Genomic DNA, 56,998 nt, shown 5'->3' with positions numbered 1-56,998 from the left:
CCACCAGCCAGCGCCTATTGATGTGCCGGCCGACGTACTTCGCCGTCGACTACGCGATCAACCCCTGGATGGACCCGACCGCGCCGGTGGACCCCGCGCTGGCCGTCCGGCAGTGGGAGCAGCTGCGCCAGACGTACCGCGACCTGGGCCACACCGTCGAGGAAATCACTCCGGTGCCCGGTCTGCCCGACATGGTCTTCGCCGCCAACGGCGGCACGGTGATCGACGGCAAGGCGATGGCCGTACAGTTCCGCGACCCGCAGCGCGCCGACGAGGCACCCGCCTACCGGGCCTGGTTCGAGGACGCCGGCTTCGAGATGTACGACCCCAAGCACGTCAACGAGGGCGAAGGCGACGTCCTGCTGGCCGGCGACCACCTGCTGGCCGGCACCGGCTTCCGCACGGCGCACGCCTCGCACGCCCAGTTGCAGGAGGTCTTCGGCTACCCGGTGATCACCATGCAGCTCGTCGACCCGCGCTTCTACCACCTGGACACCGCGCTGACAGTGCTCGACGAGCAGACCGTGGCGTACCTGCCGGAGGCGTTCTCCCCCGGCAGCCAGGCGGTGCTGCGCCGGCTCTTCCCCGACGCCGTGCACGCCACCATGGCCGACGCCGAGGTGCTGGGTCTGAACGCGGTGAGCGACGGCCGGCACGTGGTGCTGCCGGCCCAGGCCACCGACCTGGCCGCCAAGCTGCGCGACCGGGGCTACGAGACCATCGGTGTCGACCTGTCCGAACTCCGTAAGGCCGGCGGCGGACCGAAGTGCTGCACGCTGCGACTCCGTCAGGGAAAGGCAAGCAAGTGATCGATGACATGCTGCGTACGCCGGGAGCGGTCCGGGACGCCGAGCGCTGGACGGCGCACAACTACCACCCGCTGCCGGTGGTGATCTCGTCCGCCGAGGGCGCCTGGCTCACCGATGTGGACGGCAAGCGCTACCTGGACTGCCTGGCCGGCTACTCCGCGCTGAACTTCGGCCACCGCCACCCGCAACTGATCGCCGCCGCGCACGCGCAACTGGACCGGCTCACGCTGACCAGCCGCGCGTTCATCCACGACCAGTTCGCCGACTTCTGCCGGGAGCTGGCCGAGCTTTGCGGCAAGGACCTGGTGCTGCCGATGAACACCGGCGCCGAGGCCGTCGAGACCGGGATCAAGGTGGCCCGCAAGTGGGGCTACCAGGTCAAGGGCGTGCCCGCCGGTCAGGCCACCATCGTGGTCGCCGACGGCAACTTCCACGGCCGTACCACCACCATCGTGAGCTTCTCCACCGACGAGGACGCCCGCGCCGACTTCGGGCCGTACACCCCGGGCTTCAAGATCGTGCCGTACGGCGACCTGGACGCGCTGGCCGCCGCAATCGACGAGAACACCGTCGCGGTCCTGCTGGAGCCGATCCAGGGCGAGCAGGGCGTGGTGGTGCCGCCGGAGGGCTACCTGCCCGGCGTGCGACAGGTCTGCACCGAGCGCGACGTGCTCTTCATCGCCGACGAGATCCAGTCGGGTCTGGGGCGTACCGGCGCGACCTTCGCCTGTGACCACGAGGGCGTCGTGCCGGACATGTACCTGCTCGGCAAGGCCCTCGGCGGCGGCATCGTGCCGGTGTCCGCGGTGGCCGCGAACGCCGACGTGCTCGGCGTGCTCAAGCCTGGCCAGCACGGCTCGACCTTCGGCGGCAACCCGCTCGCCTGCGCGGTCGCCGTCGAGGTGGTGCGGCTGCTGGCGACCGGCGAGTTCCAGCGCCGCTCGGCGGAGCTGGGTGAGCGGCTGCGGGCCGGCCTGGAAGGGCTGGTCGGCAAGGGGTTGGTCGGGGTGCGCGTACGCGGTCTGTGGGCCGGCGTGGACATCGACCCGGCGCTGATGAGCGGTCGGGAGGCGTGCGAGCGCCTGATGGAGCGCGGCGTGCTGGCCAAGGACACCCACGGCTCCACCATCCGGCTCGCCCCGCCGCTGGTGATCACCGAGAAGGAGATCGACCTGGCGGTGGCCGCGCTCGCCGAGGTGCTCGCCGCCTGACGGACCGCACCGGCCACGATCTGCGCAACTACAGGGAAAGTGCTGCCTCGACGCCAACTGAGGCAGCACTTTCCCTGTTTTGCGCGGATCTCGCGGCGCCGCGCCGGCGCCGCGCCGGGGCGGGGCGGGGCGGCGTCAGGGGCGGGGTAGGCGCATCGCCATCGTCGGAGCCTCGGCCATGACCGAGGTGGGGGTGAACGGGGCACCGGTCGGCAACTCCTCGGCGCGGCCGATCTGCACGCCCGGGTACAGCTCGATCATGTCGTTCTCGCCCAGCACCCGGGACTGCTGCGGGGCCAGGGGGATCCGGTCCGCCTCGTTCATCGACCCGGCCGGGCGGATGCCGGAGCCGTTGGTGCTGACGTCGGTCACGATGACCTCGCCGACCCGCAGCTCGAAGCGGACGTGACCACGGCTGATCCACCGCCGGGCCTCGTCGTTGAGCCACTGCCCGAGCATGATCCCGCCGTCCTGCTCGGGGGCCCGACCAGCCACCAACGGCTGCTCCTCACTCAGCACGAACCGCCGCCGCACCAGGCCGCCGACGCGCACCGCGAGCACCTCAGTACGCGGACGCGGGCCGGCGTCACCGAGCCGGGCACCGTGCCGGGGGCAGGTCGGTACGCCGTTGCGCAGCGCGGACGGCGGCTGCGCGGCCGGGCTGCGGTCGGCACCCCCGGCCAGGTCGGCGAACGCGCCACCCCCACCACCGCCGCCGAACAACGCGCAACCCGACTCCGGGCAGCGCCACTGGCGGGCCAGCAGCTTCACACCGGTCGGCGAGCGCTTGCCGGCCACGGGCGAGTGGCCGCCGCCGACGTGCGCGATGAACACCGGCCCGCCGGCGCCCGGCACCGGTGCGACCACTCGACCGGGCTGCTCGACCAGCCACGGGAACCGACCGCGCAACCCGTCGAAGCGGACCCGGCTGAGCACCGGCAACCCGAGCAGGTCGGCGACCTCCAACATCCGGTCGCCCGGGTTGTCGAGCACCTCGACGAGGCCGTCGTCGGCCCAGCGGCGGACAACCATCCGCTCGTTCGAGGTGAGGTCGGCGTCGGAGAGCAACGCCCGGTGCACCACCGCGTAGACCTGGACGCTGTCCTCCTCCAGCTCGCGGGAGAGCGCGTCGATGACCATGCCGAGGCGGAGCAGGCTGGCCGGCCGGCCGCCATCGATGTCCTGGTAGCGGATGATCTCGGCCAGGTCGACCACGGCCCGAGCCAGTGACGGGTCCGTGCAGACCCGACCCTCGATGGCATCCAGAACCTTGCTGATCTCGAATCTCATGCCGCACTCCGGACGATGTCGTCAATGCGCCGGGCCAGCTCGACGTCCCGGTGGGTGACCCCACCGGCCGAGTGCGTGACACAGCGGAAGGTCAGGGTCCGCCACCGGATGTCGATGTCGGGATGGTGGTCAAGCTCCTCGGCCACCGTCGCCACCCGGTCCACCACCGCGATGGCGGCCGGGAAACTGCCGAGCTGAACCGTACGACCGATGCCCGTCGGGTCACCCGACCAGTCGGTCAACCCGCTCAGCTCTTCTCGCACCGCGTCAGCGGTGAGCAGGTCTGCCATGAGCAGACCCTACCGGTGGCGCGTCCAGCGAGGCGGACGCGCCACCGGTCGTGCCGCTCAACCACGCAGCGGCCGGCCCACCTCGTGCAGGTGACCGAGCGCCTGCCGGTACGACTCGACCAGCCCGGTCTCCGCGTACGGGATGCCCTGCTCCACGCAGTAGGCGCGGACGATCGGCTGGGCCCGGCGCAGGTTGGCGCGCGGCATGTTCGGGAAGAGGTGGTGCTCGATCTGGTAGTTGAGCCCACCCAGCGCGGTGTCCACGAACCGGCCGCCCCGCACGTTGCGGGAGGTCAGCACCTGCTTCCGCAGGAAGTCCAGCTCGTCCTCCGCGGTCGGCATGGGCATGCCCTTGTGGTTCGGCGCGAACGAGCAACCCATGTACAGGCCCCACAGCGCCTGGTGCACGACGGCGAACAGCAGCGCCTTGACCGGCGACATGACCGCCAACAGCAGCGCCACGTAGCCGACGGTGTGCACGACGAGCAGCAGCCCCTCCACCGCCCGGCGCCGCATCGGGGTGCTGTACCGACCGTCCGACTCCCGCCCGACGATCGCCCGGATGCTCGCCACGTGCAGGTTCAGACCCTCCAGCAGCAGCATCGGGAAGAAGAGGAACGCCTGACGCTGCGCCAGCCACCGGCCGAACCCACGGGTCTCCAACGCCTGCTCGGGAGTCCACACCAGGGCGCCCGCGCCGACGTCCGGATCCTCGTCCTCGTGGTTCGGGTTGGCGTGGTGACGGTTGTGCTTGTCGACCCACCAGCCGTAGCTGAGCCCCACCGCCAGGTTGCCCGCGAACAGCCCGACCATCTCGCTGGGCCCGCGCCGCCGGAACATCTGCCGGTGCCCGGCGTCGTGACCGAGGAACGCGACCTGGGTGGTGGCCACCGCCATCACGGCCGCGAGCGGCAACTGCCACCAGGAGTCGCCGAGCAGGAACACGGCCACCCAGCCGGCCACGAACGCGCCGAGGGTGAGCACGATGCGGGCGACGTACCAGCCCGGGCGGCGCTCCAGCAGCCCAGCCTGACTGATCCGTCGCGACAACTGTGCGTAGTCACTGCCTCGCCGCCGCACCGGCGGTTCCGCCACCGCTCCGAGCGCCATCCCTGCCCCCGATCAGCCAGCACCCGCTCCACGGTGGTTCGGGCTTGTGGTCAAGTCTCCCGATCGCGGTAGCGCTGAGTAACCCCGACAGCCCCCGAATGGGGGGTAGGGCAGGCCCTACCCCTACTGGTTCGGCTCAGGTCAGTCGGCCCACCGCAGAGCGCAGTCTCGCCAGTTCACGTCGCCGCCGCTCGTAGGTGGCGGCCAACGCGACCAGGGCGAGCCCACCGACACCCAGGTAGATCCACCGGGGCAGCAGATCCCAGCCTCGGGCCACCTCGTGCAGCGCCAACAGCGCCAGCACCCCACCACCGAGCAGCACCGGCGCCTGCCAGCGGCGGGTCGCGCCGGCCAGCACCGCGCCGAGCGCCGCCGCGCCGAGGAGCAGTCGCCGCCACGGCTGCGGATCCGGCCCGATCAACACCGACACGAGGCTCGGCGCGAGCGCCGCGACCAGCCCCGGGCCGAGGGCCGGCCAGCTGGTCAGCCCGGGTCGGGTCCGCAGCGCCAGCAGGCCCGCGCCGATGGCGAGCCCCGCCGCCGGCACCGTGTAAGCCTCCAGCACTGTCACCCCGCCGGCGGCCAACAGCACCCACGCTGCCAGCAACTCGCTGCCGGCGGCGACCGTGGCGAACGCCCATCGCCGGGCGGTCGACTCGCCCCGGCGCAGCAGCCGCACCGCGACGGCGACCCCCCAGAGCACGCAGATCGTGGCGAGGTGTTGCGCCACCTCGACGGCGAGGACCGCCGCCACCAGCGCCACCGCCTGCGCGGCAGCGTCCAGCACCCGACCGACCAGCGCCCGCGCCGGCGTCGCCGCGGCGACGGCCAGCACCAGGGCGGCCACCGCCAACAGTGGGTACGCGGCCTCCCGCAACGGCAGCCCGGCGGCCAGCGAGGCGGTCACCGCCAGCGCGGACGCCGCACCCACCGCCGCGAGGCAACCGGTGACACGCACCCCGACAGTGCGTCCCCCGGCGGCGACGACCACCGCCGCGACCAGCAGCGCGCCCTCGGCGGCGAGCGACCCGGCCCGGGTGGCCAGCAGCCCCGCCACCCCGGAGGCGGCCAGCACCACACCCAGGGGTACGACGACCGGTGCGAGCGTCGGGCGAGGCCCGGCCAGAGCGGCGAGGAGCAACGCGGCCAACCCGGCGAGCAGGACCGCGGCCGGTAGCACCGGCCACGGCGTGCCGACCGCGACGAGCAGCACCGGCAGCGCCGCAGCGGCGAAGGGCAGTGCGGGCAGCACCGCCGGGCGGACCGCCCGACCACTGGTGAGCACCGCGGCCACCGCCAGCACCACCAACGCCAGCCCGACGGGCAACGACGCCGGATCGGCGACGACGGTGGGAACCCCCGACCAGACCCGTGCCGGACCGTCGTACGGCAGCACGAGCGCGGTCAACACCCTCGGCAGGGCCGCCAGGACAGCGACCAGCCCGAGCGCGCCACCCACCACCAGCACCGGGCCCGACCGGGTGATCGCCGGCGGCCCCCCGACCGCCGACGACCCCCCGACCGCCGGCCCCCCGACCGGCAGCCCCACAACCGCCGGCCCCCCGACCGGCAGCTCCCCGACCGCCGGCTCGTCCGCCCGCGCCGGCTGGTCGGCGACCGGCACCGGCACCGGCACCGGCCGATCCCAACGGGCGACGAACGCCACGCCCAACGCCGCCAGGGCCGCGTACAGCGCGATCGGCTCGTCGCCCGCCACGAACAGCGGTGCCAGCCCGGGCACGATGACGGCGACCACGGCACCGGTCACCGCGTACCCCGTCAGCTCCACCCGGTGGCGACGCGCCGCGAGCACCGCGACCAGCGCGAGCCCGGCGGCCACCAGCGCGAGCCGCGCCTGCCACCACGTCGGCGCGCCCCCGGCGAACAGCGCCACCACTGCGACGCCGGGCAGCGCGAGCTGCGCGACCAGCAGACCCACCCCGGCCACCCGCCGGTACGCCCCGGTGCCCCGCCGGACGACGAGCGCCAGCCCGACCGCGACGATCACGCCGAGTGCCACCAGGACACCGACCGGGGCGGCCAGAGCGACCAGCAGCCCGTGCCCGAGCAGGACGGCACCACCCAGCGCGCAGGTGAGCAGGACGGCCGGACGGGTCGCCGGACGGGCCAGTACGGCGATCAGCAGCGCAACCCCTCCGACCAGGCCGACGGCCACCACCGCCGGCCAGGAGGCCGCCCAGCCGGCGGGCAGGGCGAGCAGCACCGCCACCGCGCCGGCCGTGGCGAGCACCGTCTGCGCCTTCCGGGGCAGCAGCAGCGCCGTAGCGGCGACCGCCAACGCCACGGCCGGCGCCAACTGCCAGCCCCAGTCCAGGTCCGGTCCCAGCCCTGCCCCGCCCCACGGTGGCAGCGAGCGGCCCACGGCGGCGACCGCCAACACGGCGGTGGCCAGTACTACCACCTGCGCCGTGCCGCCCGCGACCAGCAACGCCCCCGCACGCGGGCCGGTCCGCCAACCGCCGACACCGGCCGCGTCCCCGCCGGTCGCGACCGGGAGCCTCCACACCGCGACCGCCAGCCCGAGCGCCACCGTCGCCGCCGCGATCAGCAGCATCGACGGCCGCAGCTCGGCCACCGGGCGCAGCACGGCGAGGGCGAGCACCGGCACCAGCAGCCCGCCGGCCACCCCCCGCAGCGCCCGTCCGCCGACCAGCCAGGCCGCGCCGAGACCCGTCACCGCGACCAGCAGCAGCGGCACCCCGGCCAGCAGTGGCGAACCGCCCGCCCGCCCGACAGCCAGCGGCACCAGCGCGGATGCGGCGGCGGCGACGAGCGCGCCGACGTGTCCGATCCCCGCCAGCACCCGGCCGACGACAGGCGCCGCCCCGTCCCGGCCGCGCAGCCCGACCAGCACCACCAGATTCCCCAGCGCCACCCCGAGCAGGACCAGCGTCCAACCGGCCGGACCCGGTTCGACAGCGACGGCGAGCAGCGGCAACACCGGCTGCGCGGCCACCAGCCCGGCGAACCACGGCCCGGTCAACCCGCTCCACCGGCCGTACGCCACGGCGACCGCCGCGCTGACCCCCCCGACCAGCGCGGCGTACCGGCTGCCCGGCCAGCCGGCCACCCCGGCCAGGTCAACCGACCAGGCCGCGTAACCGTCCAGCACCACCAGCAGCAACCCCACTGCGGCGAAGGTCTCCGCCGTGCCCCGCAACCCCCGGCGCACCGCCAGCAGCGGAACGGCCAGCGCGAGCGCGGTGAACGCCGCCAGGATCAACGCTCGCCCGGCGACCCCCACCGCCGCCCAGGCCACCGCCGTGAACACGACCGCCGCGGTGCCGAGCAGAAGTCCACCGAGGACGAAGAGCACGCCCTGGACCGTCCGGGTCGACGTCTCGGCCACACCCGGCGCCGCACTCACCGTGGCGACCGGGGCCGGGCCACGAGCAGGGGCCGACGGCAACACGGCCGGCACCGCCAACCCCGCCCGGACGACCGCCGCCAACTCGGCCCGCCGCCGCGACAGGGCCGACAGGCGCCCGGCCAGCTCGGTGTACGTGTGGCGGGCCCGCTCCACCTCCGGCTCCAACTGGGCGATCTGTCGACCCAGACCGACCACCTCGGCGGCGACGGGATCGGGCGCACGCCGACAGCCGGGGCAGCCGGCGCTCAGATCGGCAGGTGCGCCGCACGCGGGGCAGGGATAGCGGGTGTCGTCCACCCGGCCATCATTCAAAAGCGACAGGGGCGCGGCCCAGAGTGCGCGTACTCAGGGCCGGGTGTGCTCGTGCACCCAGGTGGCGTACGCCGGGTCGCCACTCTCCACCGTGGACACCAGGATCTCCGGCACCTCGTATGGGTGGCTGACCCGGATCTGGTCCACCAACGCGGTCAGCCGGTCCGGTGCGGTCTTGAACTGCACCGACCACTCGGTGCTGGTCTCCACTCCGGACCTCCACCAGTAGGTGCTGTCCACCTGACCACCCACCTGGGCGCAGGCGGCGAGCCTGCCGGCGACGGCCGCGGCCGCCAGCACGTCCGCGACCGAACGCGCATCCACCACCGTCGTCACGACGCAGATCTGCTCCACGACCGCACCCTACGCGGCACGACGCCGCCGAGCCCGCCTTTCGTCCGCGACCACTACGCTCCGCGTCACCACGCTCACCGAAAGCGTCTCTCGCTCGCGACTGCGGAGCTAACGATTGGCGGCGATCCAGGTGTCGATCTGCGCCCACCAGTCGAAGAGCCAGTCGATGCGTTGCTGCCGCCCGACCGGGATGTCCTCCGGCGGCACGGACCAGAACCGCATCACGATCCGCTTGTCCATCGGGAGTTCCCGCCAGACGTCCGCCACCGTGAGCATCCGGTCCAACCCGGTGTGGGCGACGAAGATGACCCCGGCGTCGGGGGCGGCGTCCAGCGCGGCCAGCATTCCGCCGGGCTGCGGGGCGAGTACGTGACGCATCCGCTCGGCGCGCAGTGCCATCCGTTCCAGCCCGAGCGAGCGCAGCCGGGCGATGGCACGCAGCCGTCGCTTGGGGGTGAAGTTGCCGCCCTCCGGGAAGATCACGAACGCGTCGTTGTCGTCCAGGCCCGCGGCCAGGTGTCCGACCTGGCGTACCGTCTCCTCGCCGCGCTCCGGCGTCGGCGCGATGAACCGGTTGGGCAGCCTGTTGAGCAACACGTCGATCGCCGGGTCCCACTGGAGGCTGTCCTTGAGGACGATGCGTGGCTCCCGTTTGAACCAGTTGACCAGCCCGTGGATCAGGATGAACGAGTCGCCCGGCCCGGCGTGCCGGCACAGCACCAACTCGGGCCGGCCGGGCAGCGCGGTGTCCGGATCGGTGCCCACCACGTCGATGCTCAGCCGCAGTGTCCACCGTGCCTGCCAGAACAGCACCCGCAGGAACCAGCCGGCCAGCACGTAGTGCGCGCGTTGGAAGGTCGGGGACCGGGTCCGCCAGCCGAAGCCGGAGGCGACCCAGAGCAGGAACAGCGCGACCAGCGCGGCGGCGTCCCAGACCAGGTAGACGCACCCGATCCAGAGCAGCCGCAGCGGCCGCAACCGACCCGGGACCAGCGGAGACGCGGCGGCGGCGAGCAGCGCCCAGACCGGCAGGGTGGTGACCACCACGAACGCCAGCCCGACCACGGCGGGGGCGAACAGCAACCGACGCAGCCACCTGGGGGGCAGCGGCATCATCGCTCCTGGTGGGTGGCGAGGTAGCGGCGGGAGGCGGTGTAGGCCCGGCTGATCCGCCGCCCCACGGCCGCCATGTCCCGGTACGCCCACGGCGTGTCGTCGCGGGGGTTGAGCCCACCGGTCGGCAGGACGTGCACCTCCACCCCCTCGGGTAGCGCCGCCAGCTCGCGGAAGAACCGGTGTCGGCGGGAGATCTCGAACGCGACCTGGGCGATCTCCCACGGCCGTCGGGGCGGCGTCAACTCCCGTTCGATGCGGCCCACCTGGAGGACGTAGATCCGACGTGCGCCGACGGCCACGGCCTCGCCGATCGGGATGGAGTTGACGATGCCCCCGTCCACGTAGTGCGCGCCGTCGATCTCCATGGGCGGGAGCAGACCGGGCACCGAGGCCGACGCCAGCACCGCCGGCACCACCGGACCGCTGTCGAACCAGTGCTCGGCCGCCCGCTCGATGTGCGCGGCGCAGCAGCGGAAGGGCACCCGCAGGTCGGCGAAGGTGGTGTCCACCCCCAGTTCGGTCTCCAGCAACCGGCGCAGTGGGCGAGGTGAGTGCAGATGGGTACGGGCGGCGAAGCGGCGCAACTGCCGGGCGACGGAGTCCCCGTACACCTCACTCGCCTCCGGCGAGGCCCAGAGCCGGACCAGCCGGTCGGTCACCGCCTCCGACGGGTCGGCGGCGACCAGCGCGCCGTTCACCGCGCCGATCGAGGTGCCGAGCACCATGTCGGGTTTGATGCCGGCGCGGAACAACGCGCGCAACATGCCCACCTCGACCGCGCCGAGCACGCCCCCGCCGCCGAGAACGAATGCCACAGGTCCCCCCGCCATGCCCCTCATCCTGGCACGGGCGCGCAGCCGGCCGGCCGGCCACCGTCGCCGGGCGGTCGGCGCACACCAGGCACCGCCCGCCGAGCGGGGCGGCGACGGCGTTGACAGGCAGGACACATTCGCGCAACCTGATACCGCTCCCACCCCTGAGGCAGGTGCGATCTGTGAAGGCAGCACTGCATCCGGGCCGGTTGCTGGCCCGCAGATATCGACTTCTCGACCAGATCGGCGCCGGCGGCATGTCGGTCATCTGGCGTGCCCGGGACGAGGTGCTGGACCGGCTGGTCGCCCTCAAGGTCCTCGCTCCTTCGCTGGCCGCCGACGCGCGTTTCCGGGGCATGGTGCGCGAGGAGGCCCGGGCCGCCGCCCAGTTGGTGCACCCACACCTGACCTCGGTGCACGACTACGGCGAGACTGTCGATCCGGACGGTTCGATCACCTCGTTCGTGGTGATGGAACTGCTCGACGGCGAGGAGTTGGAGCTGCGCCTCACCGAGGGGCCGTTGCCGTGGGCCGAGGCGGTCCAGGTGGGCGCGCAGGTCGCGGAGGCACTGGCCGCGGCGCACCGGCTCGGCATCGTGCACCGGGACATCACCCCGGCCAACGTGATGATGACCGGGACGGGCGTCAAGGTGCTCGACTTCGGCATCGCCACCCGGATCGGCGCACCGGACGAGGACGAGGACGGCGAGACCTTCGGCACGCCCGCGTACGTCGCACCGGAACGCCTGGACGGCGCGCCGGCCCAGCCGTCCACCGACGTGTACTCACTCGGCGTGCTGCTGTACGAGGCGCTCACCGGTCGGGTCCCGTACCCGGCCGACACCTGGGAGCAGCTCAGCGCCGCACTGGCCGACGGCCCGCCACCGACGCTCGCCGAGCTGCCGGAGCTGCCCCCGCCGGTGGCCCGGATCTGCCTGCGCAGTCTCGCCCGGGATCCGGCCGACCGGCCGACCGCCCGGCAAATCGCCACCGTGTTGCGCGGCCATCTGCTGCCGCCCGACCCCCCGGCCGCGACCATCCGGGTGCCCACCCGGCCTCTGCCGCCACAGCCGGTCGACCTGCCGCCGGTCGACCTCCCGCCGGCGGCCGAAGGGGCGGCGGCCGACTCGGGTTGGTCCCGACGCCGGCTGGCGCTGCTGCTCGTCCTGGCCGTCGGTGTGGCACTGGCCGGCGTGGCCCTGCTGCCCGAGCAGCGGCCGACGCCCCGCACGCAGCCCTCGGTGGGCCCGACGACGACCTCACCGAGCGATCCGCCAGTCCCGCCGTCGTCCGAGCCGACCACGCCCTCGCCGACGACGCCGAGCACCGGCAGCACGCCCACGTCACGTCCGGGGAGCCTGGTCGAGGCCGCCAGCCGGGTCGACGGGCTGATCACCGCGGGCCTGAACGCCGGGGAGATCCGTGACGACGTGGGTCTCGACCTGCGCAACGAGCTGCGCAACCTGACCGCCGCGGTCAGTTCCGGCCGCGACGAGCTGGCGCCGCCGGTGGCCCGGCTGCGGGAAAAGGTCGCGGTGCGCCTCGGCGAGGGTGGCATCAGTCCGGGGTACGCGTCCCAGCTCGACGCCGCCATCGCCGACCTGGGGGCAGCCCGGGTCTAGACGAGTGGGTCCGAAGTCTGGTCGGTGGTCGCCATCCGCTTCGGCTGGCCCACCGTGCCGATGTGCTGTTGAGCGATATACCTCAGAGTCATAAATATGACCCTGAGGTATATCGCGCACCGTCGCATCCGCCCTGACGGAGGTTACCGACGGTCACCGCCGGCCGCGCCCACAGACCGGGGCAGGTCAGCGGACCGGCACCCGGGCCGATTCGCGGAGGTCGTACCCCCTGGCGGCGAAACCTCGGTAGACGTCGACGTAGTCGTTCGCCATCCGCTCGACCGAGAAGTTCTCCGCGACGTGCGCCACGCAGTCCTCCGGGTCGAGCTGCTCGACGGCGAGCACCGCGGCGGGCAGCTCCTCCGGCCGTTCGCACACCAGCCCGGTCAGCCCGGGACGCACCAGCTCCGGCACCGCGCCCCGGTTGAGCGCCACCACAGGCGTGCCGGTCGCCATCGCCTCCAGCATCACCATGCCGAACGGCTCGTCCCACTGGATCGGCATGATCAGACAGCGGGCGTCGACGAGCATCCGCAGCGTCTCCGCGCGGTCGGCGTTGAGCACGACAGTCACGTCCTCGTCGACCAGCGGCGCGACGACCTGCTCGTAGTAGCGACGCTCGGCCGGCTCGTTGCACTTGCCGGCCAGCAGCAGGGGCAACCCGGCCTCCCGGCAGGCCCGGATGGCGACCTCCGGGCCCTTGTCCGGGCTGAACCGGGCCAGCCACAGCACCGGCCCCCGGCCGGGCGCGTTCTTCCGCGGGAAACCACGGATGTCCAGTGCGTTGTGCACGGTGCCGGCCCAGGGCAGGTCGGTGTTCAACCGACGTTGGGCGTGCGAGATGGCCACCAGGGCGACGCCCTGGTCGACGTCGCTCAGCACGTCGCCGTACTCCCCCACGGGGTTGCCGTGCACGGTCGCGACCGTCGGCACCGCCCGGCGGCCGGCGACCAGCGGGCCGATCGTGGTGTGGTCGTGGATCACGTCGAAGTCGGCGGCCGTGATCAGCCGGTTCACCCGGGCCAGGTGGGCCAGTTCCGGCAGTGACTCGCCGAGCCGCTCGTACTGGACCTCGGGAACTGTGGAGACGAAGCCGTCGGCCGCCGTGCCGTGGTCGCTGCCCGCGCCGAACAGCGTGACCGCGTGGCCCTGGACGCTGAGGGCGTCCACCAGTGCGGCGACGACCTGTTCGAGGCCGCCGTAGCCGGGAGGCGGCACTGACAACCATGGCGGGACCACCATCGCGATACGCAACGACCGCCCTGTCGGCCGGTCCGCGGGCGGGTGGATCAGGGCCACGAGTCCTCCCCGTTGGTCCCCGGTGCGGCGCCACCGGCGGTCGGAACGGTCGGCGGCGAGTTCCCAGGGATCCCCCGGGTAAACCGGACAAGTCGGATGCTCACCCGCCGACCAGGAGTTGGTCGTGCACCACCCGTACGCCCGGCGCGGACCAGGCCACCCGCTCGACCTGGTCGCGTTCCCACCAGGACCGGACCACCCCGGCCAAGACGAGCGTGTCGCCGTCCACCTCGACGGTCACCCGCTCGGCCCCGATGGTGCGCGCCAGCGCCCGCTGCACGTCCCGACGCAGCAGCTCGGCCGGTGGCGTCGGCGGTCGCACCTCGATCAGGTTGGTGATCCCCCGTACGCCGTCGAGCCGGCGCACCGCCCCCTCGGCGGCACGCCGCTGCCACCCGAACTCGACCTCACCGCGGAGCATCAGCCACCCGTTGGCCACCGTCACGTCCAGCCGCTCGGCGGGCACGAAACTGTCCCACTCCAGCGCGCGGGCGGCGGCGATGGCGACCTCGCCGTCGGTACGCCCCGGTGTGCCCGGCAGCCGCACCTCGATCTCGTCGGCCACCGCCCGGACGCCGCGAACCCGCTGCGCGCAGCGGATCGCCGCCCAACCGCGGGCGGCACCGTCCACGAAGCCGGTCAGCGTGACCACACCCTCGTCGACGCTCACACCGATCTCGTTCGGTTGCAACTGGGCGTCCCAGGCGAGCTGCGCCAGGACGTCGCGTTGGATCCGCTGGTCGTCGCGGACATCCACCACGTCGGTCACGACACCCACCCCCGGTTCCGGTCGCCGAGACTCGTCGGCCCCGAACGTGCCGGAGAACCGGGTGACGGCGGTTCACCCGGATCGGGTGAACCGCCGTCACGGGCGGAAAAGAGCGGCGGGTGACGGAGCCGACCCCCTCGGCTCCGCCACCCGCCGCCGGAGGGAGGCAGGTTCAGATGTGTGTCACTGCGTCTCGGCGAGCGTCACGGTCACCGTCTTCTCGTCGCCGTTGCGCTTGAACTGCACCTCGACCCGGTCGCCGACCTTGCCGGCCTGCACAGCGCCGACCAGGTCGTCGGAGTCGTTGACCGGCTTGTCGCCGAACCGCGTGACGACGTCGCCGCGCTGCAGGCCGGCCTTCTCGGCCGGGCTGCCCGGGGTGACCGACGCGACGAGCGCGCCGCCGCCCTCGGCCTGGTTGACGCCGACCCCGAGCGACGGGTGACTGACCTTCTCGCCGCGCTGGAGCTTGCCCGCGACGTCCTTGGCCTTGTTGCTGGGGATGGCGAAGCCGACGCCGATGTTGCCGGTGCTCTGGCCGGAGGTCGCGATGGCGGTGTTCACGCCGATCACCTCGCCCCGGGTGTTGACCAGCGCGCCGCCGGAGTTGCCGGGGTTGATCGGGGCGTCGGTCTGGAGCAGGCCGGAGATCGAGCTGACGGTCTGGCTCTGCTGCTGGGTCGGGTCCTGCGGCTGACCCTCGCCGGCCCGGATGGTGCGGTCACGGGCGCTGAGGATGCCCGACGTCACCGAACCTTGCAGGCCGAGCGGGCTGCCCAACGCCAGCACCTGGTCACCGACCTGCATGGCGTCGCTGTCACCGAACTTGGCCGCCTTGAGGTCGCTCACGCCGTTGGCCTTGACCACGGCGAGGTCGGTCTTCGGGTCGGTGCCGATGACCTTCGCCTCGGCCTTCTTGCCGTCGGCGAAGATCACCAGCACGTTGCCACCGGCGGCGGAGGCGACCACGTGGTTGTTGGTCAGCACGTACCCGTCGGCGCTGAGCACCACCCCGGAGCCCTCACCGCTGTCGGTGGTGATCGAGACGACGCTGTCCTGCACGGACGCGGCGATCTTCGGCAGGTCCGCGCCGTTGATCACCGGTGCTGCCGAGTAGGTGCGGGTGACACCGCCGCCGTCACCGTCGAGGGCCAGGGCGAGCGCGCCACCGGCGACGCCCGACCCGAGCATCAGGGCGAACACCGCGACGCCGGCCCCGGCGAACTTGGCGATCCGACCCGGCCGAGGGCCGCTGCCGGGCGGTGCGACCTGCGGACCCCACGGCGGGACCGGCTGGCCCGGGTGCTGGGGGTGCTGCCCGGGGTGCTGCGCGTGCTGCTGGTGCTGACCCGGGTACGCCATGCCCGGCTGGCCCCCGCCGGCCCAGCCGGACTGCTGGCCCGGGTACCAGGGAGCACCGGGGTACTGACCGGCGTTCTGCTGCGGGTAGCCGGACTGGCCGTGCGGCGGGTAGCCGGAGACCGGGTACGGCGGCGCGGACGGGGTGGCAGCCGAGGGCTGGTAGGCGGTCGGCGGCTCGTACCCGGTCGGCTGGTGGGCGGGCGCGGACGGGCCGGCCGGCGCGGGCGGCGCGGACGGGGGCACGGCGCTCGTCGGCGTGTCGTCGCCGCTGGTGGAGACGACCTCGATGGGAGTGGTCGGGGAGTCGGACTGCGCGCGCTCGTCGCGCGGCAGCTCGGCGGTGGGGTGCGACGGCTCGGCGTCGGTGGGGGCCGGCCGGCGCTGCGGGTCGGACTCGAACTCGGTCATGGCACTACCTTCCCCCCCAGCTCTGCGATCAAGCTGGAACCGTCCTGGAAGTTGGCTGAAAGTCACTCGCCGGCGTCGTCGACCTGTGGCAGCAGCGGAAGCCGGACCCGGAAGGTCGCCCCGCCACCGGGCGTCTCGGCCACCTCGACCGAACCGTGGTGAGCAGCGACCAACGCCGCCACGATGGCCAGGCCGAGGCCGGTGCCGGTGTTGCCGTCAGCCCGCCGGGTCCGTGCCGCGTCCGCCCGGTAGAACCGCTCGAAGACCCGTTCGGCCTGCTCCGGGGAGAGGCCCGGGCCGGTGTCGGCCACCTCCACCACGGCGAAGCCGCCCGGTTCGCTGTGCAACAGCACACGGATCTCGGCGTCGGTCGGAGTGTGGGTCAACGCGTTGGTGACCAGGTTGCCGATCACCTGGCGCAGCCGCGCGTCGTCGGCGGAGACCACGAGCGGGCCCGCATCGGGCGCGATCTCCAACTCGATGCGCCGATCCGGGGCGATCGCCCGGGCCGCGTGCACCGCGTCGGAGGCGAGCACCGGCAGCTCCACCGGAGTCAGCGAGAGCGGCCGTTCCCGGTCCAGGCGGGCGAGCAGCAGCAGGTCCTCCACCAGCAGTCCCATCCGCGCCGCCTCGTCCTCGATGCGGCGCAGCAGGCCGGCGGTCTGCTCGGGCGCGCGGGAGGCGCCCTGCCGGTACAGCTCGGCGAAACCACGGATGGTGGTCAGCGGGGTCCGTAGCTCGTGCGAGGCGTCCGCGACGAACTGCCGCATCCGTTCCTCCGAGCGCCGGGCCCGCGCCTCGGACGCCTGGGCGGAGGCCGCCGCGTCCCGGGCGGCATTCTCCGCCCACCGCGCCGCGGACTCCGAGGCGGCTCGGGCGGTGAACGCCACCTCGATCTGGGTGAGCATCGCGTTCAGCGCGCGGGAGAGCCGCCCCAGCTCGGAGGTGGGATGCTCCTGCCCCTGCTCCGGATCGGGCACCCGGCGGGTCAGGTCACCCCCGGCGATGGCGGCGGCCGTGCGTTCGATCTCCACCAGCGGTTTGAGGCTGGTACGGACGATCGCCGCGCCGACCGAGGCCAGCATGATCAGCACTGCTCCGCCGACCAGCAGGTCGATCCAGGCCAGTCGTTTGACGGCAAGGTCGACATCCGTCAGGTGCTGGCCGATCACGGCCATCTGGCCGTTGGGCAGCTCGGTGTAGAGCATCCGCCAGCGCACCGAGCTGTCCCGGGCCCGAACGGTGAACGGGTTTCCGTCGCGGGCCTCGTCCTGCGCCTGGAAACCGCTCGCGTCGCTCGGCCACGGCGGCAGATCGTCCACGCCGAAGCGGGACGAGTCGTACGAGGGCACCTGCACCTTGCCGGTCCGCACGTCGGTCAGCACGACCACGTAGTCGGTGGGCAGCGACACGGTGTTCGTCGACGGCGTGACCGACTGGATTCCCTTGGCCGTGATGGACTGGATTCCCTTGGCGGATCCACGTAGCTCCAGGTCGATCTGGTCGACCAGGTAGTTGTGCAGGAAGTACGCGGTCGAGACGCTGATCACCAGCAGCGCGACGGCGACCAGCGCCAGCACCGAGGTGACCAGCTTGATCCGCAGTGGAACGCCGCGCACCCGTTCCTTCGCCTGCTGGACCGGGTTCACGCCGCCGGCTTGCGCAGGACGTACCCGACGCCACGGAGGGTGTGGATCAGCCGAGGCTGGGTGGTGTCGACCTTGCGCCGCAGGTACGAGATGTAGGACTCGACGATGTTGTCGTCACCACGGAAGTCGTAGTTCCAGACGTGGTCGAGGATCTGCGCCTTGGACAGCACCCGGTTGGCGTTGAGCATCAGGTACCGCAGCAGCTTGAACTCCGTCGGCGAGAGCTGCACGCGCTGCCCGGCCCGGTGCACCTCGTGGGTCTCCTCGTCCAACTCCAGGTCGGCGAAGGTGAGCCGGGAGGGTGCCTGCTCGCCGGTCGTGGTGCGGCGCAGCACGGCGCGGATCCGGGCGGTCAACTCCTCCAGGCTGAACGGCTTGGTGACGTAGTCGTCGCCGCCCAGGGTGAGGCCGCGGATCTTGTCGTCGGTGGCGTCCCGGGCGGTCAGGAAGACCACCGGGGTACGCGTGCCGCCCTCCCGGAGCATGCGGATGACCTCGAAGCCGTCCAGGTCCGGCAGCATCACGTCGAGCACCACCAGGTCGGGCCGGTGGTCCTTGGCGGCGTTGAGCGCCGCGCTCCCACTTGTCGCGGTGGCCACGTCGAAGCCCGCGAACCGCAGGCTCGCGGAGAGCAGTTCGAGGATGTTGGGGTCGTCCTCGACCACGAGGAGTCGCGCCTCGGTCTGGGTAGCGGGCATGGGCCCATCATCGGTGACGTCACTGCGTCGGCGCTGGACGGTTCCTGCAAAAACCCTGTGAGTCGCGCCGACTGATTTTCCGACTCAGCGCAACAGGCGGCGCAGCCCGTCCAGGGCGCCGTCGAGCAACCTGATCGCGGTACGGAGTTGCGTCTCGCTGAACCGTCGGACGCGCACGAGTTGACCCACCTCGGACGTGAACGCGGCCAGCCGCTCGTCGAACTCGTCGAGCAGCGCGGCGGGCGGCCCGGCGGCCGACGCCGGCCGGGGCGGCGGTGTGGGCGTATCCCACCGGGTACGCCGGGTCTGCCGGGTGGCCTCGCTCAGCTCCCGCTTGAGGTCGCGTACCGACCCGCGTACCTCGCTGCGGATCTCGCCGGCCAGGCTGGAGAGGTCGGCCACCGAGGCGGCGATGTCCGCTTCCAGCTCGGTCAACTCGCCGGCCCGCTGGTGCAGCTCGGCACGACCGGCGTCGGTGATGTCGTACGTCTTGCGGCCACCGGCTGCGGTGTGGCTGACCAGGCCCTCGGCCTCCAACCGTTGGAGGCGGGGGTAGATGGTGCCGGCGCTGGGCGCGTAGAGCCCGAGGAACCGGTCCTCCAGGAGGCGGATCAGCTCGTACCCGTGCTTCGGACCGTCGTCGAGGAGCTTGAGCAGGTAGAGCCGGAGCCGTCCGTGGCTGAACACGGCGGTCACGGCAACTCCTCCCCATCGTCGTCGACGGCTCGGGCGAGCAGGGCGATGCTCCCCGAGGTCGCGGAAGCCCAGAGCTTACCTTCGCCCGCGCCGAGCACCCCTTCGCTGCTGCGCAGTGGGAACGTCGAGGTGCGGATCTGCGGAAAGCCGCTGGTGATCCGGCCCGAGGCGGTCTGCAGTTGCACGGCGAGGTCGCTGTCCTCGCGGACCCGGACGGTGATGCCCCCCGAGATGGTGGTCAGCCGGATCTCGCTGCGTCGGGGGTTCTCCACCAGGTCGCAGGTGATCGCGCCGGAGACGGTCTGCGCCCGCACCCGGTCGGCGGCGCTGTCGGCGAGGATCACCTCGCCGGAGACCGTCTCCATCGAGAGGTCGCCACGGATGCCGAGCGCCTCCACCGGCCCGGACGTGATGGTCGCGGAGGTGTTGCCGCGCAGGCCCATCAGGGTGATCTGGCCGGAGACGACGTGCACAGTGGTCTGCCGGCGCAGGCCGGAGGCGACCAACGAGCCCGCGACCAGACCCAGATCGGCGAGGACGTCGGCGGGCACGGCGACGGAGACGTCCACCCGCGGGTAGCGGTGGATCATCCGAAACCACCGCAGGACGTCCGACCAGCTCCGGCCGCGCTCCTGGCGGATGCTGAGCCGGCCGTCGGAGTGGTCGATCAGGACCGGCCGGCGACCGACCTGGGTGACGTCGATCCGGGTCGGGCCGTCGGTGGCGACCACGTTGAGCCGTCCGCTCACCAGCCGGACGTCCAGCCGGGTGACCGGACCGTCCACGGTGAGCCGCTGCGGACTCTCGACCGTCCATCCGGCCATGGCGTCCCCCTCTCGACGATGCGACACGCCCACACGCGCCACACAGGGAGACACTAACGCGATACATCGCGACATCACAAGATAGGTCGCGAGCCGCCCGTCCGCCGTCGTCGACCTCCGCCCACCAAGATCCGCACAACTTCCCGGATGTTGCTGCCTCCGGCGTCCGGGAGGCACCAACATCCCCGATGTTGCGCGGATCTTGGTGGCGATCCCCGCGGCGGGGGCCGCGGGCCGGGAGGCGGGCGAGGGCGGGGGCGAGGCGGGGCGAGGGCGGGGACGGCGAGGGCTCAGGCCGCCAGGTCCAGCTCGCTGCCTGTGACCGGCGTCGGGACGGGGACCGCCGGGGCCACCGTGGGAACCGCACACAAGCGGGTCCGCGTCGCCGCGTCCGATGCGGGCAGCAGGTGTACGGCCGACTCGGCGGCCCGGGCCAGCAACCGCCGGTCGGCGTCACGGGCGGGGTGCAGCGCGGCGGCGATCGTCACCGAGACCACGATCTCCCGCGCCGCGACCACCCGGGCCACCGACCGCAGCAGGGTGTCCGCGCCGAGGAAGGCGGTCGCCGTGGTCGCGGAGCCGGTCGCGTCGCAGCGGTAGGCGAGCCGCAGCGGCACCACCGGGCTGCCCGCGTCGACGGCCGCCTGGAACGTCGCGGGCCGGAAACCACCACCGGGGCGACAGTCGGCGGTACCGTCACCAGCACACCAGGTCGTACCCTCCGGGAAGACCGCCACCGACCGGCCGGCGCGCAACGCGTCCGCGATCCGGCCGACGGTGTTCGGCAGCGCCGTCGGGCGGGACCGGTCCACGAAGACAGTGCCCGCCGCCGCTGCCAGCAGCCCGACCACCGGCCAGGAGCGGATCTCCCGTTTCGCGACCATCCGGGTGGGCGCGACGGCCAGGACCGCGAGGATGTCCAGCCACGAGACATGGTTGGCGACCAGCAGCGCCCGCCGCCGAGGCAGCCGGCCCCGGATCACCAGCCGGACTCCGAAGGCGCGAATGGTGGCCCGGGCCCAGCCGCGTACCGCCGCCTGCCGTTCCCGGGTTGGAAGCACCGGCAGCAGCAGCACCAGGCCGACCCCGGCGACCAGCATGCCGACCGCCGCCGCCAGGCGCAGCACCCGACGGGCCACCGGCACCGTGGGCACCTCACCGGCAGCCGGCAGGCAGTCGTCGTCGCAGCCCGAGGAGGGCCGCCACAGGTCGTGCGCCACGGCGGTCACCGCTGCTCCCCGCCCAGGAAGTGCCGCAGGTAACGCGGGTTCATCCGGTCCAGCGAGAAGAGCACGTAGAAGTCCGCGCACCCGAAGTCGCTGTCGTACGCGGGTTCGCCGCAGATCCACGCGCCGAGCCGGAGGTAGCCCCGTAGCAGCGGCGGCACGACGACGCGCCCGGCCGGTTCGGCGGCGGTCACCGGGGCGGCGGCGGCCGGCTCGGCGAACCAGGGTCGGAGCGGACGGACCCGCAGCGGCGGCGGTGACAGGTGCCGCGCCTGGGCCTGGGCCCAGACCTCGGTGACCGTCCGCCCACCGTCGTCCACCGGCACCGAGGCGCAGCCGCCGAGCCAGCGGGAGCCGCGCAGGTGCAGGTAGCGGGTGAGGCCCGCCCACATCAGGTTGATCACCGCGCCGGAGCGGTGGTCCGGATGCACACAGGACCGGCCCGTCTCCACCAGGTCGTCGCGGAGGGAGTCGAGCGCCGTGAGGTCGAACTCGCCCTCGGCGTACCGGCGGGGGGTCCGGCCGGGCGGCAGCAGCCGGTAGGTGCCGACCACCGCGCCGGTGCTGTCCTCACGGACGATCAGATGGTCGCAGTACGCGTCGAAGGGATCCACGTCCAGCCCGGCCTGGCCGGGACGGAGGGTGGCGCCGAGCTCGGTGGCGAACACCTCGTGGCGCAGGCGTTGCGCGGCCGCGACCTGGGTGGGGTCGTCGGCGATCAGCAGGGTGTATCCGCTGGTCTTCAGGGGTGCGCCAGCGGCATGCAGAACGGCCATGGGATCTGTGTAGGTGCCCGGGTTGCCATTCACGGGGACCACTGGTGTCGATCGGATGAACGCCGGCAGGCGAGACCGCGAGCACCACAGGGTTCCGCCCGTGCGAGGCTGCCGGGACGGCCGGCGAGGACGCTGGTACGCCACCTGGAGGTCGACGATGCGCATCGAGTCCCGCTACAACGGGCCCACCGGCTCCGGCAACGGCGGATGGAGCGCGGGGGTGTTCGCCGCCGAGGCGGGCGGCACCGGGCCGGTCGAGGTGACACTGCGCCGGCCACCGCCGCTGGAGACCGAGCTGCGGCTGGTCGACGGCGAGGTTCGGAACCCGGCGGGGGAACTCGTGGCCGAGGTACGCCCGGTCGACGCGGTCGATGCCGTCGTACCCCCGGTCGACCTGGAGACCGCGGTGGCCGCCGCGACCCGCTACCCGGGGCTGGTCGAACATCCGTTCCCCGGCTGTTACGTCTGTGGGCCGCAGCGGGCCGACGGGCTGCGGATCTTCCCCGGTCGGTTGCCGGACGGGCGGACCGCCGCGCCGTTCCGGGCCCCCGAACAGGTCAGCGAGGCCACGGTCTGGGCGGCGTTGGACTGTCCCGGCGGGTGGACGGTGCTCGCGCCGGGACGCCCGTACCTGCTGGGCCGGATCGCCGCCGAGGTCGCCGCGCTGCCGGCGCCGGGCGACGAGTGCGTGGTGACCGGGGCGCTGCTCGGCGTCGACGGGCGAAAGGCGGTCGTGCACACCAGCCTGTACGGCCCGGGCGGCGCGCTGCTGGGCGCGGCACGGGCGACCTGGATCGCCCGCTGATCCCGGTCGTCAACCGTAGGGAGGACCCGCCTCCACCCTGAGAGGGATCAGGACATACGGACCGCGCCTGATTGACCTTGTTGCATTGGGCCGTCACGCTGTGCCACGGCGTACCTCGACGCCACGCACGGGAGGAGAACGATGACTGACGGGCAGAGAAGCCCCACCAGCGACGGTCAGATCGCGGTGTCCGGTCTGACGAAGCAGTACAAGAACGTCCGGGCGGTGAACAACCTGTCCTTCACCGTGGCGCCGGGGCGGGTGACCGGCTTCCTCGGCCCGAACGGCGCTGGTAAGACCACCACGCTGCGCATGTTGCTGAACCTGGTCACGCCGACCGCCGGCACGGCCACCATCAGCGGCAGCCGGTACGCCGACCTCGCCGACCCGCTGCGGCACGTCGGCGCGGTGCTGGAGGCCTCCAGCGCGCACAAGGGCCGCACCGGCATCAACCACCTGCGGGTGATCTGCGCGGCGGCCGGGCTGCCCAAGCAGCGGGCCGACGAGGTGCTGGAACTGGTCGGGTTGACCCCGGCGGCGAAGCGCAAGTTCAAGGGTTACTCGCTGGGCATGAAGCAGCGGCTCGGCATCGCCGCGGCGATGCTCGGTGACCCCCGGGTGCTGATCCTCGACGAGCCGGCCAACGGGCTGGACCCGGAGGGCATCCGGTGGATGCGTGGGTTCCTCAAGAACCTCGCCCACGAGGGTCGTACGGTGCTGGTCTCCAGCCACCTGCTGTCCGAGATGCAGCTGCTCGCCGACGACGTGGTGATCATCGCCGCCGGCCAGTTGATCCGGCAGGGCCCGGTCGACCAGGTACTCGGGTCGATGGCACAGGGCGCGCAGGTCCGGGTGCGTACGCCGCAGGCCGAGGCGCTGACCACGGCGCTCAAGGCGCAGTCGGCGACGGTGAACGTCGACGAGCAGGGCGTGCTGCTGGTCACCGGGGTGGACGCGCCGACCATCGGCCGCGCCGCCCTCGCGGCCGGCGTGGAACTGCACGAACTGACCACCGAACGGCCCGACCTGGAACGGGTCTTCCTGGAGCTGACGGCCGGAAAGGCGGGCATCCGATGAACCTGGTCCGATCCGAGCTCCTCAAGATCCGTACCACCAACACCTGGTGGATCTTCGCGCTCATCTCGCTGCCGCTCTGGGCGCTCACCCTGTTGATCAACTGGTTGCAGGCCGACACCCTGACCAACGGCAACCTCGGCGAGGTGCCGGCCGACCAGGCCGACACCCTGGCGGCGGCGTCCAGCGCGGACGCGCTCTCCTCGAACCTGTTCACCACCGGGCAGTTCTTCGGCCTGCTGATCGTGATGCTGCTCGGCATCATCGTGGTGACCAGCGAGTTCTTCCACCAGACGGTCACCACCACGTTCCTCACCAACCCGCACCGCACCGCCGTGATGAGCGCCAAGCTGGTCGCGGCGGGCGTGCTGGCGCTGCTGTTCTGGCTGGTGACCACCGCGTTCAACCTGGTTGCCGGTTCGGCGGTGCTGAACGCCATCGGGCTCGACTCACAACTGGGCAACGAGGCCGCGTGGCGGGCGATCGGGTTGAACCTGCTCGCGTACCTGCTCTGGGCGGTGTTCGGAGTCGGCATCGGCGTGCTGCTGCGCAGCCAGATCGGTGCCACGGTGACCGGCATCCTGCTCTACCTGGGCGGCTCGATCGGCGCCATCTTCGTGATCGCCATCCTGGCCGACCGGTGGGGTGACTGGATCAACAACCTTCAGTTGCTGGTGCCGTCACTGGCCTCGTCGCTGATGGTCACCGGGGCCGACATCCCGGGCAACCCGCCGCGCTGGGCCGGGGCCGCCGTCCTGATCGGGTACGCGGTGGTGACCGGCGTGGTCGGCACCCTGCTGATGCGTCGACGCGACATCTCCTGACCGGTGCCGGGGTGACGGCAGCGCCGCCGTCACCCCGGAACGCCGGCCCGGCTCACCCGCCGGGGCAGCCCCGGCCGCCGCTGCGCGGTATGCACTGGGTGACCGCCGGGGCGGGCTCGTCGTCGGCGGGCGTGTGGCCGATCAGGACGCCGGTGGCCATCCGGCCGACCAGGACGACCAGCAGATACACCACCACCATCCCGCCGACCGCCCACCGGAAGTGCCGGTGCCAGTCCGCCTCGCCGGCCAGCCACAGCCCGACGATCGGCAGCGCGTTGAGCAGGAGAGCGGCGATCAGCACGGCGTCCGTGCCGGCGCCGAACGCCTGCGCCGCCTCGTGGGTCGGCGCGTACGGCTGCGAGGTGCGCCGGATCAGGCCCACCACGAGCAGGAACGGCACCCCGTACAACCAGACGAAGAAGAGCCCTCCGAGGCCGAGCCGCCTCACGAGCGCCCCGCGTACACGGCCGCGCAGATCGTGACGGTGACCAGTGCGGACAGGGTGCCGGCGAGCACCGCCGAGGGCACCAGCCGGACGACCAGCGCGGTCACCAGCGCCGTCACGACGAGCAACCCGGCCAGCACCGGCCCACCCCACACCAGCATGACCAGCGCCAGGGACTCCCCCGGCGACAGGCAACTGAACCAGGCCGAGCAGTCCGTCGGCGGCGGGCTCGGCACACTCGCCAGGCCCACCGCCACGGCCGCGCCGACAGTCACGTACCAACCGGACGCCACCGCCACACTCCGGCCGTAGCGCCCCCGTACCCCGTTGTGATCCATGCGAAGGATCCTCACCGGACTCGCGGCACGGAGACATCGGCATCCGTACTCAGTTGCCTGCCGTTACGCTCCCGACGGCCCACCTAGCAGTTGGCGGCCGACCACGCAGCGGTTGGTGAACTTCTGGCATCTTCTGTGAAACCGGCCACGGGACCGAGGCGGAAATGCCTGCGGGATCCGCACGGCGTAGCCTGGGAACCGTCCAGTTCGCGCTCCCCTACCGGGCGCGAGGGACGCACCGCGTGCCACACAAACCCGCGTGAAAGAGGCGATTACCGGCCGTGTCGACCCAGCAGACTTCGCAGGAGAACCCACTAGCGGGTTTCGGCCCGAATGAGTGGATCGTCGAGGAGATGTACCAGCGTTACCTCGCCGACCCAACGAGCGTCGATTCGGCCTGGCACGACTTCTTCGCCGACTACCGGCCGGCGCCCGGAGCGGCGACCCCGCGTGGGGCCGAGTCGTCGGACAAGCCAGCCGCCGCTCCCGAGCCGGACGGCCAGCCCGAGGCGGCCGCCAAGGTCAGCCAGCCGAGCGCCCCGGCGAAGCCGGCGAGCGCGCCGGCCGACGCGAAGCCGGCCGCCGCCCAGTCGGCACCGGCCAAGCCCGCCGCCGCTGCTCCGGCCGCGCCCAAGGCCGCGACGGAGAAGGCCGCACCGGCCAAGCCGGCCGCCAAGGCCACCGCGCCGACCGCTGACGGTCCGCAGACCACGCCGCTGCGTGGCGTCGCCGCGAAGATCGTCCAGAACATGGACGCCTCGCTGAGCGTGCCCACCGCGACCAGCGTCCGCGCGGTCCCGGCGAAGCTGCTGGTGGACAACCGCATCGTGATCAACAACCACCTCGCCCGCGGGCGAGGTGGCAAGGTCAGCTTCACCCACCTGGTCGGCTACGCGCTGGTCCGGGCGCTGGTGGCGCACCCGGAGATGAACAACTCCTTCGCCGAGTCCAACGGCAAGCCGGCGATGGTCCGCCCGCCGCACGTCAATCTCGGCATCGCGATCGACCTGGCCAAGCCCGACGGCAGCCGCAACCTGGTGGTCCCCTCCATCAAGGGCTGCGAGCAGATGGACTTCCGGCAGTTCTGGCAGGCGTACGAGGACGTGGTCCGTCGGGCGCGGCGCAACGAGCTGACCATGGAGGACTACTCCGGCACCACGATCTCGCTGACGAACCCGGGCGGCATCGGCACCGTGCACTCGATGCCGCGGCTCATGCAGGGGCAGAGCGCGATCATCGGCGTCGGCGCGATGGAGTACCCGGCCCCCTACCAGGGGATGTCCGAGGCCACCCTGGCCGAGCTGGCCGTCAGCAAGATCATCACGCTGACCAGCACGTACGACCACCGGATCATCCAGGGCGCGCAGTCCGGCGAGTTCCTCAAGGTCATGCACGAGCTGATCCTGGGCGAGCACGGCTTCTACGACCAGATCTTCACCGCGCTGCGCATCCCGTACGAGCCGGTGCGCTGGATGCGCGACGTGGCGGTCAGCTCCGAGGGCCAGATCAACAAGACCGCCCGGGTGCACGAGCTGATCCACGCGTACCGGGTGCGCGGTCACCTGATGGCCGACACCGACCCGCTCGAGTTCAAGATCCGCAAGCACCCCGACCTGGACGTCCTCCAGCACGGGCTGACCCTCTGGGACCTGGACCGGGAGTTCCCGGTCAACGGCTTCGCCGGCCGCCAGCGGATGAAGCTGCGCGAGATCCTCGGCGTGCTGCGCGACTCGTACTGCCGCCGGGTCGGCATCGAGTACATGCACATCCAGGACCCGGAGGAGCGGCGCTGGGTCCAGGAGCGCATCGAGCGCAAGTACGAGAAGCCGTCGGCCGACGAGCAGAAGCACGTGCTCAACCGGCTCAACGCCGCCGAGGCGTTCGAGACCTTCCTGCAGACCAAGTACGTGGGCCAGAAGCGCTTCTCGTTGGAGGGCGGCGAGTCGCTGATCCCGCTGCTCGGCGAGGTCCTGGAGTCGTCCGCCGAGAACGGCCTGGACGAGGTCGTCATCGGCATGGCCCACCGGGGTCGGCTCAACGTGCTGGCCAACATCGTCGGCAAGCCGTACGAGAAGATCTTCTCGGAGTTCGAGGGTCACCTGGACCCGCGCTCGACGCAGGGCTCCGGCGACGTGAAGTACCACCTGGGCCAGAACGGCAAGTTCACCACCCCGGACGGCGAGCACGCGGTCAAGGTGTCGGTGGTGGCCAACCCGTCGCACCTGGAGGCCGTCGACCCGGTGCTGGAGGGCATCGTCCGGGCCAAGCAGGACCGGATCGACCTCAAGCTGGAGGGCTACACGGTTCTGCCGCTGGCGGTGCACGGTGACGCCGCGTTCGCCGGGCAGGGTGTGGTCGCCGAGACCCTCAACCTGTCGCAGCTGCGCGGTTACCGCACCGGTGGCACCGTGCACGTGGTCGTCAACAACCAGGTCGGCTTCACCACCGCCCCGGAATACAGCAGGTCCAGCCTCTACAGCACCGACGTGGCCCGGATGATCCAGGCGCCGATCTTCCACGTCAACGGCGACGACCCCGAGGCCGTGGTCCGGGTCGCCCGGCTGGCCTTCGAATACCGGCAGACGTTCAACAAGGACGTCGTGATCGACATGGTCTGCTACCGCCGGCGCGGGCACAACGAGGGCGACGACCCGTCGATGTCCAACCCGCAGATGTACAAGATCATTGACTCGAAGCGTTCGGTCCGCAAGCTCTACACCGAGGAGCTGATCGGTCGCGGCGACATCACCGTGGAGGACGCGGAAGAGCTGCTCCGCGACTACCAGGCCCAGCTGGAGAAGGTCTTCAAGGCCACCCGGGACGCCGCCTCGGCACCGCGCCAGCTCAACCGGCCGCGCCGCGAGGAGGAGCCGGAGCCGCAGGTCGACACGGCCACCGACGCGGCGGTCGTGAAGGCCATCGGCGAGGCGCACGTCAACCTGCCCGAGGGCTTCACGCCGCACAAGCGGATCCAGCAGCTGCTCGACCGGCGGGCCAAGATGTCCGTCGAGGGCAACATCGACTGGGGCTACGGCGAGATCATCGCGTTCGGGTCGCTGCTGCACGACGGGGTCACCGTCCGGCTCGCCGGTCAGGACTCCCGTCGCGGCACGTTCGTCCAGCGGCACGCCTCGGTGGTCGACTCCCGCACCGGGGACGACTACCTCCCGCTGAAGTCGCTCACCGGCGACGGCGAGCGCTCCCGGTTCTTCGTGCACGACTCGCTGCTCAGCGAGTACGCGGCGATGGGCTTCGAGTACGGCTACTCGGTGGAGAACATCAACGCCCTGGTCGCCTGGGAGGCCCAGTTCGGCGACTTCGTCAACGGCGCCCAGTCGGTGATCGACGAGTTCATCTCCTCGGGTGAGGTGAAGTGGGGCCAGCGCTCCGCTGTCACCCTGCTGCTGCCGCACGGCCACGAGGGCCAGGGCCCGGACCACACCTCCGGGCGGCCGGAGCGGTTCCTGCAAATGTGCGCCGAGGACAACATGCGGGTGGCCATCCCGACGACCCCGGCGAACTACTTCCACCTGCTGCGCCGTCAGGCCCTGTCGCCCAAGCGCAAGCCGCTGGTGGTGTTCACGCCGAAGTCGCTGCTGCGGCACAAGCTCTGCGTCTCCTCGGTGGAGGACTTCACCACCGGCACCTTCCAGCCGGTGCTGCGGGACACCGCCGCTCCGGCGCCGGAGGCGGTGAAGCGGGTGCTGCTCTGCTCGGGCAAGGTCTACTACGACCTGTTCCAGGCCCGGCAGGAGCGCGGCGTCACCGACACGGCGATCCTCCGGATCGAGCAGCTGTACCCGCTGCCGGTGGAGGAGATCCGGGCCGCGCTGGCGCAGTACCCGAACGCGGAGGACTTCGCCTGGGTGCAGGAGGAGCCGGCCAACCAGGGCGCCTGGTCGTTCGTCGCGCTCAACCTGCTGGAGCACCTGACCAACGTGCGCCTGCGGCGGATCTCCCGCCCGGCCGCGGCCGCCCCGGCGGTCGGCTCGGCCAAGACCCACGAGGTCGAGCAGACCGCGCTGATCGAGGCGGCTCTCCCCCGCCCGTGACCTGACCGCACCACGCGAGCCGGGGCAGGGCCGTTTCCCACGGTCCTGCCCCGGCTCGCGTCGGTCCACCCGCCCGGCCACCCGCCGGGCCGAGCACGAGGAAGCACGCATGTACTTCACCGACCGTGGCATCGAGGAACTTGTCGAGCGCCGGGGCGACGAGCAGGTCACCCTGGAGTGGCTCGGCGAACGCCTGCGCGACTTCGTCGACCTCAACCCCGACTTCGAAACCCCCATCGAACGCCTCGCCACGTACCTGGCCCGCCTGGACGACCCCGACGACGACGACGCGTGATTCCGTTCCACCCCCGGTGATCAAGAACTTTCGGTCACCATTGGGGCCGGAACTGACGCGAACGTCTTGATCACCGAGTGTGGGGTGGGGGTGGGGTTGTGGCTCGGAGTGTGTACCTGACCAGCGTCGGTTCCGGTGGGGGGAAGTCGACTGTCGCCCTTGGGCTGGCCGAACTGTTGTCCCGGCAGGTGGGGCGGATCGGCGTCTTTCGTCCACTGGTGGCGTCCAGCGGCGCGGACCCGATCCTCGCCCTGCTCAGCGAGCGGTACCGGGTCGAGGTGCCCCTCGCCGAACTGGCCGGGGCCACGTACGCCGAGGCGGCGACGCTGGTCGCCGACGGCCGGCGTGAGGAACTGATCTCCGCCGTCGTCGAGCGGTACCGGGCGGTGGAGCGGCAGTGCCCGGCGGTCGTCGTGGTGGGCAGCGACTTCGACGACCCGGGCGACCCGGCCCACCCTCGGGAGCTGGCCTTCAACGCCCGGCTGGCCATCGAGTTCGGCAGTGTCGTGGTGCCGGTGGTGGACGGCTACGAGCAGGAGCCGGCGGCCGTCGCGGCGGCCATGCGCGGGGCGTACCACGACCTGGCCGACCTGGGCGCGACAGTGCTCGCGGTGATCGCCAACCGGGTGACCGAGCCGATGACGTTGCCCGACCTGCCGGTCCCCGCGTACGCCATCCCGGAGGTGCCGAGCGTGTCGGCGCCGACGGTGGCCGAGGTGGCGGCGGCGCTCGGCGCCACCCTGCTGGCCGGGGACGACGCCGCCCTCGGCCGGGACGTGCTGGACTTCGTGGTCGGTGCCGCGCACGTACCGACCCTGCTGGACCACCTCACCGAAGGCGCCCTGGTGATCACCCCCGGGGACCGGGCCGACCTGCTCGTCGCCGCGAGCGCCGCGCACGTGGCCGGGCAGGTGTCGGTTGCCGGGCTGGTGCTCACCCTCGGCGAGCAGCCCGACCCCCGGGTCATGCGGTTGGTGGAGGGTCTGAACACCGGGCTGGCGGTGCTCTCGGTGGGCAGCGACAGTTACGACACGGTGGCCGCGTCCAGCCGGATCGAGGGCCGGCCCAGCGCGGCCAATCCGCGCAAGGTGGAGGCGGCGCTGGGCGCGTTCGAGCGCTGCGTGGACACCGACGACCTGGCCCGTCGACTGCGGGTCAGCCGCTCGGCGCGGGTCACCCCGCTGATGTTCGAGAACGAGCTGATCGACCGGGCCCGTTCGCACCGTCGGCACCTGGTGCTACCGGAGGGTGCCGAGGACCGGATCCTGCGGGCGGCGGAGATCCTGCTGCGGCGTGGAGTGGCCGAGCTGACCCTGCTGGGCCGGCCGGACGACATCGCCCGCCGGACCCGTGAGCTAGGCGTCGACCTCGGCGACGCGAACGTGGTCGACCCCGTCACCAGCGGCTGGCGGGACGAGTTCGCTGTCGAGTACGCGCGGCTGCGCGCCCACCGGGGCGTGACCGCCGAGCTGGCGCACGACATCGTGGCGCAACCCAACTACTTCGGCACGCTGATGGTGGCGACCGGACGAGCCGACGGAATGGTCTCCGGCGCCACGCACACCACCGCCGCGACCATCCGACCGGCATTCGAGATCATCCGTACGGTGCCGGAGGTTTCGGTGGCCTCCAGCGTCTTCTTCATGCTGCTCGCGGACCGGGTGCTGGTCTACGGCGACTGTGCCGTCAACCGCGACCCGGACGCCGCGCAGCTCGCCGACATCGCGATCTCGTCGGCCGACACCGCCGCCCGGTTCGGCATCGAACCCCGGGTGGCCATGCTGTCGTACTCCACCGGCAGCTCCGGCGCCGGCGAGGACGTGGAGAAGGTCGCCGCGGCGACCGCCCTGGTCCGGGAACGTCGGCCCGACCTGCTGGTCGAAGGGCCGATCCAGTACGACGCGGCGATCGACCCGGCGGTGGCGGCGACGAAGCTGCCGGGCAGCCCGGTCGCCGGTCACGCGACGGTCTTCATCTTCCCGGACCTGAACACCGGCAACAACACCTACAAGGCCGTGCAGCGCTCCGCCGGGGCGGTCGCCGTGGGTCCGGTGATGCAGGGCCTGCGGCGGCCGGTGAACGACCTGTCCCGGGGCGCGGGCGTGCCGGACATCGTCAACACGGTGGCGATCACGGCCATCCAGGCGGCCACCGAGGAGGCGTCGTGAGTCAGGTGCTGGTGCTCAACTGCGGTTCGTCGTCGGTCAAGTGGCGACGGTACGACGGTGACCGGACGCTCGACCACGGCACCGTCGAGCGGGTCGGTGAACCCGGTGGCGGCCCGGCGGACCACGCCACCGCCGTCCGGCGGATCCTCGACGGCCTCGACCTCGGCGGGCTGGCCGCGGTGGGGCACCGGGTGGTGCACGGCGGCCGGATGTTCAGCGCCCCGGTGCTGGTCGACGACGCGGTCCTGGCGGCGATCAGAGACCTGGTGCCGCTCGCCCCGCTGCACAACCCGGCGAACCTGGCGGGCATCGAGGTGGCCCGGGCGGCGCTGCCGGACGTCCCGCAGGTCGCCGTCTTCGACACCGCGTTCCACCACACCCTGCCGGAGGCCGTCGCGACGTACGCGATCGACCGGGACGTCGCCGAGCGGTACGACATCCGCCGGTACGGCTTCCACGGCACCTCGCACGCGTACGTGTCCCGCCGCACCGCCGAACTGCTGGGCCGCCCGTACGACGAGCTGAACACGATCACCCTGCACCTGGGCAACGGGGCCAGCGCCTGCGCGGTGTCGAGCGGTCGCAGCGTCGCCACCTCGATGGGCATGTCACCCCTTCAGGGGCTGGTGATGGGCACCCGCAGCGGCGACCTGGACCCGACCGTCATCTTCCACCTGCGCCGGGAGGGTGGGTTGTCGGTCGACGAGATCGACGACCTGCTCAACCACCGCAGCGGCCTGCTCGGGCTGACCGGCGTCAACGACATGCGCGAGGTGCTGCAACGCCGGGCGGCCGGCGACCCGGCGGCGACGTTGGCGTTCGACGTGTACTGCCGGCGCATCACCGGCTACGTCGGGGCGTACTACGCCCTGCTCGGCCACGTCGACGCGATCGCCTTCACCGCCGGGGTGGGCGAGCACGCCGCGCCGGTGCGGGCCGCCGCGCTGGCCGGTCTGGACCGCCTCGGCATCAGCGTCGACGACACCCGCAACGACGGCGAGGGCGACCGGGTGATCTCGCCCCCCGGGGCCGAGGTGAGCGTCTGCGTCATCCGCACCGACGAGGAGCGGGAGATCGCCCGGCAGACCCGGGGCGTGGTGGAGGGCAACTGACCTGGTCAGGTGCGCTTCGGTCAGCTCAGCGCGAACCAGGCGACGGCGGCCACCACCAGCACGACGACGGCCGCGCCCACGATCAGGGGAAGCCGGGACGGGGCCTCCGTCGGGGCTGCGGCCTCCGGCGTCTGGGAGAAGGCACGGAACGCCTCGGTGTTGCCGCTGGGGTCGGTGTAGTTCTCAGCCATGCCGGTGACCCTAGCGAAGCTGGTCACGCGGCACCGTCCCCGGTCCGCGTCGTCCCAAGCCGGATCCGGCTGGTTGACGTGACCCGACCGGGTGGCGGGCACAGCCGGGCCGGACGGTGGGGTGGCTACGCCCGCCCAGCCACCTACCGTAAAAGGATGGGGGCGGGGCGGCTGATCGCCGTGCTGATGACGGCGTTGCTGGCGGGTTGCGCGTCGGCGACGCCCGAGGCCGACCAGGGTGAAGCGCCGGCGTCAGCACGTCGAGCGCCCGAGGGGTCGTACGCCGTCGGCGTGCGTACGCTCACCCTCGATCCGCGCTCGGCGCGCCCACTGCCGGTGACCATCTGGTACCCGGTGTCGACCGACGGGGTGGCGGCCGGGCGGTTCCCGGTGGTGATCTACAGCCACGGGCTGCACAGCCGACCCGATCTGCACGCCGGGCTGACCACCCGCTGGGCGGCGGCCGGGTTCGTGGTCGCGGCGCCCGCGTACCCGCACACCCGGCAGGGTGCCGCCCAGTTCAGCAGGGCCGACGTCCGCAACCAGCCCGCCGACGCCTGGCGGTTGGTCCGGCACCTGGGCCGGCTCGACCGACGTCGCGACGACCCGCTCGCCGGGCACCTGGACCTGACGGCGGTCGCCGCCGCCGGGCACTCGGCGGGTGGCTTCACCACCTCCGGGATGTTCAGCGAGGGGCACCCGGCCCGGTTGCGCGCCGGGATCGTGATCGCCGGCGGTGGGCTGCCCGGCAGCTTCGCGGGGCTGGCCGCGCCGGTGCTCTTCGTGCACGGCACCGCCGACGCGGTGGTGCCACTGACGGTCGGCCGGGCCGCGTACGGGCGCACCCGAGGGCCGGCCGCGTTCCTCAGCCTGCTGGGGCAGGACCACGGCGCGTACCTGACGCCGGGCCACCCGGGTTTCGCCGCTGTCGTCGCCACCACCACCGACTTCCTCCGCTGGACCCTCTACGGTGACCGGGCCGCCGGTGCGCGGCTGCCCGCCGGCGCCCGCTCCCCCCTGACCCGCTACGAATCCCGCCCGGCCCCGTGACGCCGCCGGAGCTCGCTGGGCGGACCGCACCCGCCGGTACGGTGGGGCCGGTGCACGGGCTGACGCGCCGCCAGTTGGCGAGCATCGCCGAGGTGGTCGGGCTTGCCGGGGCAGCCGGCATCCCGGTGTGGCTGCGTGGCGGCTGGGCGATGGACTTCCAGCTCGGCGCGGTGACGCGTCCGCACGTCGACGTCGACTGGTACTGCTGGCACGAGGACGCGAACCGACTGGCGACTCTGCTGCTGGCCCGTGACTGGCGGCTCGACCCGCGCATGCCGGTGACGACGCAACTCGACCTGTTCTCCGCCGACGTGGAGGCCAGCTTCGCCTATCTGGGTCGGGACAGCGACGGACGACCGACGGTGGGTGGCGGGCCGTGGGCCGGCACCCCGCTCCCGGCCGGAATGCTGGACGCGCCACCCGGTCGGATCGGCGCGCTCACCGTGCCGACGATCTCGGTGGCAGCTCAGATCGAGTTCAAGCAGATGTACCCGGTGTGGATGCCGGAACGTCCCCGCCGACCGAAGGACGTGGACGATCTGGCCCTGCTGCGTGCCGTTTCTGGTCGATCAGGTCCTCGTACACCCCGACCTTGAAGGTGATCAGGTCCAGGCACTGGGTGAGCCGACCGAGCTGGGTGGTGACGCGCCCGTGGTGCTCCTGGAGGAGCGCGAGACGTTCCTCCTCGTTGCCCGCGCCCGCACGAACGAGGTCGGCGTAACGGCGCAGCGCGGGCAGAGGCATGCCGGAGGCGCGAAGGATGATGCAGACGGTCAGCCAGTCGACGTCGTCCTGGCTGTAGCTACGACGCCCGCCAGCAGCACGGCGGATCGGGCTGACGAAGACACCCTGCTGCTCGTAGAAGCGGAGCGCGTGCACGCTCAGACCGGTGCGCTCGGCGACCTGCCCGATGCTCAGACTCGCTGTGTTGTCAGCCATGCCGAGCAGGGTAACGAGGGTTGACCTAGAGCCGACTCTAGCTCCTAGGGTGCCACGTGATCGTCACTGAAGCGCCAAAGGAGCATCGACATGCGTTACCGCACTCTCGGCGGCACCGGCATCGACGTGAGCACCCACTGCCTCGGGACCATGATGTTCGGTGCCGTCGGCAACCCCGACCACGACGACTGCGTCCGCATCATCCACACCGCCCTCGACCAGGGCATCAACGTCGTCGACACCGCCGACATGTACGGCCGGGGAGAGTCCGAGGAGATCGTGGGCAAGGCGCTGCGCGGTCGCCGCGACGACGTCGTGCTCGCCACCAAGGTGCATTTTCCGATGGGCGAGGGCCCCAACCAGGGCGGCAACTCCCGGCGTTGGATCCTCAAGGCGGTCGAAGGGAGCCTCCGGCGGTTGGACACCGACTGGATCGACCTCTATCAGATCCACCGTCCCGACCCGTCGACCGACATCGAGGAGACGCTCTCGGTGCTCACCGACCTGGTACGCGAGGGAAAGATCCGCGCTTTCGGTTGCTCGACCTTCCCGGCCGAGGAGATCGTCGAGGCACACCAGGTCTCCGAACGTCGCGGTCTCGGGCGCCTGCGCAGCGAGCAGCCCCCGTACTCGATCCTGGCCCGTGGGGTCGAGGCCTCCACCCTGCCGGTCTGCCGGCGTTACGGCATGGGGGTGCTGGTCTGGAGCCCTCTCGCCTTCGGGTTTCTGAGCGGTAGGTACCGCAAGAACCAGCCCGTCGACCTCTCGACCGGGCGTGCCGTGCTCCGGCCGGCACAGTTCGATCCCACGATCGCCGAGAACGCCGCCAAGCTCGACATCGTCGAGCAGCTCGTCGACCTGGCGGCGAGCATCGGCTGCACGCTCCCCCAGCTCGCCATCGCCTTCACCGTGGCCCATCCGGCCGTCACGTCGGCGATCATCGGGCCGCGAACCCTGCCGCAGCTGGAGGACCTGCTCAAGGGCGCCACGCTCACCCTGGACGACGCCACCCTGGATCGGATCGACGAGATCGTGCCGCCGGGGACGAACCGGTACAACCCCAACGCCGCCTTCCCGCCACGCGCGCTGACGGACACCGCCATGAGACGGCGTCCCCTCAGCGAGCGGGCGGCAGCCTGACGCGCGGTGACCGGGCGGGCACACCCCGCCCAAGCCGTGCGGGCGGCACCGCCGGACAGGGCACAATTGGGTTCATGCCCCGTCGCGTGACTCCCGCACTGATGGCCAGCACCGTGCTCGTCGCCGGCCTGATCGGCTGCTCGGCGGACACCCGCCCGAGTGCCGGCGGGCAGACACCGCCGGCGCAGCCGAGACCCGTCGCCACGCCGACGCCGCAGGTGCCCGCCGGGTCCGCCCCGAAGACCACCTTCGCGGTCGGCGTACGCCAACTGGAGCTGAACCGGGACGGCCGGGCGCTGCCGACGACGCTGTGGTACCCGGCGGCCGGGCAGTCCGGCGGCACGGCCAAGCGGTCCGCGACCGCGGCGGAGGGCCGGTTCCCGGTGGTGATGTTCAGTCACGGGCTGGGTGGGCGGCCGGACGACTACGCCAAACTGCTGACCCGGTGGGCGGCGGCCGGTTTCGTGGTGGCCGCGCCGACGTTCCCGCACACCTCCAAGGGCGCCGACAACAACGTCCTCGACGTGCTCAACCAGCCGGCTGACGTGTCGTACGCCCTCGACCAGGTGCTGGCGCTGGACGGCACCGCCGGCGACGCGCTGCGCGGCCGGTTGGACGGCGAGCGGGTGGCCGCGGCCGGGCACTCGGCGGGCGGGGTGACCACCATCGGTCTGTTCACCACGGGTCGGGACGAGCGGCTGGACGCGGGTGTGGTGTTCGCCGGCACGGCACTCGGCGTGGGTACGGCGTTCGCCGGTGCGGCCGCGCCGCAACTGTTCGTGCACGGCGAGTTGGACGAGGTGGTCGAGTACGCGGCGGGCAAGGCCGCCTACGACAAGGTGCCCTGGCCGAAGGCGATGCTCAGCCTGCCCAAGGGCGACCACGGGCGGGCGTTGCTCGGCGACAGCGCGACACTGCGGCTGGTCTCGGACACGTCCGTCGAGTTCCTCCGCTGGTCGCTCTACGGCGACCCGGAGGCCAAGAAGCGCATTTCCACCGACGCCACGCGCGGCGACCTGGCCACCTTCGACGACCACCTCTGACCCCGCCGCGCCGCGCCGCGCGCCCCCAAGATCCGCGCAACATCCGGGATGTTGCTCCCTCAAGACGCCGGGAGGCAGCAGTTTCCCCGATGTTGCGCGGATCTTGACGGGCGCCGCAGGGCCGGGGGTCAGGCCTCGTGGTCAATGACGACCTTGCCGAAGGCGTCGCCGGAGTGCAGTCGGGCGAAGGCGTCCTCGACCCGGCTGAACGGGATGACGCTGTCCACCACCGGGCGCACCTCGTTCTCGGAGCAGAACTCCAGCAGCTCGTACAGCTCGCCGGGCGTGCCCATCGAGGTGCCCAGGATCTCCAACTGCATCGCGAAGACCCGGCGCAGGTTGACCGACGGCTCGTGCCCGGCGGTCGCCCCGGAGACCACGATCCGGGCCATCGGCGCGGCCGACTTCAGCGAGTGGTCGAAGGTGGCCGCGCCGACCGTCTCGATCACCACGTCGACCCGTTCCGGCAGCCGGGCGCCGGGCTCCACGGCGGTGGCGCCGAGGGCCGAGATCCGGTCGCGCTTGGCGGCGTCGCGGCTGGTCGCGTACACCCGCTTGCCCATCGCGACGGCGAGCGCGACGGCCGCGGTGGCCACCCCGCCGCCAGCGCCCTGGACCAGCACGCTGTCGGCGTCCGCGACGCGGCCCTTGGTGGTCAGCATCCGCCACGCGGTCAGCCAGGCCGTGGGCAGGCACGCCGCGTCGGTCGCCGCCATGCCGTCGGGCAGCGGGATCAGGTTCGATCGGGGTACGGCCACCCGCTCGGCGAGCGTCCCGGGAAAGTGCTCGGAGAGGATGGAAACCCCACGCGGGTCACCCGGAGTGACGACCACCGGATACACGACCACCGGGCGGCCCTCCGGGTCCAACCCGACCGCGTCGCAGCCGAGGATCATCGGCAGCTGGGCCTCGGTGAGACCCACCCCGCGCAACGACCAGAGGTCGTGGTGGTTGAGCGAGGTGGCCCGCAACTGCACGGTCACCCAGTCGTCGGCCGGAGGTGTCGGCTCCGGCCGCTCGCCGACGGTGAGCGCGGCGAGCGGATCGGCGTCGTCGAAACGGGAGGCAAAGGCAGCACGCATGATCGGCACGGTAACAAGCTGAGCGTTCGTTAAGAAGCCGCGCGCACCGGCTCGTGCGCCGCTAGCGGCGGGCCACGCCGTCGCGGCGGGCGGCTTCGGCCACCGCCTCGGCCACGGCCGGCGCGACGCGCGGGTCGAGCGGAGACGGGACGATCGCGTCGGCGGTCAACGACTCCGCCACCACTCCGGCGATGGCGTCCGCCGCGGCGACCTTCATCGCCTCGGTGATCCGGGTGGCGCCGGCGTCCAGCGCGCCCCGGAACACCCCGGGGAAGGCCAGCACGTTGTTGATCTGGTTCGGGTAGTCGCTGCGACCGGTGGCCACCACCGCCACGTGCCGGGCGGCCACCTCCGGGTGCACCTCCGGCGTCGGGTTGGCCAGTGCGAACACGATCCCGTCGGGGGCCATCCCGGCCACCGCGGTCTCCGGGATCTGGCCTCCGGAGACCCCGATCAGGACGTCCGCGTCGCGCAGGGCCTCGGTGATGTCGCCCTGGCGACCGTCGGCGTTGGTGCTCGCCGCCAGCTCGGCCTTGCTGCCGGTCAGGTCGGTGCGGTGCCGACCGATGATCCCCTTGGAGTCGCAGACCACCACCTGGTCGGGGTCCACTCCCCCAGCGATCAGCATCTTCGTCACGGCCACCCCGGCCGCGCCCGCGCCACTCACCGCCACCCGCAGGTCACCGAGCTTGCGGTCGAGCAGGTTGGCGGCGTTACGCAGGGCGGCCAGCACCACGATCGCGGTGCCGTGCTGGTCGTCGTGGAAGACCGGGATGTCCAGCGCCTCGTCCAGGCGACGCTCCACCTCGAAGCAGCGCGGCGCGCTGATGTCCTCCAGGTTGATGCCGCCGAACGACGGCGCCAGCGCCCGCACCGCCGCGACGATCTCGTCGACGTCCTGCGTGTCCAGACAGATCGGCACCGCGTCCACCCCGGCGAACTGCTTGAACAGCACCGCCTTGCCCTCCATCACCGGCAGCGCGGCGCGCGGGCCGATGTTGCCGAGCCCGAGCACCGCAGTGCCGTCGGTGACCACCGCAACGGTGTGCGCCGCCCAGGTGTAGTCGTCGGCCAGGTCGGGGTCGGCGGCGATCGCCTCACACACCCGAGCCACCCCCGGGGTGTACGCCAGGGAGAGGTCCTCCCGGCTGGTGAGCGGCACGGTCGAGGCGACGGCCATCTTGCCGCCCCGGTGCAGCAGGAAGACGGGATCAGCGGGGTCCACGGTGGATGAAGACATGGCGGTGACTCCAGGATCTGTCGAGCAGATGTGAGGCGGCGGGCCCGGCCGCGAGGTGGGCGGCGAGCGGTGGCACGCGGCGCGGGGGGTCACCCGGCACTTTCCGAGCATAGTGTCGGCACTGCCCCTCGGATGTGAGCAGGGTCATATCGGCCGGGGAGGCACCCGTCCGGGACGTGGCCAGTAGCGGGCCACGACCCTCCCCCGCACGTCGGCCACCCCGTACGCCCGGGAGTCGTCGGTGATCAGGTCGTTGTCCCCGCGCAGCCACCAGCCGCCGTCCTGCGGCCGGACCGCCCGCTTCACCACCAGCAGTTCGGGACGGGTCCGGAAGACCGCGACCACCACGTCCCCGGGTCGGATCGGACGGCCGCCGGGGCGCACCAGCACCGCGTCGCCGTGCCGCAGCGTCGGCGCCATGGACGGACCGGTCACCAGGACGGCGGTCAGCGGTCTGCGCAACCGGGCCGCCCCAGCCGGGTGATCGGCCTGCACTGGTTTCACCTCCACCCGGTTCGGGGAGCATTCCCAGGAGTAATGTCGCCTTTGATCATCGCAAACTTCCCATGGAGGATCCCGATGCGACTTCCGCGCATCCTTGCGCCCCGCGTCACCGCGAGCGCTCACTGCGACCTGCCGTGCGGTGTCTACGACCCGGCTCAGGCCCGGATCGAGGCCGAGTCGGTCAAAATGATCTGCGAGAAGTACCAGTCGAACACCGACCCGGAGTTCCGCACCCGGGCCATCATCATCAAGGAGCAGCGCGCCGAGCTGGTCAAGCACCACCTGTGGGTGCTGTGGACCGACTACTTCAAGCCGCCGCACTTCGAGAAGTACCCGAACCTGCACAGCCTGTTCAACGAGGCCACCAAGCTCGCCGGCGCCGGCGGCGTCAAGGGCAGCCTGGACCCGGCCACCGCCGACAAGCTGCTCTCGAAGATCGACGAGATCTCGAAGATCTTCTGGGAGACCAAGAAGGCATGACCTCGTCGGTCATACCGACGATCCGGCCGGCACGTCCCGAGGACGTGCCGGCCGTCGTCGCCATGGTGCACGAGCTGGCGGAGTACGAACGCGCCCCCGAGCAGTGCCACCTCACCACCGAGCAACTGACCTCGGCCCTGTTCGGTGCCGGCCCGGCGTCGGAGGAACCGAGCGCTCCGGCGCTCTTCGGTCACGTCGCCGTGGACGAGCGTGACGAGCCGATCGGCTTCGCGCTGTGGTTCCTCAACTTCTCCACCTGGGCCGGCGTGCACGGCATCTACCTGGAAGACCTGTACGTCCGGCCGTCCGCGCGAGGCACCGGAGCAGGCCGGATGCTGCTCGCCACCCTGGCTGACATCTGCGTACGACGCGGCTACCGGCGGCTGGAGTGGTGGATGATCGACTGGAATCCGGCGGCCGGCTTCTACGCCTCGATCGGCGCGGAGCAGATGAGCGAGTGGGTGCCCTACCGGCTCAGCGGCGACGCCCTGCGCGAGTTGGCCACCCAGGCCACCACCGTCGGCACGCGTAGGGGCGACTGACCGGGTAGAGTCCCCGACCGGGGGGATGAGGCGTGACTCAACTGACTGGCCAACCAGCCACCGACGACGACGTGGTGCACCTCACGGTGCCTGCCGACGGTGGTTACCTCGGCGTGCTCCGCACCGCCACCGCCGGTCTGGCGGCCCGGTTGCAGTTCGCACTCGACGAGATCGAGGATCTGCGGATCGCCGTCGACGAGGCGTGCGCCATGCTGCTCGCCATCGCCACCCGCGACGCCGAGCTGGAGTGCCGCTTCGCCGTCACCGAGGACGCACTGACCGTCGAGGTGACAGTGCCGACCGTGCGGGGCGCCACGCTGCCCGCCGAGTCGTCGTTCGCCTGGAAGGTGCTCACCGCGCTGACCACCTCAGCGTCCGCCACGGCCGCCGACGGCCGGGCGACGATCGCGCTGCTCACCCGCCGCTCCGGCGGTTACTGACCCGCTGCTCCACCACCGGCCACCGGCCCGGCACTGCCACTGACCGGCCCGGCACCCGCCGGATCCGCCACGGTCACTGGATCCGGCACGGTCACTGGAACCCGGTCCGTCACTCGAAGCCGAGGGCCCGGGTCGTCGGAGGGCTGACCAGCAGCCAGCCCACGCCCAGGCCAAGCGCCATCAACGGCACGCCCAGCCAACCCAGCCCGCCCTGGATCATGAACCACCCGATCGGCAGCAGCATCAGCTGGAGCACGATCGCGGGGGCCCGTGCGCCCGCCTGACGGCGCAGCAGCGCCCGACCCAGCGCCCAGAGCGCCACCGCCGCCCCGATGGCGAACACGGTCACCAGCAACGCCGACAGGAGGTCGGTGGTGGTGGCCGTGAGGTCGGCCCAGATGAGCCAGAGCGCGATCAGCCCGACGACGGCCGCTTCCGCCCACAGCAGCCGCACCGCCCAGCGGAGCGTGACGGGAATCGGGGCCGAGTCGATGGTCACGCGCGCCACGATACCCGGGCGGCCGGGAGGTACAGTGCCGCCCATGCGGGCCGTCCTGGTGGTCAATCCAAAGGCCACCACCACCAGCGAACGCAGCCGGGACGTGCTTGTCCGGGCGCTGCGCAGCGAAGTCGACCTCAGCGTGCGCTACACCCGTCGGCGCGGGCACGCCGTGGCGCTGGCCCGGGAGGCCGCCGCCGAGGGGGTCGACCTCGTCGTCACCCTGGGTGGCGACGGCACTGTGAACGAGGTGGTGAACGGTCTGATGACGGCCGACCCGCCGAAACTCGGCGAGGACGCCTCGATGGCCGAGCGACTGCCCGCGCTGGCGACCGTTCCGGGTGGCAGCACCAATGTGTTCGCCCGCGCGGTGGGCCTGCCCCGGGAGTGGCCGGAGGCGACCAGCATGATCCTCGAAGGGCTGCGGCTGGGCCGGAGCCGGACGGTGGGGCTGGGACGTGCGGACGACCGCTACTTCACGTTCTGCGCCGGGTTCGGCCTGGACGCTGCGGTGATCCACCGGGTGGAGCAGGCTCGGCGCAAGGGACGGGTGTCCACGCCGACGCTGTACCTGCGCTCGATCATGAACCAGTACTTCTTCGCCTCGGACCGCCGGCATCCGGCGATCAGCCTGGAGCGTCCGGGCGAGCAGGCGGAGTCCGAGTTGGCCACCGTCATCATCCAGAACACGGCGCCCTGGACGTACCTGGGCGACCGGGAGGTCAACCCGAACCCGGCGGCGTCGTTCGACCTCGGGCTGGATGTGCTGGCCCTGCGTCAGCTCCGGGTGGCTAGCACAACACGGACAGTGACGCAGTTCCTGTCTCGGCAGCCGGATCCACGAGGTCGTCAGGTGTTACGACTCCATGACACGCCGGAGTTCACCCTGGTCTCCAGCCGTCCGCAGGCGTTCCAGCTGGACGGCGACTATCTCGGCGAGCGGGAGAAAGTCAGATTCACCTCCGTTCCGGCCGCACTGAGAGTAATCTGCTAGGTCTCGGGTACTGCCCTTGGTCGACACGGTGGCCACAACCGCATCGGCCGGTCGCCGCCACACCGAGGGGCAGGTGCCGGAAATGTCAGCAATGTCACGCGGACTGTACTATATTGATCCTCGACTGTGGCACGGCGGGTAACCAGGAAAGCACTGGAATCCGGACAAACAGGTTGTGGGCTTGCTCACCGCCCGGAGTTTTTCCGAGCGTCACCCTTGACATCACGAGCGTTCGTGAAAGTATTCACAAGCGAACTTGAGTTACCGGGACATTGCCTGGATATGCTCGTCAGGTTGAGCTGTTCCAGCAGGTCCCCGGCGCTGACCGCCTGCTCACGCACTGCCGAATGGTCGGACGCTAACTGTCACCACCGGCACTGCGGATGCATATAGGAAAAGCACGACAAGCAATTGTTTGCCACCCATCCAGAATGAGGAGTGTTGCCGCCATGGACTGGCGTCACCATGCTGTCTGCCGCGACGAGGACCCGGAGCTGTTCTTCCCGATCGGGACGTCCGGGCCGGCTCTCCTGCAGGTCGAGCAGGCCAAGGCCGTCTGCCGGCGCTGCTCCGTGACCGATCAGTGCCTGCAGTGGGCGCTCGAGTCCGGTCAGGACGCCGGCGTCTGGGGCGGAATGAGCGAGGAGGAGCGGCGCGCTGTGAAGCGGCGTGGCGGCCTCCGGGTGCTGCGCGCTCACTCCGCCTGATCCCCCAAACGACACAGCTGTACGCCCCGGTGGGTTCACCCACCGGGGCGTTCCGCTGTCCGGCACCTGCGACGTCGTGCCGGCACGGGTCACCCCGTCGAGGCAGGCACCGGCCGATCGTCGACCCGCCGCAACACCAACTCCACCAACTCCGGCGCGTTGGTCAGCGGTGCGGCGACCGAGACCGCCCCGGCCGCGCGGGCCGCCTCGGCCACCGCGTCGTGAAACAGGCCGGGCGCCAGGAAGTACGCGCACACCGCGACCCGCCGCGCGCCGGCAGCCCGGAGTCGGGACACCGCCACGCCGGCCGACGGCGGAGCCGCCGAGGCGTACGCCACCCGGCAGGGCACCTGGAACTCGTCGCCGAGCGCGTCCGCGACCCGACCCACCGAACAGCGCGCCCGCGCGTCGCGGGTGCCCGCCGCCGCCAGCACCAGCGCGTCGAAGCGGCCCGGACCCGCCTCGTCGAGCCGGCGACGCAACCCGCCCAGCAGCCCCGCGTCGACGGTCCCGTCCGCCGGACCGAGCACGTCGGTCACCCGCACCGCCAGCGGTGGCCCGGTCCGCGCCGCCGCGGCGACCGCCGCCGGGATGTCCACCCGACGGTGGTACGCGGCGGTCAGCAGCAGCGGCACCAGCACCGCCCGACGGTGACCGGCTGCGGCCAGGTCACGCAACACCGCTGTCGGCCCCGGCTCGGTGTGGTCCAGCCAGCTCGCCCACACCGGTGTGCCCGGACGGGCCGCCGACACGGCTCGGGCCAGCGCCTCGGTGGCCTCGGCCGCTCGCGGATCGCGGCTGCCGTGCGCGACCAGCACCACCGGGTCGGCCCCGCCGGCCGCACCGGGGCCGGTCGGGGTCGTCGCCGGTGAGGTCAGACGTGCAGGCCGCACTCGGTCTTCTCGAACATGGCCCACCGGCCGGCCCGCGCGTCCTCGCCGGCCTTGGTGCGGCGGGTGCACGGCCAGCAGCCGATCGACCCGTAACCCTGCTTGAACAGTTCGTTGACCGGCACGTTGAAACGGGCGATGTAGGCGTCCACGTCCCGCTGCGACCACGCCGCGATCGGGTTGACCTTGACCCTGCCGCGCCGGGCGTCGAAGGTCACCACGGGCGTGTTGGCCCGGGTCGGTGACTCGTCCCGACGCAGGCCCGCAGCCCAGGCGTCGTACCCGGTCAGCGCCCGCTCCAGCGGCTCCACCTTGCGCAGCTGGCAGCAGTCGTCCGGCGACTTGTTGAACAGCCGGGGGCCGTACTGGCCGTCCTGCTGACCGACGGTGAGCCGCGGCCGGATCGACCGCACGTTCACCGGGAGCGTCCGGGCGACCTCGTCGCGCACCCGCAGCGTCTCGGGGAAGTGCAGGCCGGTGTCGAGGAACACCACGTCCACGCCCGGCGCCACCCGGGACACCAGGTGGGCCAGCACGGCGTCGGCCATCGAACTGGTGACGCAGAACCGGTCACCGAAGGTCTGCGCCGCCCAGCGGGCGATCTCCAGGGCCGGTGCGCCCTCCAGGTCCCGGGCGGCCTGCTCGGCGAGGGCCCGCAGCTCGTCCGGGTCGCGCCGGGCCGGATCGGTCGGCGTCGGGCCACCCGGACCGACCAGGCGCAGACTCGCGGCGGAGACGAGGCTCATCGGGTCACCGCCCGCGAGAGCAGGCCGGTGAACTTCACCGAGAAGACTCGGGTGCAGGCGTGGCACTCCCACGCGCCGTGCCCCGCCTCGTGCGGCCGCAGGTCCTCCTCGCCGCAGTACGGGCAGTACAGGGGTGCCGCTCGGTTCTCGCTGCTCACCGCAGGTCCTCCTCGTCGACTCTGATCACCCAGTTGGCGAACGTCTCGCCCTCGCTCCGACCGGCCAGGTAGCGGCGGGCCAGCCGTTCCACGTACTCCGGAAGCTCGTCGGCGGTGGTCTTCAGGCCGCGCAGCTTGCGGCCGAAACCGGCGGTCTGGCCCTGCGCCATGCCCAGGCCGCCGCCCAGGTGCACCTGGAAGCCCTCCACCTGCCGACCGTCCGGGCCGACCACCAGTTGACCCTTGAGCCCGATGTCGGCGACCTGGGTGCGCGCGCAGGCGTTCGGGCAGCCGTTGATGTGGATCGAGATGTCCGCGTCGAAGTCGCGCAGCCGCTGCTCCAGCCGCGCCACCAGCTCCTCGCCGCGGGCCTTCGTCTCGACGATCGCGAGCTTGCAGTACTCGATGCCGGTGCACGCCATGGTGCCGCGCCGCCAGGCCGAGGGCCGGGCCTCCAGGCCGATCCCGCGCAACGCGTCGACCAGCGACTCCGTCCGCTCCGACGGCACGTCGAGCACCAGCAGCTTCTGGTACGGGGTGAGCCGCACCCGGTCGCTGCCGTGCGCCTCGACCACGTCGGCCAGTTGGCTCAGCTGCGCGCCGGAGACCCGTCCGACCACCGGGGCGGCGCCCACGTAGTGCCGCCCGTCGGCCTGCTCGTGCACGCCCACGTGGTCGATCGGCTTCGACGGCAGGGTCGGCGCCGGGCCGTCGAGCAACGTGCGACCGAGGTAGTCCTTCTCCAGGACCTCCCGGAAACGCTCCACACCCCAGTCGGCCACCAGGAACTTCAGCCGGGCCCGGTTGCGCAGCCGGCGGTAGCCGTAGTCGCGGAAGATGCCGACGACACCGGCCCACACGTCCGGTACCTCGGCCAGCGGCACCCAGACGCCGAGCCGCTGGGCGAGCATCGGGTTGGTGGAGAGGCCACCGCCGACCCAGACGTCGAAACCGGGGCCGTGCTCGGGGTGGTCGACACCGAGGAACGCGATGTCGTTCGACTCGTACGGGGTGTCGACCAGCCAGGAGATCGACGTCTTGAACTTGCGGGGCAGGTTGGAGAACTGCTTGTCGCCGACGTACCGGGAGACGATCTCGTCGATCGCCGGGGTGGGGTCGAGCACCTCGTCGCGGGCCACCCCGGCGACCGGGCTGCCCAGCACGATGCGCGGGCAGTCACCGCACGCCTCGGTGGTCTGCAGACCGACCGACTCCAGTCGGCGCCAGATCTCCGGCATGTCCTCGACCCGGATCCAGTGGTACTGGATGTTCTGCCGGTCGGTGATGTCGGCGGTGTCCCGCGCGAACTCCCGCGAGATGTCCGCGATCACCCGTAGCTGGGCCAGGCTGAGCTGGCCGCCGTCGATGCGGACCCGGAGCATGAAGAACTCGTCCTCCAGCTCGTGCGGCTCCAGCACGGCGGTGCGCCCGCCGTCGATGCCCGCCTTGCGCTGGGTGTAGAGGCCCCACCAGCGGAACCGTCCCCGCAGGTCCTGCGGGTCGATGGAGGCGAAGCCCCGGTGCGCGTAGATCGTCTCGATGCGGGCCCGGACGTTGAGCGGGTCGTCGTCCTTCTTGATCCGCTCGTTGGGGTTGAGCGGCTCACGGTGGCCGAGCGCCCACTGGCCCTCACCCCGTGGCCGGCGCGGCGCTCGGGTCGGGCGAGCCGTCGGGTCCTCGGAACGGGCCGGGATGCTGCTGACCGCCATCGCGGCGTCCTCCGTTGTCTGCTGTGCCTCGGTGTACGCGGGGCGCGGCGGCCGGCCCGCGAAGCGGGCGGGACAACGGTGTCTTCAGACAGCCGGCGCGGAGCGCGCCCGAGACGGATTGGTCGGGCGTCGTCAGTAGGCCGGACAGATCGCGCTGCGCACGCGGCCGTAATCGACGTGGCGACGTGCCACGAAGCGGCGGACGACTGCGGCGGTCATGGGCCCATGCTGCCACACGCCAAGGGGGCCGGCCAATGTCCGCGTGCTGGATCCCACATCACGGGCCGGCGGCTCGCCGAACGGCCTGGCGGCCACCGCCTGCCGCCAGCTGACACCCACGGGCGGCAGGGCCGTGGCAGGCTCGAACCGTGGGCGGATTGTCCGAGAAGTCGAGCGGGGCGGCGTGGGACCACCTGCGCCGCCCACCGGTCTGGCTCCCCCCGGCGCTGCTGACCCTGGCGGTGACGGTGACCGGCCTGGGCTCCGCCCAGCTCTGGCGCGACGAGCTGGCCACCTGGAGCGCGGCCACCCGGTCGCCCACCGACCTGGCCCGCCTGGCCGACACCATCGACGCCGCGACCGGCCCGTACTACCTGCTGATGCACATCTGGACCAGGATCGTCGGCGACTCCACCGTCGCCCTGCGCGTGCCGGCCGTGCTGGCGATGACAGTGGCCGCCGGGCTGCTCGCCGTGCTCGGCGCGCGGCTCGTCGACCGGCGCACCGGTCTCTTCGCCGGCCTGGTGTTCGCGGTGCTCCCCGGCACGTCGCGCTACGGCCAGGAGGCCCGCCCGTACGCGCTGGCCACCATGCTCGCGGTGCTCGCCACAGTGCTCCTGGTGACCGCGCTGCGGCGGCCGAGCTGGGCCCGTTGGGCCGGGTACGCCATCGCAGTCACCGCTCTCGGACTCATCCACCTGATCGCGCTGACGCTGCTCGCCGCGCACGCGCTGGTCGTCGTACTCGCCTGGTGGCGCGGGCCCGCCGATGCCGGTGTCGGCACTCCGGACCACACCACCGTCGAGCGGGACCGGCGGGTGTGGCGGTGGGTCATCGCCGTGGTGCCGGTCGTGCTGTTGGCCGGTCCGTTGCTGGTCAAGGCCCGGACCCAGCAGTCCCGGCAGTTGAACTGGGTGGGTCTGGCTCGGCTGGATGACCTGACCGCGCTGCCCGGCGGCGTGGCCCAGAGCAGTGTCGTGGGCGGACTGCTGCTCGGGGTGGCCGCGCTGGGCGCGGCACGGCTCGGACGCCGGGCACTGCTGCCGGTGAGCGCGGTGCTGCTGCCGGTGCTGCTGCTCTTCGCCGCCGGTGCCGTCGTACCCCTGTGGGTGCCCCGGTACCTGGTCTTCGTGGTGCCCTTCGCGTGCCTGCTGGCGGGCGCGGCCCTGGCCGCGGTGGCCGCGCCGGCCGCGCTCGTCGTGGTGGTCCTGGCCGGGCTGCTCGGCCTCCCCGACCAGGCCGCGCTGCGGCGGACCCACGAGTGGCCACGCAACGCGCCGGTGGACTACGCGGGCGCGGCAAGAGTGATCGGCGACGGTCAGCGGCCCGGTGACGCGGTGGTCTACTCGCCCCGACACAGCTGGCTCTTCCTCGACCTCGGCATCGAATACCACCTCCACGACCCGCCCCGCGACGTGCTGGTCACCGAGGACGAGGCCCGCCGGGGTGACCTGTGGGCCGCCGAGTGCCCCCAACCGGCGCAGTGCCTGGCCGGCACGCCACGGGTCTGGCTGGTCGTCAGCGGCCGGCACCCCGATCCGCTGGCCGCAGTGCCCGGCGCCAAGGGCGACGCGCTCCGCGCGCAGTTCACCGTCACCCAGGTCTGGCAGCGCCCCGGCCTGGCTGTCGCCCTGCTGACCCGCTCCGCCAACTGACCCGGCTCCGGCGCGCCCGCAGGTCGGCGGGCAGAGGGCGTGAGACGGCCTGGCAGCGGCGCCTTCCTCAAGGCGATATACCTCCGAGTCATAAATATGACCCAGAGGTATGTCGCTCAGAACAGTGGGACCGTCCCACCGGTACTCGTGGGCAGCGCCCGTCAAGCACGACCGGAACGGCAGGCGTGCGACCTCAGGCCTGTGAGCGACCGTCCGGGGCGTTACGCGCCAGCGGGACGACCAGCACGGCCTCGGTGCCGCCGTTGGCTCCGGCGCGCAGCTCGATGGTGCCGCGCAGTTCCCCGGTGACCAGGGCCCGGACGATCTGGAGGCCGAGCCGGCTGGCACGTTCGGCGTCGAAGTCCGGTGGCAGGCCGCGCCCGTTGTCGGCCACCGAGACGTGCAGCATCTTGCGGAACCGATGCGCCGAGACCACCACCTCGGGTCGCAGCTCCGGGTCGACCTCGGGTGCGGCGACCGGCACCATTCCGGAGGCGGCGGCGGTCAGGGGCTCGTCCTCCTCGTCGCTCGGCGGGAAGCCGTGCTCGACGGCGTTGAGCAGCAACTCGTTGAGGACCATCACCAGCGAGGTGGCGATCTCCGCCGGCAGCACTCCGAAACTGCCCCGCCGTCGCATGCCGACGCTCACCTCGGTCGCCGCGACCTCGGTCGCCGCGCTGGAGACCCGGTCGACGATGCCGTCGAACTCGACCGCCTCGTCACTGGACATGGAGAGCGTCTCGTGGACCAGGGCGATCGAGGCGACCCGGCGTACCGACTCCTCCAGTGCGACCCGCGCCTCCGGCATGGCCACCCGGCGGGCCTGCAATCGCAGCAGCGCGGCCACGGTCTGAAGGTTGTTCTTCACCCGGTGGTGGATCTCCCGGATGGTGGCGTCCTTGGTGATCAACGCCCGATCACGACGCCGTACCTCGGTGATGTCCCGGACCAGCACCAGCGCGCCGATCGGCACCCCGGCGGGCATCAGCGGCAACGCCCGGGTGAGCATCGTGGCCCCTCGGGCGTCGATCTCCCGTCGCGGCGGACCCTCGCCGCGCAGCGCGGCCAGGATGCCGTTCGCCGCCTCGGTGCCCTCCAACGGATCGCCGGCGAGCCGGCGGTGCAGCGCGGCCAGGTCCTCACCCACCAGATGGGAGGCGTAGCCCAGTCGGCGGTACGCGGACTGGGCGTTCGGGCTGGCGTAGGTGACCTTCCCGCCGGCGTCGAGCCGGACGAGGCCGTCGCCGACCCGGGGCGCGGAGGTGGTCTCGCCTGGATGCCGGGGCGGCGGGAACGTGCCGTCCGCGATCATCTGCGCCAGGTCGTCCGCCGTGGTCAGGTAGTTGAGTTCCAGTTGACTCGGCGTACGCGCGGTCGAGAGGTTGGTGTCCCGTCCCACGACGGCGATCACCTCACCGGCCTCCCCCTCGGCGGTGCGCAGCCGGACCGGGATCGCCTCGTGCCGGGCCGGCACGTCGCCGTACCAGACCGGGTCACCCTCCCGCCAGATCCGGCCCTGGGAGTACGCGACGCCCAGGTGTGCCACCTCCGACCCGCCGACGATGCGCCCCACCTGGTCGTCCTGATAGGCGGTGGGGGCGGTCGTCGGGCGGACCTGGGCGACGCAGAGGAACGTGCCGTCGGCGTCGACCGGCACCCAGAGCAGCAGGTCGGCGAAGGACAGATCGGAGAGCAGTTGCCAGTCGCCGGCGATGCGGTGCAGGTGGTCGATGTCGGCCGGACGGAGATGGGTGTGCTCCTCGGCGAGGTCGCGCAGCGTGGACACGGTGACCAGGGTGCCACGCCGCGCCTCACATCGTCGCGGTGACCTTCTTCAACCCGCGTGGCGCGTCCGGGTCCTCACCCCGGGTGAGGGCCAGGGCCAGCGCCAACCGCTGCAACGGCAGGATGTCCAGCAGTGGGGCGTACCGCTCGTCGACCTCGGGAACTGCCAGCCGGGTGGCCCCCGGCACCTCGGCGGAGCCGACCACCACCACGTCGGCGCGGCGTTCGCCGAGGCGGGGCAGCACCTCACCCATCGACCGTCCGCCCGGGCCGGAGCCGACCACGGCGAGCACCGGGACCTCCGGGTCGGTCATCGCGAGCGGACCGTGCAGCAGGTCGGCGCCGGAGAAGGCGAGCGCCGGCAGGTACGACGTCTCCATCAGCTTCAGCGCGGCCTCCCGGGCGGTCGGGTACGCGTAGCCCCGCCCGGTGGTGACCAGTTGCCGGGCGAACCGGTAACGCGGCGCGAGTCGGGCCGGAGTGTCGTCGGCGAGGGTGCGCGCGGCCAGTTCGGGCAGCGCGTCGAGGGCCTGCCGTTCGGCCGCCGGGAGCACGCCGTCGCCGGCCCGGATCCCCTCCACCAGCATCAGCAGGGCGAGAAGCTCGGCGGTGTACGTCTTGGTGGCGGCCACCGCCCGCTCGTGCCCGGCGGCGATGTCGACGCTCAGCTCGGCCACGTCGACCAGCGGCGAGTCGGGGGCGTTGGTCACCGCGAGGGTCAGCGCCCCGGAGGCGCGGGCGGCGCGCAGCACCTCGGCCAGGTCGGGGGAACCGCCGCTCTGGCTGACCCCGACGACAAGCGCGTCGGACAGGTCGGGTCGGGCCCCGAACAGGGTGACCACGCTGGGCGAGGCGAGCCCGGCGGGCAGGCCGAGCCGGATCTCGGTCAGGTACGCCCCGTAGAGGGCCGCGTGGTCGGAGGTGCCGCGGGCGGTGAAGACCACGTGCCGCGGGCGGCGTTCGGCGATGACCGCCGCGACCCGGGCGATCTCGGCGGCGTTGGCGGCGGAGAGCAGCCGCGCGTAGCCGGCCGGCTGCTCGTCGATGTCGGCGGCCATGCCAGCCCCTGCGCGTGTCACGGACACTCCTCCCCTGCGCGGTTCCCGCGCGTTTCCTGCTCAGTCTTGCACCTTTCCCCATATTCGAGCAATTGAACGAGCAGGAGTGCGCAGATGATCACCGAATGATCCCAATATCAACTACGCTTGGCCGGCTGCACACGGTCGAGGCTGCGACGAGAGGACGACGTGCCCGAGGGAACGGACGATGCCGCGCTCTCCGCCACGGAGGAGCTGGCGCTGGCCCGACTGGCACTGGACGAGGGCGACCTGCACCACGCCGCCGGTCACCTCGCCGGTGCGTTGGCGCGGGCCCCCACCCTGCCCGAGGTGCACGAGACACTGGCCCGACTCGCCGCGGTGAGCGACGGTGGCCTGGACCTGTTCCCGATCAACCACCACACGTTCGTGGGAGCCGTCGTCGCCCGCGCCCACCTGCTCGCCACCGCCGGGCGCCCCGCCGAAGGGCTGGAACTGCTGGCCGCGGCGACCACGTACGCGCCCGGCGCCCCGTGGGCCGAGGTGCCCTGGGTCACCGCACCCGAGCTGGCCGAACGACTGGACCCGGAACACATCGCCCGCGTCCTCATGCAGGTGTGCGCCGCCCTGCCCGACCCGGTGCCACGGCTCGGCCGGGCCGCCCTCACGCCGTACCTGACGCTGGCCCGCAACGCGGTCACCGTGCACCCCGAGCACAGCCTGCTGCTGGGAGCGGCGTCCGCGCTGGCCCGGCGCGTCGGCGAAGCCGCCCTGGCGGTCCGGTGGGCCGCCCGAGGGGTACGCGCACAGCAGTCGAAGATGGGCGAGGTCTGGCTCGGGTACGCGTACCGCAGCGCGGGCCGGACCCGCGACGGCCTCGCGGCTCTCGGTCGGGCTGTCGAGCTGGACCCCGACGACCTGGCGATCTACGCGGACATCGCCGGCACCCTGGCCGACATCGGCCGGCTCGACGAGGCGCTGGAGTGGACCGAGCGGGCGCTGGCACGCGACCCGTCGTTCGACTGCGCGGTGCACACCGCACACCGCCTGCGGCACCTGCGCGACGGCGACCTGGCTCACCTGGTCGCGCTCGCCGACTTCGTCCGGGACCATCCCGACGACACCCACGAGCACGGCGACCTGGCCCAATGCTGCCGGGCCCGACCCTGGCTCGGTCAGCTGACACCGGCCGACGGCCCGCTGGCCGACGCGGTGCGCCGGGCGGTGGCCGACGACGACAACGGCCTCGGCGGCGTCGTACACCTGACTGCCCCGGCCCCGCCGAGCGCCGTCCGGACGGCGACGTCGACAGCTCCCGGGCTGCGGATCGACGTCGTCGGGAGCGCGCTGGAACCGGACCCGCGCGAGCCGCGACGGGCGTCCGCCCAACAGCTGTGGCGGTACGCGGACGACGTACCCACGCCGGCCCTGCCGACGCCCTCGGCGACGGCTGTCGACCGGATCGGGCAGATCGCACACCCGGCGTGGCCACACCCGCCCGCCGCGTACGACGCGGCGGTGAGCCTGGCCGGTCTCGACGTGGCCGATCTGCTCGGTCTGCTGGTGCACCCGCCCGCGCCGCCGGCCAACGCGGTGGGTCGACTGCTGGCCGCCCACGACCCGTCGGTCTGGGTCCGGGGTGTGCAGGTGTGGGCCTGCCTGGGTCTGCTGCACCACCGCACCGACGAGCCATGGGAGGGCTCGACCCGCCGCCGGGTGCTGCTCGACCTGATCTGGGGGGTCGAGGACTGGGTCACCGAGGCGGCGCTGTTCGCCCTGGTCACCGCAGCCTGGGTGGATCCCTCGGTGCGCGCGGACGTGGCGCGGGTGGTGGCGGAGCGGCTCGCCGACGCGGCAGCCGTGGCGCGGACCCGGCCGGTCCCGATCGCCGGTTCGCTGGCCCATCTGGCGCTCGCCGCTCCGGAGTTGGACCCGGCCACCGCGGCGCTCGCCACCGACCTGCTCGGCACGCGTTCCGCTCGGGTCCCCCGCCCCCGCAATCCGCTACGCCGCCTCTGGCAACGCCTGCGCCGCCGGTAACTGTGCTTCGGCTGAAGACACACGCCGCGCCGCCCCGGACGGGACGACGCGGCGTGCGACGCGGATGTCGGATCAGGCGACGGGAGCCTTGCCGAGAGCGACCTCGGCCTCCTCCTCCGGGGTGGCCTGCGGCGGCGCCTCGTTGGCGGTCCGCAGCGGGATCTCCTTGATGAACCAGGCGAGCACCGGGATCACGATGGTGAACAACACCGCCCACAGGAACACGTGCGAGATCGCGTCGGAGAGACCGCCGAGCACCAGCTCGCGCGCCTGGGCGGGCAGTTCCTTGAGCTTCGCCAGGTCCATGCCGGCCCCGGCCTCGCCGCCGCCGAAGGCTCGGCCGCCCTCCGAATTGGCCAGCCGGTTGGCGAAGATCGCACCGAACAGCGAGATGCCGAACGAACCGCCGATCGACCGGAAGAACGTCGCCGCGCCGCTGGCCGCGCCGAGGTCCTTCTGCTCCACGCTGTTCTGCGCGATCAGCATCGACGTCTGCATGAGGAAGCCCATGCCGACGCCGAGCACGACCATGTAGAGCGAGGACGTCACCTTGCTGGTGTTGGTGTCGAGCATGGACAGCAGCGCCATGCCGGCGGTCATCACCACGCCACCGACGATCGGGTACGCCCGGTACTTACCGTTCTTGGTGATCGCCCGACCGATGACCAGCGAGACGACGAGCATGCCGAACATCAGGGGCAGCAGCAGCAGACCACTGTTGGTCGCCGACGCGCCCTGCACGGTCTGCTGGTAGAGCGGCAGGAAGTTCATCGCGCCGAACATCGCGAAGCCGAGCAGGAAGCCGATCACCGAGATCAAGGCGAAGTTGCGGTTGGCGAAGAGCCCCAAGGGCAGGATCGGTTCCTGGACCCGGCGCTCCACCAGGCCGAACGCCACCAACGCGAGCACGGCCAGGACGGCCAGGCCGAAGATCTGCGGGGACGTCCAGTCGTACTCGTTGCCACCCCAGGTGGTGATGAGCACGATCGCGGTGATGCCGACCGAGAGCAGACCCGCCCCGAGCCAGTCGATCCGGTGCTCGGTGCGGTACTTCGGCAGGTGCATGGTGGTGATCAGCACGAGCAACGCGACGCCGCCCAGCGGCAGGTTCACGTAGAACGCCCAGCGCCAGGAGAGGTGGTCGGTGATGAAGCCGCCGACCAGGGGGCCGGCGACCATGGCGATCGCCATGATGCCGGCGATCATGCCCTGGTAGCGCCCACGCTCGCGGGGCGGGACCAGGTCACCGATGATCGCCATCACGCCGACCATGAGGCCGCCGGCGCCGAGACCCTGCACGGCCCGGAAGGCGATCAGCTGCACCATGCCGTCCTGCGGGCCGCCGAGCATCCCGGAACCGGCCATACCGCAGAGGGCGGAGCCGACGAGGAAGATGACGACCGAGGTCAGGAAGACCGACTTGCGGCCGTAGAGGTCACCCAGCTTGCCCCAGATGGGGGTGGAGACGGTGGTGCCCAGGACGTACGCGGTGACCACCCAGGTGAAGTGGTTGAGGCCGCCGAACTCGCCGACGATCCGCGGTAACGCGGTGCTGACGATCATGTTGTCGAGCATCGCGAGCATCATCGCGATCATCAGCCCGAACAGCACGACCCTGATGTTGTTGGGTCGTGCGCCGGCCTGGGTTGCCTGTGTCATGGGTAAGCTCCCCCCGAGGATTGCCACACTTACTTGCCGCCCGGCTAGTCACCTTACTAGCCGCACGGTAAGTTGGGCACCAACTAGCGGTCAAGCCAATTGGGGGGCGTGGGTGAGGGAGAGCACAGGCGGCACGCGGGAGCGGATCAAGGCCGTCGCGCTCGAGCTCTTCACCGAGCAGGGGTACGAGAAGACCTCGCTTCGGGAGATCGCCGAGCGCCTCAACGTCACCAAGGCCGCGCTCTACTACCACTTCAAGAGCAAGGACGACATCGTCGCCAGCTTCGTCGAGGACCGGCTGGTGCAGATCGACGCGCTGACCGCCTGGGCCGAGTCGCAGCCCGCGACCCTGGACACCCGGCGCGAACTCGTCTCCCGCTACGCCGACACGATGTTCAGCGGCGAGATGCCATCGGTGATGCGGTTCTTCGAGCAGAACCAGACCGTGCTGAAGAGTCTCGCCGCCGGCCAGCAGATGCGCGGCCGGATGATGACGCTCGCCGACGCGTTGTGCCGTGGGGACGACTCCCCCGCCGCCCAACTGCGCGCCACCCTGTCCCTGTTCGCGGTGCACGGCAGCTGGTTCGCGCTCCGCGCCCCGCACATCAGCGACGACGAGCGCCGCAAGCTCGCCCTGGAGGTCGCCGACGAGTTGCTGGCCGCCATCGGCACCGACCCGACCCCGCCCGCTCCGCCTGCCCCGCCCGCTCCGCCTGCCCCGCCCGCTCCGCCTGCTCCGCCGGACGTGAGCGCGACCAGCCCGGCCTGATCGGCCGGGCGGTCAGCCGCGCGTGAGATCCAGCCGCAGACCGAGCAGGTCCACCCCCGGCGCCGGCGACCAGTCCTTCTCCGGCGCACGGGCGAAACCGAGCCGCGAATAGAGCCGGTGCGCCGACTGGGCCATGCCGGCCCGGACGCAGATCACCACCGCCACGCAGCCCAACTCGGTCGCGCGCGCGACGCACGCCTGCGCCAGCGCGGCACCCACGCCCCGCCCCTGGGCGCCCGGGTCGACCGCGAGCATCCGGAACTCCGCCTCACCCGGCCCGGACAGCTCCGCGAAGCGGGTGCCCGGCAGCACGAAGGTCACCGAGCCGAGCACCGCGTCGGTC

The 56,998-nt window shown here is 72.2% G+C and carries 54 protein-coding genes (2 of these 54 only partly in view); 22 read left to right on the top strand and 32 right to left on the bottom strand.

What is annotated here, in order from left to right:
- Together ddaH and rocD are read left to right on the top strand one after the other, a co-directional pair.
- Positions 1 to 809: the 3' portion of a dimethylargininase gene (gene ddaH / locus O3438_RS27525; RefSeq protein WP_269683769.1), read on the top strand. Its footprint begins 7 nt before the window's first position; 809 of the gene's 816 nt are visible here — the last part of the coding sequence; the start codon falls outside the window, past its left edge; its stop codon occupies positions 807 to 809.
- Positions 806 to 2,020 (top strand): ornithine--oxo-acid transaminase, encoded by a 1,215-nt coding sequence (gene rocD, locus O3438_RS27520; protein WP_269682532.1) that lies wholly within the window; start codon positions 806 to 808, stop codon positions 2,018 to 2,020. Before ddaH ends, rocD begins: the two co-directional genes overlap by 4 nt.
- 135 nt (positions 2,021 to 2,155) lie before the next feature.
- Here rocD and O3438_RS27515 read toward each other — a convergent pair whose 3' ends face one another.
- The 7 genes from O3438_RS27515 to O3438_RS27485 form a co-directional block, all read right to left on the bottom strand.
- On the bottom strand, positions 2,156 to 3,310 hold the full coding sequence (locus tag O3438_RS27515; RefSeq protein WP_269682531.1) for an FHA domain-containing protein: 1,155 nt from the start codon (positions 3,308 to 3,310) through the stop codon (positions 2,156 to 2,158).
- On the bottom strand, positions 3,307 to 3,600 hold the full coding sequence (locus O3438_RS27510; RefSeq protein ID WP_269682530.1) for a 4a-hydroxytetrahydrobiopterin dehydratase: 294 nt from the start codon (positions 3,598 to 3,600) through the stop codon (positions 3,307 to 3,309). The genes O3438_RS27515 and O3438_RS27510 overlap by 4 nt, the downstream gene beginning before the upstream one ends.
- Positions 3,601 to 3,657: 57 nt before the next feature.
- Positions 3,658 to 4,710 carry a fatty acid desaturase family protein gene (locus tag O3438_RS27505; RefSeq protein ID WP_269682529.1) on the bottom strand — a complete coding sequence of 351 codons (1,053 nt, stop codon included), beginning with the start codon at positions 4,708 to 4,710 and terminating at the stop codon, positions 3,658 to 3,660.
- A gap of 136 nt (positions 4,711 to 4,846) precedes the next feature.
- Positions 4,847 to 8,398, bottom strand: coding sequence for an SCO7613 C-terminal domain-containing membrane protein (locus O3438_RS27500; protein WP_269682528.1), 3,552 nt, complete (start codon positions 8,396 to 8,398; stop codon positions 4,847 to 4,849).
- A 48-nt stretch (positions 8,399 to 8,446) separates the two neighbouring features.
- A complete protein-coding gene (cutA, locus tag O3438_RS27495) occupies positions 8,447 to 8,767 on the bottom strand; it encodes a divalent-cation tolerance protein CutA (RefSeq protein ID WP_269682527.1) in 321 nt (106 codons plus the stop codon).
- A 108-nt stretch (positions 8,768 to 8,875) separates the two neighbouring features.
- Positions 8,876 to 9,880 (bottom strand): 1-acyl-sn-glycerol-3-phosphate acyltransferase, encoded by a 1,005-nt coding sequence (locus O3438_RS27490; protein ID WP_269682526.1) that lies wholly within the window; start codon positions 9,878 to 9,880, stop codon positions 8,876 to 8,878.
- A complete protein-coding gene (locus O3438_RS27485) occupies positions 9,880 to 10,713 on the bottom strand; it encodes a patatin-like phospholipase family protein (protein WP_269682525.1) in 834 nt (277 codons plus the stop codon). Before O3438_RS27485 ends, O3438_RS27490 begins: the two co-directional genes overlap by 1 nt.
- A 164-nt stretch (positions 10,714 to 10,877) precedes the next feature.
- On the opposite strand from O3438_RS27485, the gene O3438_RS27480 reads away from it, so the two are divergent.
- A complete protein-coding gene (locus tag O3438_RS27480) occupies positions 10,878 to 12,317 on the top strand; it encodes a serine/threonine-protein kinase (RefSeq protein WP_269682524.1) in 1,440 nt (479 codons plus the stop codon).
- Between the two features lie 186 nt (positions 12,318 to 12,503).
- On the opposite strand, the gene O3438_RS27475 is transcribed toward O3438_RS27480, so the two are convergent.
- The 9 genes from O3438_RS27475 to O3438_RS27435 form a co-directional block, all read right to left on the bottom strand.
- Complete coding sequence (locus O3438_RS27475; RefSeq protein WP_269682523.1) at positions 12,504 to 13,559, bottom strand: glycosyltransferase family 4 protein; 1,056 nt, start codon at positions 13,557 to 13,559, stop codon at positions 12,504 to 12,506.
- A 157-nt stretch (positions 13,560 to 13,716) separates the two neighbouring features.
- Complete coding sequence (locus O3438_RS27470) at positions 13,717 to 14,385, bottom strand: BON domain-containing protein (protein WP_269682522.1); 669 nt, start codon at positions 14,383 to 14,385, stop codon at positions 13,717 to 13,719.
- A gap of 183 nt (positions 14,386 to 14,568) precedes the next feature.
- The gene (locus O3438_RS27465; RefSeq protein WP_269682521.1) at positions 14,569 to 16,155 is read right to left on the bottom strand and encodes a trypsin-like peptidase domain-containing protein; all 1,587 of its coding nucleotides are present in this window, start codon (positions 16,153 to 16,155) and stop codon (positions 14,569 to 14,571) included.
- A 62-nt stretch (positions 16,156 to 16,217) separates the two neighbouring features.
- Positions 16,218 to 17,804: a sensor histidine kinase gene (locus tag O3438_RS27460; protein ID WP_269682520.1), complete on the bottom strand. Its 1,587-nt coding sequence runs from the start codon at positions 17,802 to 17,804 to the stop codon at positions 16,218 to 16,220.
- Complete coding sequence (locus O3438_RS27455) at positions 17,801 to 18,502, bottom strand: response regulator transcription factor (protein WP_030336721.1); 702 nt, start codon at positions 18,500 to 18,502, stop codon at positions 17,801 to 17,803. Before O3438_RS27455 ends, O3438_RS27460 begins: the two co-directional genes overlap by 4 nt.
- An 84-nt stretch (positions 18,503 to 18,586) precedes the next feature.
- Positions 18,587 to 19,198, bottom strand: a complete 612-nt coding sequence (locus tag O3438_RS27450; protein WP_269682519.1) for a PadR family transcriptional regulator — start codon at positions 19,196 to 19,198, stop codon at positions 18,587 to 18,589.
- Positions 19,195 to 20,022 (bottom strand): DUF4097 family beta strand repeat-containing protein, encoded by an 828-nt coding sequence (locus O3438_RS27445; RefSeq protein ID WP_269682518.1) that lies wholly within the window; start codon positions 20,020 to 20,022, stop codon positions 19,195 to 19,197. The genes O3438_RS27450 and O3438_RS27445 overlap by 4 nt, the downstream gene beginning before the upstream one ends.
- 290 nt (positions 20,023 to 20,312) lie before the next feature.
- Positions 20,313 to 21,251, bottom strand: coding sequence for a lysophospholipid acyltransferase family protein (locus O3438_RS27440; RefSeq protein WP_269682517.1), 939 nt, complete (start codon positions 21,249 to 21,251; stop codon positions 20,313 to 20,315).
- Complete coding sequence (locus O3438_RS27435) at positions 21,248 to 22,024, bottom strand: GNAT family N-acetyltransferase (protein WP_269682516.1); 777 nt, start codon at positions 22,022 to 22,024, stop codon at positions 21,248 to 21,250. Before O3438_RS27435 ends, O3438_RS27440 begins: the two co-directional genes overlap by 4 nt.
- 157 nt (positions 22,025 to 22,181) lie before the next feature.
- Here O3438_RS27435 and O3438_RS27430 point away from each other — a divergent pair, with 157 nt between their 5' ends.
- From O3438_RS27430 to O3438_RS27420, 3 genes are all read left to right on the top strand, one after another.
- Positions 22,182 to 22,829, top strand: a complete 648-nt coding sequence (locus O3438_RS27430) for a hypothetical protein (RefSeq protein WP_269682515.1) — start codon at positions 22,182 to 22,184, stop codon at positions 22,827 to 22,829.
- A 141-nt stretch (positions 22,830 to 22,970) separates the two neighbouring features.
- Positions 22,971 to 23,906 carry an ABC transporter ATP-binding protein gene (locus O3438_RS27425; RefSeq protein WP_269682514.1) on the top strand — a complete coding sequence of 312 codons (936 nt, stop codon included), beginning with the start codon at positions 22,971 to 22,973 and terminating at the stop codon, positions 23,904 to 23,906.
- Complete coding sequence (locus O3438_RS27420) at positions 23,903 to 24,727, top strand: ABC transporter permease subunit (RefSeq protein ID WP_088987815.1); 825 nt, start codon at positions 23,903 to 23,905, stop codon at positions 24,725 to 24,727. Before O3438_RS27425 ends, O3438_RS27420 begins: the two co-directional genes overlap by 4 nt.
- Positions 24,728 to 24,779: 52 nt before the next feature.
- Here the strand turns inward: O3438_RS27420 and O3438_RS27415 are convergent, their stop codons facing one another.
- A complete protein-coding gene (locus O3438_RS27415) occupies positions 24,780 to 25,175 on the bottom strand; it encodes a hypothetical protein (RefSeq protein ID WP_088987814.1) in 396 nt (131 codons plus the stop codon).
- Positions 25,172 to 25,510: a hypothetical protein gene (locus tag O3438_RS27410; RefSeq protein ID WP_269682513.1), complete on the bottom strand. Its 339-nt coding sequence runs from the start codon at positions 25,508 to 25,510 to the stop codon at positions 25,172 to 25,174. Before O3438_RS27410 ends, O3438_RS27415 begins: the two co-directional genes overlap by 4 nt.
- 281 nt (positions 25,511 to 25,791) lie before the next feature.
- Between O3438_RS27410 and O3438_RS27405 the strand changes: the two genes are divergently transcribed.
- From O3438_RS27405 to O3438_RS27390, 4 genes are all read left to right on the top strand, one after another.
- Positions 25,792 to 29,562, top strand: coding sequence for a multifunctional oxoglutarate decarboxylase/oxoglutarate dehydrogenase thiamine pyrophosphate-binding subunit/dihydrolipoyllysine-residue succinyltransferase subunit (locus tag O3438_RS27405; protein ID WP_269682512.1), 3,771 nt, complete (start codon positions 25,792 to 25,794; stop codon positions 29,560 to 29,562).
- A gap of 109 nt (positions 29,563 to 29,671) precedes the next feature.
- Positions 29,672 to 29,857, top strand: coding sequence for a DUF6104 family protein (locus O3438_RS27400; protein WP_088987811.1), 186 nt, complete (start codon positions 29,672 to 29,674; stop codon positions 29,855 to 29,857).
- Between the two features lie 98 nt (positions 29,858 to 29,955).
- Complete coding sequence (gene pta / locus O3438_RS27395) at positions 29,956 to 32,025, top strand: phosphate acetyltransferase (RefSeq protein ID WP_269682511.1); 2,070 nt, start codon at positions 29,956 to 29,958, stop codon at positions 32,023 to 32,025.
- A complete protein-coding gene (locus tag O3438_RS27390) occupies positions 32,022 to 33,137 on the top strand; it encodes an acetate/propionate family kinase (protein WP_269682510.1) in 1,116 nt (371 codons plus the stop codon). Before pta ends, O3438_RS27390 begins: the two co-directional genes overlap by 4 nt.
- 20 nt (positions 33,138 to 33,157) lie before the next feature.
- Here the strand turns inward: O3438_RS27390 and O3438_RS27385 are convergent, their stop codons facing one another.
- Positions 33,158 to 33,328, bottom strand: a complete 171-nt coding sequence (locus O3438_RS27385) for a hypothetical protein (RefSeq protein ID WP_269682509.1) — start codon at positions 33,326 to 33,328, stop codon at positions 33,158 to 33,160.
- A gap of 156 nt (positions 33,329 to 33,484) precedes the next feature.
- Between O3438_RS27385 and O3438_RS27380 the strand changes: the two genes are divergently transcribed.
- Positions 33,485 to 34,378, top strand: a complete 894-nt coding sequence (locus tag O3438_RS27380) for an alpha/beta hydrolase family protein (protein ID WP_269682508.1) — start codon at positions 33,485 to 33,487, stop codon at positions 34,376 to 34,378.
- 50 nt (positions 34,379 to 34,428) lie between these two features.
- On the top strand, positions 34,429 to 34,974 hold the full coding sequence (locus tag O3438_RS27375) for a nucleotidyltransferase domain-containing protein (RefSeq protein ID WP_269682507.1): 546 nt from the start codon (positions 34,429 to 34,431) through the stop codon (positions 34,972 to 34,974).
- Here O3438_RS27375 and O3438_RS27370 read toward each other — a convergent pair.
- The gene (locus tag O3438_RS27370) at positions 34,856 to 35,317 is read right to left on the bottom strand and encodes a MerR family transcriptional regulator (protein WP_269682506.1); all 462 of its coding nucleotides are present in this window, start codon (positions 35,315 to 35,317) and stop codon (positions 34,856 to 34,858) included. The genes O3438_RS27375 and O3438_RS27370 overlap by 119 nt on opposite strands.
- A gap of 90 nt (positions 35,318 to 35,407) precedes the next feature.
- Here O3438_RS27370 and O3438_RS27365 point away from each other — a divergent pair, with 90 nt between their 5' ends.
- Both O3438_RS27365 and O3438_RS27360 read left to right on the top strand, forming a co-directional pair.
- Positions 35,408 to 36,457 carry an aldo/keto reductase gene (locus O3438_RS27365; RefSeq protein ID WP_269682505.1) on the top strand — a complete coding sequence of 350 codons (1,050 nt, stop codon included), beginning with the start codon at positions 35,408 to 35,410 and terminating at the stop codon, positions 36,455 to 36,457.
- Between the two features lie 74 nt (positions 36,458 to 36,531).
- Entirely contained in the window at positions 36,532 to 37,500 is a 969-nt protein-coding gene (locus tag O3438_RS27360) for an alpha/beta hydrolase family protein (protein ID WP_269682504.1), read from the top strand.
- Between the two features lie 128 nt (positions 37,501 to 37,628).
- On the opposite strand, the gene O3438_RS27355 is transcribed toward O3438_RS27360, so the two are convergent.
- From O3438_RS27355 to O3438_RS27345, 3 genes are all read right to left on the bottom strand, one after another.
- On the bottom strand, positions 37,629 to 38,591 hold the full coding sequence (locus O3438_RS27355; RefSeq protein WP_269682503.1) for a zinc-binding dehydrogenase: 963 nt from the start codon (positions 38,589 to 38,591) through the stop codon (positions 37,629 to 37,631).
- A 52-nt stretch (positions 38,592 to 38,643) separates the two neighbouring features.
- Positions 38,644 to 39,822, bottom strand: a complete 1,179-nt coding sequence (locus O3438_RS27350; protein ID WP_269682502.1) for an NAD(P)-dependent malic enzyme — start codon at positions 39,820 to 39,822, stop codon at positions 38,644 to 38,646.
- Between the two features lie 144 nt (positions 39,823 to 39,966).
- Positions 39,967 to 40,317 (bottom strand): S24/S26 family peptidase, encoded by a 351-nt coding sequence (locus O3438_RS27345; RefSeq protein WP_269682501.1) that lies wholly within the window; start codon positions 40,315 to 40,317, stop codon positions 39,967 to 39,969.
- Positions 40,318 to 40,401: 84 nt separating this feature from the next.
- Here O3438_RS27345 and sodN point away from each other — a divergent pair, with 84 nt between their 5' ends.
- From sodN to O3438_RS27330, 3 genes are read left to right on the top strand one after another with little or no spacing between them, the layout of a single operon-like run.
- Entirely contained in the window at positions 40,402 to 40,806 is a 405-nt protein-coding gene (gene sodN, locus O3438_RS27340; RefSeq protein ID WP_269682500.1) for a superoxide dismutase, Ni, read from the top strand.
- Positions 40,803 to 41,348: a GNAT family N-acetyltransferase gene (locus O3438_RS27335; RefSeq protein WP_269682499.1), complete on the top strand. Its 546-nt coding sequence runs from the start codon at positions 40,803 to 40,805 to the stop codon at positions 41,346 to 41,348. The genes sodN and O3438_RS27335 overlap by 4 nt, the downstream gene beginning before the upstream one ends.
- A gap of 32 nt (positions 41,349 to 41,380) precedes the next feature.
- Positions 41,381 to 41,788: an ATP-binding protein gene (locus O3438_RS27330; protein ID WP_088987803.1), complete on the top strand. Its 408-nt coding sequence runs from the start codon at positions 41,381 to 41,383 to the stop codon at positions 41,786 to 41,788.
- A gap of 109 nt (positions 41,789 to 41,897) precedes the next feature.
- Here the strand turns inward: O3438_RS27330 and O3438_RS27325 are convergent, their stop codons facing one another.
- On the bottom strand, positions 41,898 to 42,287 hold the full coding sequence (locus O3438_RS27325) for a hypothetical protein (protein ID WP_269682498.1): 390 nt from the start codon (positions 42,285 to 42,287) through the stop codon (positions 41,898 to 41,900).
- Positions 42,288 to 42,330: 43 nt separating this feature from the next.
- Between O3438_RS27325 and O3438_RS27320 the strand changes: the two genes are divergently transcribed.
- Both O3438_RS27320 and O3438_RS27315 read left to right on the top strand, forming a co-directional pair.
- Complete coding sequence (locus O3438_RS27320) at positions 42,331 to 43,281, top strand: diacylglycerol/lipid kinase family protein (protein ID WP_269682497.1); 951 nt, start codon at positions 42,331 to 42,333, stop codon at positions 43,279 to 43,281.
- A 449-nt stretch (positions 43,282 to 43,730) separates the two neighbouring features.
- Positions 43,731 to 43,988, top strand: a complete 258-nt coding sequence (locus O3438_RS27315; protein WP_007072794.1) for a WhiB family transcriptional regulator — start codon at positions 43,731 to 43,733, stop codon at positions 43,986 to 43,988.
- 89 nt (positions 43,989 to 44,077) lie between these two features.
- Here O3438_RS27315 and O3438_RS27310 read toward each other — a convergent pair whose 3' ends face one another.
- From O3438_RS27310 to O3438_RS27295, 4 genes are read right to left on the bottom strand one after another with little or no spacing between them, the layout of a single operon-like run.
- The gene (locus O3438_RS27310) at positions 44,078 to 44,881 is read right to left on the bottom strand and encodes a sirohydrochlorin chelatase (RefSeq protein WP_442929664.1); all 804 of its coding nucleotides are present in this window, start codon (positions 44,879 to 44,881) and stop codon (positions 44,078 to 44,080) included.
- Positions 44,863 to 45,624, bottom strand: a complete 762-nt coding sequence (locus O3438_RS27305) for a phosphoadenylyl-sulfate reductase (protein WP_145779121.1) — start codon at positions 45,622 to 45,624, stop codon at positions 44,863 to 44,865. The genes O3438_RS27310 and O3438_RS27305 overlap by 19 nt, the downstream gene beginning before the upstream one ends.
- A complete protein-coding gene (locus tag O3438_RS27300) occupies positions 45,621 to 45,782 on the bottom strand; it encodes a hypothetical protein (protein WP_167393614.1) in 162 nt (53 codons plus the stop codon). The genes O3438_RS27305 and O3438_RS27300 overlap by 4 nt, the downstream gene beginning before the upstream one ends.
- Entirely contained in the window at positions 45,779 to 47,491 is a 1,713-nt protein-coding gene (locus O3438_RS27295; RefSeq protein WP_269682496.1) for a nitrite/sulfite reductase, read from the bottom strand. Before O3438_RS27295 ends, O3438_RS27300 begins: the two co-directional genes overlap by 4 nt.
- Positions 47,492 to 47,859: 368 nt before the next feature.
- On the opposite strand from O3438_RS27295, the gene O3438_RS27290 reads away from it, so the two are divergent.
- A complete protein-coding gene (locus tag O3438_RS27290; RefSeq protein WP_269682495.1) occupies positions 47,860 to 49,365 on the top strand; it encodes a glycosyltransferase family 39 protein in 1,506 nt (501 codons plus the stop codon).
- A gap of 193 nt (positions 49,366 to 49,558) precedes the next feature.
- On the opposite strand, the gene O3438_RS27285 is transcribed toward O3438_RS27290, so the two are convergent.
- Both O3438_RS27285 and O3438_RS27280 read right to left on the bottom strand, forming a co-directional pair.
- Positions 49,559 to 51,151: a PAS domain-containing sensor histidine kinase gene (locus O3438_RS27285; protein WP_269682494.1), complete on the bottom strand. Its 1,593-nt coding sequence runs from the start codon at positions 51,149 to 51,151 to the stop codon at positions 49,559 to 49,561.
- Positions 51,152 to 51,176: 25 nt separating this feature from the next.
- Positions 51,177 to 52,208 (bottom strand): SIS domain-containing protein, encoded by a 1,032-nt coding sequence (locus O3438_RS27280; RefSeq protein WP_269683767.1) that lies wholly within the window; start codon positions 52,206 to 52,208, stop codon positions 51,177 to 51,179.
- 189 nt (positions 52,209 to 52,397) lie between these two features.
- Between O3438_RS27280 and O3438_RS27275 the strand changes: the two genes are divergently transcribed.
- Positions 52,398 to 54,227 carry a tetratricopeptide repeat protein gene (locus O3438_RS27275; RefSeq protein ID WP_269682493.1) on the top strand — a complete coding sequence of 610 codons (1,830 nt, stop codon included), beginning with the start codon at positions 52,398 to 52,400 and terminating at the stop codon, positions 54,225 to 54,227.
- 72 nt (positions 54,228 to 54,299) lie between these two features.
- Here the strand turns inward: O3438_RS27275 and O3438_RS27270 are convergent, their stop codons facing one another.
- The gene (locus O3438_RS27270) at positions 54,300 to 55,886 is read right to left on the bottom strand and encodes an MDR family MFS transporter (protein ID WP_269682492.1); all 1,587 of its coding nucleotides are present in this window, start codon (positions 55,884 to 55,886) and stop codon (positions 54,300 to 54,302) included.
- Positions 55,887 to 55,998: 112 nt separating this feature from the next.
- Between O3438_RS27270 and O3438_RS27265 the strand changes: the two genes are divergently transcribed.
- Positions 55,999 to 56,655, top strand: a complete 657-nt coding sequence (locus O3438_RS27265; protein ID WP_269682491.1) for a TetR/AcrR family transcriptional regulator — start codon at positions 55,999 to 56,001, stop codon at positions 56,653 to 56,655.
- A gap of 12 nt (positions 56,656 to 56,667) precedes the next feature.
- On the opposite strand, the gene O3438_RS27260 is transcribed toward O3438_RS27265, so the two are convergent.
- Positions 56,668 to 56,998 carry the 3' portion of a GNAT family N-acetyltransferase gene (locus tag O3438_RS27260; protein ID WP_269682490.1) on the bottom strand. It continues 179 nt past the right edge of the window, so only the last 331 of its 510 coding nucleotides appear in the window; its start codon lies beyond the right edge, outside the window; it ends in the stop codon at positions 56,668 to 56,670.

The organism is Micromonospora sp. WMMC250, assembly GCF_027460215.1.
GTDB classification, from domain to species: Bacteria; Actinomycetota; Actinomycetes; order Mycobacteriales; family Micromonosporaceae; genus Micromonospora; species Micromonospora taraxaci.
Note: the sequence above shows the minus strand (reverse complement) of the source record. Positions and strands in the feature narration are given on the sequence as shown.

Excerpts from the sequence above, each read along its gene's own strand:
- O3438_RS27515 (WP_269682531.1), bottom strand. The coding sequence starts at position 3,310 with ATGAGATTCGAGATCAGCAAGGTTCTGGATGCCATCGAGGGTCGGGTC.
- O3438_RS27510 (WP_269682530.1), bottom strand. The coding sequence starts at position 3,600 with ATGGCAGACCTGCTCACCGCTGACGCGGTGCGAGAAGAGCTGAGCGGG.
- O3438_RS27505 (WP_269682529.1), bottom strand. The coding sequence starts at position 4,710 with ATGGCGCTCGGAGCGGTGGCGGAACCGCCGGTGCGGCGGCGAGGCAGT.
- O3438_RS27490 (WP_269682526.1), bottom strand. The coding sequence starts at position 9,880 with ATGCCGCTGCCCCCCAGGTGGCTGCGTCGGTTGCTGTTCGCCCCCGCC.
- O3438_RS27485 (WP_269682525.1), bottom strand. The coding sequence starts at position 10,713 with ATGGCGGGGGGACCTGTGGCATTCGTTCTCGGCGGCGGGGGCGTGCTC.
- O3438_RS27475 (WP_269682523.1), bottom strand. The coding sequence starts at position 13,559 with ATGGTGGTCCCGCCATGGTTGTCAGTGCCGCCTCCCGGCTACGGCGGC.
- O3438_RS27465 (WP_269682521.1), bottom strand. The coding sequence starts at position 16,155 with ATGACCGAGTTCGAGTCCGACCCGCAGCGCCGGCCGGCCCCCACCGAC.
- O3438_RS27455 (WP_030336721.1), bottom strand. The coding sequence starts at position 18,502 with ATGCCCGCTACCCAGACCGAGGCGCGACTCCTCGTGGTCGAGGACGAC.
- O3438_RS27445 (WP_269682518.1), bottom strand. The coding sequence starts at position 20,022 with ATGGCCGGATGGACGGTCGAGAGTCCGCAGCGGCTCACCGTGGACGGT.
- O3438_RS27435 (WP_269682516.1), bottom strand. The coding sequence starts at position 22,024 with ATGGCCGTTCTGCATGCCGCTGGCGCACCCCTGAAGACCAGCGGATAC.
- O3438_RS27430 (WP_269682515.1), top strand. The coding sequence starts at position 22,182 with ATGCGCATCGAGTCCCGCTACAACGGGCCCACCGGCTCCGGCAACGGC.
- O3438_RS27425 (WP_269682514.1), top strand. The coding sequence starts at position 22,971 with ATGACTGACGGGCAGAGAAGCCCCACCAGCGACGGTCAGATCGCGGTG.
- O3438_RS27420 (WP_088987815.1), top strand. The coding sequence starts at position 23,903 with ATGAACCTGGTCCGATCCGAGCTCCTCAAGATCCGTACCACCAACACC.
- O3438_RS27410 (WP_269682513.1), bottom strand. The coding sequence starts at position 25,510 with ATGGATCACAACGGGGTACGGGGGCGCTACGGCCGGAGTGTGGCGGTG.
- O3438_RS27400 (WP_088987811.1), top strand. The coding sequence starts at position 29,672 with ATGTACTTCACCGACCGTGGCATCGAGGAACTTGTCGAGCGCCGGGGC.
- O3438_RS27385 (WP_269682509.1), bottom strand. The coding sequence starts at position 33,328 with ATGGCTGAGAACTACACCGACCCCAGCGGCAACACCGAGGCGTTCCGT.
- O3438_RS27380 (WP_269682508.1), top strand. The coding sequence starts at position 33,485 with ATGGGGGCGGGGCGGCTGATCGCCGTGCTGATGACGGCGTTGCTGGCG.
- O3438_RS27370 (WP_269682506.1), bottom strand. The coding sequence starts at position 35,317 with ATGGCTGACAACACAGCGAGTCTGAGCATCGGGCAGGTCGCCGAGCGC.
- O3438_RS27365 (WP_269682505.1), top strand. The coding sequence starts at position 35,408 with ATGCGTTACCGCACTCTCGGCGGCACCGGCATCGACGTGAGCACCCAC.
- O3438_RS27360 (WP_269682504.1), top strand. The coding sequence starts at position 36,532 with ATGCCCCGTCGCGTGACTCCCGCACTGATGGCCAGCACCGTGCTCGTC.
- O3438_RS27350 (WP_269682502.1), bottom strand. The coding sequence starts at position 39,822 with ATGTCTTCATCCACCGTGGACCCCGCTGATCCCGTCTTCCTGCTGCAC.
- sodN (WP_269682500.1), top strand. The coding sequence starts at position 40,402 with ATGCGACTTCCGCGCATCCTTGCGCCCCGCGTCACCGCGAGCGCTCAC.
- O3438_RS27335 (WP_269682499.1), top strand. The coding sequence starts at position 40,803 with ATGACCTCGTCGGTCATACCGACGATCCGGCCGGCACGTCCCGAGGAC.
- O3438_RS27320 (WP_269682497.1), top strand. The coding sequence starts at position 42,331 with ATGCGGGCCGTCCTGGTGGTCAATCCAAAGGCCACCACCACCAGCGAA.
- O3438_RS27315 (WP_007072794.1), top strand. The coding sequence starts at position 43,731 with ATGGACTGGCGTCACCATGCTGTCTGCCGCGACGAGGACCCGGAGCTG.
- O3438_RS27305 (WP_145779121.1), bottom strand. The coding sequence starts at position 45,624 with ATGAGCCTCGTCTCCGCCGCGAGTCTGCGCCTGGTCGGTCCGGGTGGC.
- O3438_RS27295 (WP_269682496.1), bottom strand. The coding sequence starts at position 47,491 with ATGGCGGTCAGCAGCATCCCGGCCCGTTCCGAGGACCCGACGGCTCGC.
- O3438_RS27280 (WP_269683767.1), bottom strand. The coding sequence starts at position 52,208 with ATGGCCGCCGACATCGACGAGCAGCCGGCCGGCTACGCGCGGCTGCTC.
- O3438_RS27270 (WP_269682492.1), bottom strand. The coding sequence starts at position 55,886 with ATGACACAGGCAACCCAGGCCGGCGCACGACCCAACAACATCAGGGTC.